The 57671-nt window shown below is 41.4% G+C and carries 54 protein-coding genes (2 of these 54 cut by a window edge); 37 read left to right on the plus strand and 17 right to left on the minus strand.

The window, feature by feature from the left end; all coding sequences use genetic code 11:
* On the minus strand, positions 1 to 356 hold the beginning of the coding sequence (locus AC1DO4_RS19585; RefSeq protein WP_477418874.1) for an NADP-dependent oxidoreductase. The gene continues 637 nt to the left of window position 1, outside the view; 356 of the gene's 993 nt are visible here — the first part of the coding sequence; the start codon lies at positions 354 to 356; its stop codon lies off the left edge, out of view.
* Between the two features lie 255 nt (positions 357 to 611).
* On the opposite strand from AC1DO4_RS19585, the gene AC1DO4_RS19590 reads away from it, so the two are divergent.
* Positions 612 to 983, plus strand: a complete 372-nt coding sequence (locus AC1DO4_RS19590) for a hypothetical protein (RefSeq protein ID WP_477418876.1) — start codon at positions 612 to 614, stop codon at positions 981 to 983.
* 138 nt (positions 984 to 1121) lie between these two features.
* On the opposite strand, the gene AC1DO4_RS19595 is transcribed toward AC1DO4_RS19590, so the two are convergent.
* The 3 genes from AC1DO4_RS19595 to AC1DO4_RS19605 form a co-directional block, all read right to left on the minus strand.
* Positions 1122 to 1937, minus strand: coding sequence for a helix-turn-helix domain-containing protein (locus AC1DO4_RS19595; RefSeq protein ID WP_477418878.1), 816 nt, complete (start codon positions 1935 to 1937; stop codon positions 1122 to 1124).
* A gap of 695 nt (positions 1938 to 2632) precedes the next feature.
* On the minus strand, positions 2633 to 3535 hold the full coding sequence (locus AC1DO4_RS19600; protein WP_477418880.1) for a helix-turn-helix transcriptional regulator: 903 nt from the start codon (positions 3533 to 3535) through the stop codon (positions 2633 to 2635).
* A 403-nt stretch (positions 3536 to 3938) separates the two neighbouring features.
* A complete protein-coding gene (locus AC1DO4_RS19605; RefSeq protein ID WP_477418882.1) occupies positions 3939 to 4331 on the minus strand; it encodes a hypothetical protein in 393 nt (130 codons plus the stop codon).
* A gap of 582 nt (positions 4332 to 4913) precedes the next feature.
* On the opposite strand from AC1DO4_RS19605, the gene AC1DO4_RS19610 reads away from it, so the two are divergent.
* Together AC1DO4_RS19610 and mnmC2 are read left to right on the plus strand one after the other, a co-directional pair.
* A complete protein-coding gene (locus AC1DO4_RS19610) occupies positions 4914 to 6329 on the plus strand; it encodes a rhodanese-like domain-containing protein (protein WP_477418884.1) in 1416 nt (471 codons plus the stop codon).
* Positions 6326 to 7006, plus strand: a complete 681-nt coding sequence (gene mnmC2 / locus AC1DO4_RS19615; RefSeq protein WP_477418886.1) for a tRNA (5-methylaminomethyl-2-thiouridine)(34)-methyltransferase MnmC2 — start codon at positions 6326 to 6328, stop codon at positions 7004 to 7006. The genes AC1DO4_RS19610 and mnmC2 overlap by 4 nt, the downstream gene beginning before the upstream one ends.
* A gap of 14 nt (positions 7007 to 7020) precedes the next feature.
* Here the strand turns inward: mnmC2 and AC1DO4_RS19620 are convergent, their stop codons facing one another.
* On the minus strand, positions 7021 to 7857 hold the full coding sequence (locus tag AC1DO4_RS19620) for a hypothetical protein (protein ID WP_477418888.1): 837 nt from the start codon (positions 7855 to 7857) through the stop codon (positions 7021 to 7023).
* A gap of 121 nt (positions 7858 to 7978) precedes the next feature.
* Between AC1DO4_RS19620 and mazG the strand changes: the two genes are divergently transcribed.
* The 5 genes from mazG (at position 7979) to AC1DO4_RS19645 (ending at position 12303) form a co-directional block, all read left to right on the plus strand.
* On the plus strand, positions 7979 to 8782 hold the full coding sequence (gene mazG / locus AC1DO4_RS19625; RefSeq protein WP_477418890.1) for a nucleoside triphosphate pyrophosphohydrolase: 804 nt from the start codon (positions 7979 to 7981) through the stop codon (positions 8780 to 8782).
* Positions 8783 to 8846: 64 nt separating this feature from the next.
* Entirely contained in the window at positions 8847 to 9290 is a 444-nt protein-coding gene (locus AC1DO4_RS19630; RefSeq protein ID WP_477418892.1) for a hypothetical protein, read from the plus strand.
* A gap of 214 nt (positions 9291 to 9504) precedes the next feature.
* Entirely contained in the window at positions 9505 to 10059 is a 555-nt protein-coding gene (locus AC1DO4_RS19635) for an RNA polymerase sigma factor (RefSeq protein WP_477418894.1), read from the plus strand.
* Complete coding sequence (locus tag AC1DO4_RS19640; protein WP_477418896.1) at positions 10052 to 11533, plus strand: hypothetical protein; 1482 nt, start codon at positions 10052 to 10054, stop codon at positions 11531 to 11533. Before AC1DO4_RS19635 ends, AC1DO4_RS19640 begins: the two co-directional genes overlap by 8 nt.
* Positions 11530 to 12303 (plus strand): hypothetical protein, encoded by a 774-nt coding sequence (locus AC1DO4_RS19645; RefSeq protein WP_477418898.1) that lies wholly within the window; start codon positions 11530 to 11532, stop codon positions 12301 to 12303. The genes AC1DO4_RS19640 and AC1DO4_RS19645 overlap by 4 nt, the downstream gene beginning before the upstream one ends.
* Before the next feature lie 3 nt (positions 12304 to 12306).
* On the opposite strand, the gene AC1DO4_RS19650 is transcribed toward AC1DO4_RS19645, so the two are convergent.
* On the minus strand, positions 12307 to 13533 hold the full coding sequence (locus AC1DO4_RS19650; protein WP_477418900.1) for an ABC transporter permease: 1227 nt from the start codon (positions 13531 to 13533) through the stop codon (positions 12307 to 12309).
* A gap of 85 nt (positions 13534 to 13618) precedes the next feature.
* Between AC1DO4_RS19650 and AC1DO4_RS19655 the strand changes: the two genes are divergently transcribed.
* From AC1DO4_RS19655 to AC1DO4_RS19675, 5 genes are all read left to right on the plus strand, one after another.
* Complete coding sequence (locus AC1DO4_RS19655) at positions 13619 to 14869, plus strand: exo-beta-N-acetylmuramidase NamZ family protein (RefSeq protein ID WP_477418902.1); 1251 nt, start codon at positions 13619 to 13621, stop codon at positions 14867 to 14869.
* A gap of 28 nt (positions 14870 to 14897) precedes the next feature.
* Positions 14898 to 15818: a methionyl-tRNA formyltransferase gene (fmt, locus tag AC1DO4_RS19660; RefSeq protein WP_477418904.1), complete on the plus strand. Its 921-nt coding sequence runs from the start codon at positions 14898 to 14900 to the stop codon at positions 15816 to 15818.
* A 39-nt stretch (positions 15819 to 15857) separates the two neighbouring features.
* Positions 15858 to 16103 carry a hypothetical protein gene (locus AC1DO4_RS19665; protein WP_477418906.1) on the plus strand — a complete coding sequence of 82 codons (246 nt, stop codon included), beginning with the start codon at positions 15858 to 15860 and terminating at the stop codon, positions 16101 to 16103.
* Complete coding sequence (locus tag AC1DO4_RS19670; protein WP_477418908.1) at positions 16088 to 16378, plus strand: type II toxin-antitoxin system RelE/ParE family toxin; 291 nt, start codon at positions 16088 to 16090, stop codon at positions 16376 to 16378. The genes AC1DO4_RS19665 and AC1DO4_RS19670 overlap by 16 nt, the downstream gene beginning before the upstream one ends.
* Before the next feature lie 222 nt (positions 16379 to 16600).
* Positions 16601 to 17278, plus strand: coding sequence for a DUF3050 domain-containing protein (locus AC1DO4_RS19675; RefSeq protein WP_477419027.1), 678 nt, complete (start codon positions 16601 to 16603; stop codon positions 17276 to 17278).
* Positions 17279 to 17398: 120 nt separating this feature from the next.
* Here AC1DO4_RS19675 and AC1DO4_RS19680 read toward each other — a convergent pair whose 3' ends face one another.
* Both AC1DO4_RS19680 and AC1DO4_RS19685 read right to left on the minus strand, forming a co-directional pair.
* Positions 17399 to 18235, minus strand: coding sequence for an aminotransferase class IV (locus AC1DO4_RS19680; RefSeq protein WP_477418910.1), 837 nt, complete (start codon positions 18233 to 18235; stop codon positions 17399 to 17401).
* A gap of 80 nt (positions 18236 to 18315) precedes the next feature.
* Positions 18316 to 19353, minus strand: coding sequence for an RluA family pseudouridine synthase (locus tag AC1DO4_RS19685; protein WP_477418912.1), 1038 nt, complete (start codon positions 19351 to 19353; stop codon positions 18316 to 18318).
* Between the two features lie 74 nt (positions 19354 to 19427).
* On the opposite strand from AC1DO4_RS19685, the gene AC1DO4_RS19690 reads away from it, so the two are divergent.
* From AC1DO4_RS19690 to AC1DO4_RS19750, 13 genes are all read left to right on the plus strand, one after another.
* Positions 19428 to 20315: a 1-aminocyclopropane-1-carboxylate deaminase/D-cysteine desulfhydrase gene (locus AC1DO4_RS19690; RefSeq protein ID WP_477418914.1), complete on the plus strand. Its 888-nt coding sequence runs from the start codon at positions 19428 to 19430 to the stop codon at positions 20313 to 20315.
* A gap of 118 nt (positions 20316 to 20433) precedes the next feature.
* Complete coding sequence (locus AC1DO4_RS19695) at positions 20434 to 21033, plus strand: class I SAM-dependent methyltransferase (RefSeq protein ID WP_477418916.1); 600 nt, start codon at positions 20434 to 20436, stop codon at positions 21031 to 21033.
* Positions 21034 to 21137: 104 nt separating this feature from the next.
* On the plus strand, positions 21138 to 21911 hold the full coding sequence (locus AC1DO4_RS19700; protein WP_477404608.1) for an ABC transporter ATP-binding protein: 774 nt from the start codon (positions 21138 to 21140) through the stop codon (positions 21909 to 21911).
* A gap of 176 nt (positions 21912 to 22087) precedes the next feature.
* Positions 22088 to 23650, plus strand: coding sequence for a hypothetical protein (locus AC1DO4_RS19705; RefSeq protein WP_477418918.1), 1563 nt, complete (start codon positions 22088 to 22090; stop codon positions 23648 to 23650).
* A gap of 355 nt (positions 23651 to 24005) precedes the next feature.
* Complete coding sequence (locus AC1DO4_RS19710) at positions 24006 to 24569, plus strand: RNA polymerase sigma-70 factor (protein ID WP_477404604.1); 564 nt, start codon at positions 24006 to 24008, stop codon at positions 24567 to 24569.
* A gap of 117 nt (positions 24570 to 24686) precedes the next feature.
* On the plus strand, positions 24687 to 25886 hold the full coding sequence (locus AC1DO4_RS19715) for a FecR family protein (protein WP_477418920.1): 1200 nt from the start codon (positions 24687 to 24689) through the stop codon (positions 25884 to 25886).
* 220 nt (positions 25887 to 26106) lie between these two features.
* On the plus strand, positions 26107 to 29580 hold the full coding sequence (locus AC1DO4_RS19720) for a TonB-dependent receptor (RefSeq protein WP_477418922.1): 3474 nt from the start codon (positions 26107 to 26109) through the stop codon (positions 29578 to 29580).
* A gap of 29 nt (positions 29581 to 29609) precedes the next feature.
* Complete coding sequence (locus AC1DO4_RS19725; protein ID WP_477418924.1) at positions 29610 to 31583, plus strand: RagB/SusD family nutrient uptake outer membrane protein; 1974 nt, start codon at positions 29610 to 29612, stop codon at positions 31581 to 31583.
* A 166-nt stretch (positions 31584 to 31749) separates the two neighbouring features.
* Positions 31750 to 33171: a glycoside hydrolase family 88/105 protein gene (locus AC1DO4_RS19730; protein ID WP_477418926.1), complete on the plus strand. Its 1422-nt coding sequence runs from the start codon at positions 31750 to 31752 to the stop codon at positions 33169 to 33171.
* A gap of 199 nt (positions 33172 to 33370) precedes the next feature.
* Entirely contained in the window at positions 33371 to 34795 is a 1425-nt protein-coding gene (locus tag AC1DO4_RS19735; RefSeq protein ID WP_477418929.1) for an inorganic phosphate transporter, read from the plus strand.
* 20 nt (positions 34796 to 34815) lie between these two features.
* Positions 34816 to 35637, plus strand: a complete 822-nt coding sequence (locus tag AC1DO4_RS19740) for a universal stress protein (protein WP_477418931.1) — start codon at positions 34816 to 34818, stop codon at positions 35635 to 35637.
* A gap of 350 nt (positions 35638 to 35987) precedes the next feature.
* Positions 35988 to 37319, plus strand: a complete 1332-nt coding sequence (gene lat, locus AC1DO4_RS19745) for an L-lysine 6-transaminase (RefSeq protein ID WP_477418933.1) — start codon at positions 35988 to 35990, stop codon at positions 37317 to 37319.
* A 198-nt stretch (positions 37320 to 37517) separates the two neighbouring features.
* Positions 37518 to 37955: a hypothetical protein gene (locus AC1DO4_RS19750; protein ID WP_477418935.1), complete on the plus strand. Its 438-nt coding sequence runs from the start codon at positions 37518 to 37520 to the stop codon at positions 37953 to 37955.
* A gap of 79 nt (positions 37956 to 38034) precedes the next feature.
* Here AC1DO4_RS19750 and bshB1 read toward each other — a convergent pair whose 3' ends face one another.
* From bshB1 to AC1DO4_RS19765, 3 genes are read right to left on the minus strand one after another with little or no spacing between them, the layout of a single operon-like run.
* On the minus strand, positions 38035 to 38757 hold the full coding sequence (gene bshB1, locus AC1DO4_RS19755) for a bacillithiol biosynthesis deacetylase BshB1 (RefSeq protein ID WP_477418937.1): 723 nt from the start codon (positions 38755 to 38757) through the stop codon (positions 38035 to 38037).
* A gap of 14 nt (positions 38758 to 38771) precedes the next feature.
* On the minus strand, positions 38772 to 39272 hold the full coding sequence (locus AC1DO4_RS19760; RefSeq protein ID WP_477418939.1) for a glutathione peroxidase: 501 nt from the start codon (positions 39270 to 39272) through the stop codon (positions 38772 to 38774).
* 2 nt (positions 39273 to 39274) lie between these two features.
* Complete coding sequence (locus AC1DO4_RS19765; RefSeq protein WP_477418941.1) at positions 39275 to 39889, minus strand: DUF4294 domain-containing protein; 615 nt, start codon at positions 39887 to 39889, stop codon at positions 39275 to 39277.
* A gap of 111 nt (positions 39890 to 40000) precedes the next feature.
* On the opposite strand from AC1DO4_RS19765, the gene AC1DO4_RS19770 reads away from it, so the two are divergent.
* From AC1DO4_RS19770 to AC1DO4_RS19795, 6 genes are all read left to right on the plus strand, one after another.
* Positions 40001 to 42223 (plus strand): RelA/SpoT family protein, encoded by a 2223-nt coding sequence (locus AC1DO4_RS19770; RefSeq protein WP_477418943.1) that lies wholly within the window; start codon positions 40001 to 40003, stop codon positions 42221 to 42223.
* 112 nt (positions 42224 to 42335) lie between these two features.
* Positions 42336 to 42803 (plus strand): Fur family transcriptional regulator, encoded by a 468-nt coding sequence (locus tag AC1DO4_RS19775; protein WP_477418945.1) that lies wholly within the window; start codon positions 42336 to 42338, stop codon positions 42801 to 42803.
* Positions 42804 to 42848: 45 nt separating this feature from the next.
* Positions 42849 to 44126, plus strand: coding sequence for an adenylosuccinate synthase (locus AC1DO4_RS19780; RefSeq protein WP_477418947.1), 1278 nt, complete (start codon positions 42849 to 42851; stop codon positions 44124 to 44126).
* A 102-nt stretch (positions 44127 to 44228) separates the two neighbouring features.
* Entirely contained in the window at positions 44229 to 45491 is a 1263-nt protein-coding gene (locus tag AC1DO4_RS19785) for an anthranilate synthase component I family protein (RefSeq protein WP_477418949.1), read from the plus strand.
* A 77-nt stretch (positions 45492 to 45568) separates the two neighbouring features.
* On the plus strand, positions 45569 to 45805 hold the full coding sequence (locus tag AC1DO4_RS19790; RefSeq protein WP_477418951.1) for a hypothetical protein: 237 nt from the start codon (positions 45569 to 45571) through the stop codon (positions 45803 to 45805).
* On the plus strand, positions 45787 to 46164 hold the full coding sequence (locus tag AC1DO4_RS19795; protein WP_477418953.1) for a type II toxin-antitoxin system VapC family toxin: 378 nt from the start codon (positions 45787 to 45789) through the stop codon (positions 46162 to 46164). The genes AC1DO4_RS19790 and AC1DO4_RS19795 overlap by 19 nt, the downstream gene beginning before the upstream one ends.
* Before the next feature lie 13 nt (positions 46165 to 46177).
* On the opposite strand, the gene AC1DO4_RS19800 is transcribed toward AC1DO4_RS19795, so the two are convergent.
* The 5 genes from AC1DO4_RS19800 to AC1DO4_RS19820 all read right to left on the minus strand — a co-directional run bounded on the left by AC1DO4_RS19800 (position 46178) and on the right by AC1DO4_RS19820 (position 50113).
* On the minus strand, positions 46178 to 46909 hold the full coding sequence (locus AC1DO4_RS19800; RefSeq protein WP_477418955.1) for a YqjF family protein: 732 nt from the start codon (positions 46907 to 46909) through the stop codon (positions 46178 to 46180).
* 77 nt (positions 46910 to 46986) lie between these two features.
* Positions 46987 to 47787, minus strand: coding sequence for a M48 family metallopeptidase (locus AC1DO4_RS19805; RefSeq protein ID WP_477418957.1), 801 nt, complete (start codon positions 47785 to 47787; stop codon positions 46987 to 46989).
* 5 nt (positions 47788 to 47792) lie between these two features.
* Positions 47793 to 48440: a glycerol-3-phosphate 1-O-acyltransferase PlsY gene (gene plsY / locus AC1DO4_RS19810; protein WP_477418959.1), complete on the minus strand. Its 648-nt coding sequence runs from the start codon at positions 48438 to 48440 to the stop codon at positions 47793 to 47795.
* Between the two features lie 128 nt (positions 48441 to 48568).
* Positions 48569 to 49414 (minus strand): carboxylating nicotinate-nucleotide diphosphorylase, encoded by an 846-nt coding sequence (nadC, locus tag AC1DO4_RS19815; RefSeq protein WP_477418961.1) that lies wholly within the window; start codon positions 49412 to 49414, stop codon positions 48569 to 48571.
* Between the two features lie 300 nt (positions 49415 to 49714).
* Positions 49715 to 50113: a DUF4783 domain-containing protein gene (locus AC1DO4_RS19820; protein ID WP_477418963.1), complete on the minus strand. Its 399-nt coding sequence runs from the start codon at positions 50111 to 50113 to the stop codon at positions 49715 to 49717.
* Between the two features lie 193 nt (positions 50114 to 50306).
* Between AC1DO4_RS19820 and gpmI the strand changes: the two genes are divergently transcribed.
* Both gpmI and AC1DO4_RS19830 read left to right on the plus strand, forming a co-directional pair.
* The gene (gene gpmI, locus AC1DO4_RS19825) at positions 50307 to 51830 is read left to right on the plus strand and encodes a 2,3-bisphosphoglycerate-independent phosphoglycerate mutase (RefSeq protein WP_477418965.1); all 1524 of its coding nucleotides are present in this window, start codon (positions 50307 to 50309) and stop codon (positions 51828 to 51830) included.
* Between the two features lie 40 nt (positions 51831 to 51870).
* Entirely contained in the window at positions 51871 to 52377 is a 507-nt protein-coding gene (locus tag AC1DO4_RS19830) for a hypothetical protein (RefSeq protein WP_477418967.1), read from the plus strand.
* 37 nt (positions 52378 to 52414) lie between these two features.
* On the opposite strand, the gene AC1DO4_RS19835 is transcribed toward AC1DO4_RS19830, so the two are convergent.
* Positions 52415 to 53056 (minus strand): tetratricopeptide repeat protein, encoded by a 642-nt coding sequence (locus AC1DO4_RS19835; RefSeq protein WP_477418969.1) that lies wholly within the window; start codon positions 53054 to 53056, stop codon positions 52415 to 52417.
* Between the two features lie 366 nt (positions 53057 to 53422).
* On the opposite strand from AC1DO4_RS19835, the gene lon reads away from it, so the two are divergent.
* From lon to AC1DO4_RS19850, 3 genes are all read left to right on the plus strand, one after another.
* Complete coding sequence (gene lon / locus AC1DO4_RS19840; protein WP_477418971.1) at positions 53423 to 55900, plus strand: endopeptidase La; 2478 nt, start codon at positions 53423 to 53425, stop codon at positions 55898 to 55900.
* 273 nt (positions 55901 to 56173) lie between these two features.
* A complete protein-coding gene (locus AC1DO4_RS19845) occupies positions 56174 to 56776 on the plus strand; it encodes a hypothetical protein (RefSeq protein WP_477418973.1) in 603 nt (200 codons plus the stop codon).
* 135 nt (positions 56777 to 56911) lie between these two features.
* Positions 56912 to 57671 carry the 5' portion of a lipid A deacylase LpxR family protein gene (locus AC1DO4_RS19850; protein WP_477418975.1) on the plus strand. 194 nt of this gene lie beyond the right edge of the window, so 760 of the gene's 954 nt are visible here — the first part of the coding sequence; it begins with the start codon at positions 56912 to 56914; the stop codon falls past the right edge of the window.

Below are 57671 nucleotides of genomic sequence, written 5' to 3' on the forward strand. Positions count from 1 at the left end.
TTCAATACCATTTCGTCTTCTGGTGCCGCAACAAATTCTGCATAGGCATTTGCCTGGCCAATGAACTTAAAGTTGCCAAAAACTTCATCTCCGGTCTTGAATTTTGTCACCGCTTTTCCTGCTTCGGTCACAACACCGGCAACGTCCCATCCAAGAATGATATTTTCTTCATCGCCTTTTCGGGCATAGATCATATCCAATGCTGCCTGGTTTCTGCGGACAAATGCATCTACAGGATTAATGCTTATCGCTTTTACACCAACCAAAACCTCATTATCTTTAATTGAGGGTACAGGAACCTCTGCAAGTACCAGGTTTTCTGACCCGCCAACTTCTTTTAATACTATAGCTTTCATGATTATATTTTTTACCAAAGTTAGAATCAGTTAAGCGTTCTTGTTTTGTTTAAAATGTCAATTTCACTTTGCTGGGAGTGTCACGAGATCATCCCTTTGGCAAGCATAATAAGATGATAGCCGATCGGCCTCATAAAGGTTCGAATATGATTTACGGATATAGTTATTGACATTTAGAACAATATAAAATTGACAAGCCTAACAAAACTAAAAAATGAGGCATAGTATACCTTTACCTCATAAATAAGTTGAAATATGTCAGAACAATCTATCCTGCGGCTTACAATGTCCGCCACTGTTAATCCCAATGATTGGGAAAAACTTGAACAATTTATGGCAGAAGCGAAAATCGCTGTGCCAAATGAAGGAGCCGGCGTCTTAATCCATGAATGTCATTATGATCCGGAGACTTTCAATATCCTCTTCCTGGAATCTTATGCCAACGAGAATGAATTAATAAAACACGCGGAGGCTTTTACACCTGTAATGAATAAATACAAAGTGGATTGGAAAATAAAAAGATTAGACTTACTTGGAAATTATTCTCCGGAGATTGTCGCACTGATGAAAGGAATGGCCAAGGGTGCGGAAGTTAACCTATATAACCACGTATTTAAAAACAAATAAATAGTATTTTTAGCATTTGCAGGTCGGTAGCAAAGTGGTAGGAGCGCCGCTATAATAACTTCTTTTAACCAGGAGAATATCATAGCGACAGCTTTGCTTTTAGTGCCTTCATGCCAATAAGAGCAGTTTATGCCAATTCTATACAAGCTTACCTACGGTTTCAGATGGCGAATACCCAAAATGCTTCTTGAAGGCGAAAGAAAAATGCGAAAGGTTTTCGAATCCGGTTTCTAAGTACACCTCTCCCGCTTTCTTGTCTTTTTTAGCAAGCTGAAAATGAGCTAATTCCAAACGCTTCTTTATTAGCCAACGTTGGGGAGTGATCTTGAAAGCCTTCTTAAAATCCCGGATAAAGGTTGAAAGGCTACGACCTGTGAGATAGGCAAATTTATCAAGAGGCATGTTGAATTTGTAGTGCTTTTCCATGAAATCAACCAGGTTTATCTTCCCGGGCTCAGAGAAATCGGCCAGCACACTGTCAATATCTGGCTCAACATATCTAAGGATATGAATCGCCTCTTCCAGTTTGAGTTTTGCTACGCTTTCGGGAAGTTTGTGCTCAAGATCAAGATATGGCATTACCGAAGAAAAAAAGCTTTCCAGTAGTGGCTGTTTGTTCAATATCCTAACCGCATTATCGGGTGGAGCTGTCAATTTTGGTTTTTCATTCGCATAAAATGATTTCAGCCTATCAAGCGTAAGGCCAAATACGACAGCCTGGTAAGGCTTGCCATCTTTTGGCTGTTTGATTACAGTTGAAATCTGGTTTCTTGGAAAAAGTAACATGCTCTCGGCACCGAATGTATAAGTCCGCTCTGCCTGTATTACTTTCATTTCCCCGGAAATGATCAAAACGAAGGAGTGGAATTCAAAACTAAGATCATCTTTAAAGATGCCTTCCTCTGTAACCGTCCACACAAGGTCTGTAAATCTGCTGAAGTTTTGTTTCGCCATTAGTGTTGATAATTGATGTGCCTTACAAAATCTGTTTAAGTTAGTAAATTGCCTGTTAATAGTTTTATACTCATTGATAAAAGAACGCCGTCAACAATGAGATGGATTATTAATGTTTATTAAGAACAAAGTTATGTTTTAGCAATGCTGCAAGCTTTGTTGAGAATGTCAATTTTGCTTTGTTTAGATTGTCAATTGACACATCTGTTCACTTTTTTAATAAGGGGTTCAAGGTCGTCGGGCTGAGTTGTAAAATTTCGGGAAATTCTGAAGGGGGAATGACGTATATCAGATGGCTGCGAGCCGACTCACCCCGACGATCCGTTAGCTAACGGACGTCTGCCCCTCTCTCCGACTGCGTCGCATAGAGGGGCAATACAACAAAAATTGAGCTTCACCCTCTTTGCGGCACAGCCGGAGAGAGGGTCGGCCAGCGAAGCGTAGCCGGGGTGAGTCGTGGCCAGCGTTTAAGCGAATGTTTGTGTAAAACCAAACAAGTCATGGCTGAGCAATAAAAAATCTTGCCCTTTATTATCTCCACAATTTATCTTCAGATTTGGTAGCGAATTAAACCCCGGTATCTTGTACTTTAAGCATGGCTTTACCATGCTCCGGCAGAGCTTAACTTATTGAACAGGTGCATATTAAAAATCCCCAAAGCATTTTCTCTGCACCTATCGCGAAAGGCTTCCTATTTAATAATTCCCCAACGCCCTTTTCAGCCGCTCATGGATCCGTTTTTTAAAATGCTCCGGGGATACAACCCTTACCTGGTCGCCATACCCCAGTATTTCCGTTTCCAGGTCGTGATTAAGGCAAATGTTTAATGCTACCAGGCGTTGCCCATCCGGCCCTGTCTCATCCAAATCGTGCTGACTATCATGCAGCGGATAATTTTTAACATAATTATACTGCCGGGGTGTAAACTCCAGCACCACTTCTTCTACCTGCTGCCCTTTATAAGGCGATGTAATGCCGAAACAGTTTTTAAACATTGCCTGCGGATCATGCAATTCCAGGTGTTCAAATTTTTTCCTGGTAATGTCAACAGCGTCCATCCTGTCGAGCCCGAAGGTTTTCATCTCCAGGTCGCCCAAATCGATGGCCAGCAGGTACCAGTGGCCTTTAAACTCTTTGAGGGTATAAGGCTCAACCTTGCGTTTGGTTATTTCCACCCCATCGTGCTCCAGGTAATCAAACCTTACCCGTACCCTGTTTTCGATAGCTTTTAACAAGGACCTGAAATGAGCCATCCCGATTGCCTTGCGGTGATCAACAAGCACATAGCCTGCAAAATTCTCCTCCTGCAAAACGTCGTTGAGCAAATCAAAAGCTGCTATGGATTGTGCCCCGGTTCCGGCAGGCGAATTGATAATACGGTAAATGTTCCTGGCTTTGATGTAGCCAATCTCTACGTTGTAATTTTTCAGTATCGCGCTTTTATCCCGCTGAAAATTACGCTCCAGGTATTGGTCGCCGTCAATCCCCATTTTGGCAGCCATATGGTTGGCAATTTGTTTCAGGGTAACACCACCCCGCCTTTGCTGAAAAAACGAGATCAATATTTCCTGGCGGATGACGGGCGTTAGGGATGACATGGGGGCTATGTGATTCTGTTAGTGTTTACCAAACTCTTAAACCATTGCATTTGTGAAGGCGCGTTCTTTGCTAAAAACATATTCCATGACCCAGAGCTGCAATACCTACTTGGGTGCTTTACAAAAAACAGTTTAATTAGTTGTCCATCAAGAAAAATTATCTGCCCATTCGAGAGGAATTTGCACCTCGACCAGCATCAAGACAATGACTTTCGCCAATAAACAATACTTTGTTTTGCTGGGGCAAAACTGCATAACACTCACCTACCTAAAGCAACCAAAGGAGTTTCTTTTTTACTCTTTTAACCGTTTAAATTCCTTATCGTATTAAATTCCTCACCGTAAGTTTGATTAATCATAATTAATCAAGGCAATGAAGTAGCACCTTTCAAAAAAGTTAGTTCTATAATTTCTTTTCTTCTTGATGAATTATAAATTTAGTCAAATTGGTGATTTTAGTAACTCTATCTTTATATTCTTGCATGTGATCAATATCAAATTTGTTAGTCATAAAAAGCCCAAATTTTTGAATTTCTAAAAGTAAATCTTCTTGATTTTTTTTATTTTGATCTAACAGCATTGTTACCACATACCCGCTTTTTGAAAAAGCAAAAAGTGTTTTTACATCTCTCTTTTCAACTTGTTGTGAAAACGAAATTACGTTAGCTACTTCTAATCTCAAATCTTCAATCCATTTCGATCGTTTATTTTTTCTTGTCTGTTTGGATGCCAGCCAGTGCGAAGAAATAATAGTGACAACAAGTACAATTAACGTTATCCATTCTCTTGCTTCCATAATATTCTTTTTAGGTAGTGGTACGTTTAACATACCTACTAGTACATTATTAATATCCGACTCACGTCCTGACTGAGTCGAAACATTTTCATTAATTAATTAAATCCTGTTATTGCTAAAACCATGAATTAGAATAAAAGCATTACGAGAAATAGCCTTTTAATTTCCGGTTTACTGGCAATAGAATTTCTGTAACATGGGGTTTAAGTTTAAAATTAATGATGCAATATATTATTATTACTCCAATTTATTTACAATATACTTAATAAGTTTTTTATCGATTTTTCTGATATATTTCTAAATTTTTCTTCTGTAATTCCTGGTTAAAAAAGGCGCGCCGTTCCATGCAAAAGTGTTCCAACCACAAACCCAAATGCGATGTACGACAAGTCATGTCGTACAAAAATAAAAAATAAAACAACATAACTTTCTATAAATCAATAAATTAAACAACAAAATCGTCGTGTTTCGTATTTTTTTTGTTCACAACTGTCTGTTGCGGAACGGAACACCCAAACTTTACAACCTTCAAACATTTCAACCTTACAACATCTCCCCCAAACTCCTATCTTTGCTCCGAATATGATTATCCAGCAATTCTACGATAAAGGGTTGGCGCATGCATCTTACGCCGTGATCCGTATAGGTAAAATGATCGTTATTGATCCGGCCCGTAACCCGCAGCCCTATTATGATTTCGCCGCCCGGAACGATGCGGACATTGTGGGCGTTATTGAAACACACCCCCATGCCGATTTTGTGAGCTCGCACCTCGAAATTCATAAAGCTACCAACGCCGTAATTTATTGCAGCAAGCTAACCGGCGCTACATACCCACACGAAACTTTTGATGATGGCGATGTTATCGAGCTTAATGACGTTAAGCTAAAGGCTATTAATACTCCCGGTCATTCGCCCGATTCTATATGTATTTTGCTGGAAGATGAGGAGGGCAGGGAAATAGCCGTTTTCACAGGCGATACCCTGTTTGTTGGCGATGTAGGCCGCCCCGATTTACGCGAGAATGCAGGCAATATTACAGCCAAAAAAGAAGAACTGGCCAAACAAATGTACCACAGTACCCGCAATAAGCTGATGAACCTGCCTAAAGGCGTAATAGTATACCCGGCGCACGGCCCTGGTTCATTATGCGGCAAAAATATGAGTCCGGATCTTGAGAGCACCATCGGTCGCGAGCTGCTGGAAAACTATGCATTGCAACTGATGGACGAGCTTACCTTTGTTAAAACCATTACTACCGAGCAGCCATTTGTGCCAAAGTATTTTGAATACGACGTGGAGCTTAATAAAAACGGGGCTCCTGATTTTCAACTAAGTGTGGAGAGCGTCGCCAGGATCGATACTGATATTCAGCTACAGGAAGGCATAACCATTATTGACAGCCGCCCCAAAAAAGCATTCAGGGCCGGTCACCTCAAAGGGGCCATCAACCTGCAGGATGGCGATAAATTTGAAACCTGGTTAGGTTCCATCCTTCGGCCCGATGAAAAATTTTACCTGGTAGCAGAGGACGAGGCTACTACCAATATGCTAATTAAAAAAGCGGCTAAGATAGGGTATGAAAACAATATCATCGCAACCCTTCAATCGCCCAAAAACGCTACCGAAAAACTGCCTGATCTGTATTTGGAGGACTTTAAAGCTAACCCCGAAAACTACACAAATGTAGATGTACGTAACCGGGGTGAGGTAAATGAAGGCAAAGCCTTTAAAACAGCTATTAACATTCCCCTACCCGAATTAAGGGAACGCATTGGCGAGATACCAACTGATAAGCCTATTGTAATTCACTGTGCGGCCGGATACCGGTCGGCAGCAGCAACCAGCATTGTAGCAGGGGAAATAAACAATGTACCTGTATATGACCTGGGCGAGATAATAGCCGACTATTTAAGTCCAACCCACCCCTCTGCACCAGTTGACGGGACGGCTTTAAAAACTTCGCCTGCCGGAGAAGATTTAGAAGGGGCTAAATGAGCAACCTGAGTATAGTTACCACTGCCGATGGTTCAAAAACTATTTACAATGCAGAGGTTGGCGAGCTTTACCACTCCCGTAACGGGGCTTTGCAGGAGAGCAGGCATGTGTTTGTTAACTCCGGGCTGCGTTATTTTCTGCAGAACAATAATACAAATGAGGTAAGCATACTGGAGGTTGGCTTTGGCACCGGTTTAAACTTTTTATTGAGTGCTGATGAGTGCATGGCTAAAGCAATCCAGCTTAATTATACCGGGATAGAGGCCTATCCCTTAACTCCCGAAATGATGGCCCAAACCGGATACGACGAATATATTTCGCCGCAATTATGGCAACCTTACCTGGAGTATTATCCGGCAGCCTTACTTACCAAAGTTAATCCAGTCAATTATTGCCGGCTCGAAATCGCCAAAGCTAAACTCCTGGATTTTAAGGCAGATGAACAGTTTGACATCGTCTATTTTGACGCCTTTGCCGCTTCACGCCAACCCGAAATGTGGGAAGAAGCCGCTATTAACCATGTAATAAGCTTTTTAAAACCAGGTGGTGTATTTGTTACCTACGCCATAACCGGCAACCTTAAACGAATGTTGAAAGCGCTTGGTTTAAAAACAGAAAAAGCCCCGGGCGCAGCCGGAAAGCGGGAAATGCTCAGGGCAGTTAAATTCGGCGTTTAGGCACGGTTAACTGTTTACATAAACCTGAAACCCACATTAAATTTTAAGGTAAAGCCATTATTAGCAGGCAGTTCACGATAGGCTGCAAACTGGCCCTGCGCGTTGCTGCTTCGGGTAGCGTATATAATGGGCCCGCCACAAAGCGTAAAGGCAAAGCGCGACCCTGATGGCGCATAATTTACAGACGGCCCCACCAATAACCGTGCGCCGCCTTCTGCCTCATCGGTTTCCCAAAATCCTTCCAAATCCTGCCCTACCGCCTCCAAACCGCCATAAAACTGGCCGCTGATATGGCGGTGCAGCCCTATACTTGTAATAATATCAAGCCCGTCGCGCCTGGCATCAAAAGCCTTTTCTAACCGTACATTTGCTCCTACTTTCCATGAGGTAACATCATAAGCAGCTGTTATGCGGCTAAATGCAACATTATCATTGTTAAATTCATGCCTGAAACCTAAGCCGCCACCAATTCTAAACCCCATGGGCTGATTGCCGCCTATAAAATCCCTTAATAACTCGGCCTGTTGCAAAGTATGCACGCCGCCGTTGTTACTAAAACCGGTACCTAAGGTTGCCAAAAAAGTAAATTTATTGCCCAAATATCCCTTAACAGAAATATTTTGATCTACTCCATCAAACCCTATAGGGGTAACTGTGTGTTCGCCATACCCGCCAGAATAATTTACGCTCCAGTTTCTGCCCGCAGGATTTAACGTATTAATGGTGTACAAAAATGGCTGGGGCTGTTCAAATGAGCTGTTTTGCTCTGTTGTTTTCATTAATTGCTGTGCATTGCATAAATTAACAAGCGTTAATAAAAAAACAATAGCCGGGTAAATTTTTTTCATCATAGGATTTGGATGTTAGATTTTACAAGTAAAGCTAATTAATATTAGCTTTAAATTAATAGTGTGATAAGTTTGCATTAAAGATGTTATCATACATTTGCTTATTCATACACCGCTATAAAATATGCCTTTAAAAGCTCCGGAAACCGCCCCTACTTCAACCATCGCATTTCAACGCCTGCTTATTATTATGGACGACCTTAGGGCCAATTGCCCATGGGACAAAAAGCAAACCCTTGAAAGCCTGCGGCACCTCACCATTGAGGAAACCTACGAACTGAGTGATGCTATTTTGGGCGATGATATGCAGGAGATAAAAAAAGAGCTTGGAGATATTATGCTGCACCTGGTTTTTTATTCTAAAATAGCTTCCGAAACCAGTGACTTTACCATTACTGATGTATTAAACGGCGTATGCGATAAACTGATTAATCGCCACCCGCATATTTACGGCGATGTTGAGGTACAGAGCGAAGAAGATGTAAAACGCAACTGGGAGCAGATTAAGCTTAAAGAGGGCAACAAATCTGTACTGGGTGGTGTGCCATCTTCGTTACCTGCATTGGTAAAAGCATCGCGCATACAGGAAAAAGCCCGCGGCGTAGGTTTCGACTGGGAAGAGAAAAACCAGGTTTGGGCCAAGGTAGAAGAAGAAATGCAGGAGTTTAAAAACGAATTTAACGCCGAAGACGAAACCACTATCGACCATGAAAAGGCCGAAGGCGAATTTGGCGACCTGCTGTTTTCACTCATTAATTATGCACGCTTTATCAATATAAACCCAGAGAACGCGCTGGAGAAAACCAATAAAAAGTTCATTAAACGTTTTCAGTACCTGGAGCTTAAGGCTAAAGAGCAAGGCAAACAACTGCAGGATATGAGCCTTGCCGAAATGGACATTTTTTGGAACGAAGCAAAAAAGCTGTAAAAACATTGTGTTTAGTGTAGCGTTTTAATAACTATACACGTAATGGCTTTAAATGAAAAATATTATGAAACGAAATTTATTTTACCTGCTACCGCTGTTGTTAACGTTAGGTGTGGCTTGTTCGCCAAAGTCTGATCCTGTTGTAATCCCTACCCCAACCGGAACTTTTAATGGTCAGTTTAGGTTATTAACCAAAAACTCAACCACCGGTAAATATGATACTTTGAAAGATTCCATCATATTAAAAATGAACGCCTCATTCCATTTTGCGGTAGTAGCCGATACTACAGTAAAGCATGCAGGCAGCCACGGAACATTTGCCTTTGATGGCTATTATATCCAGTTTAATGATAGTACTTTTAAAGCATCTGCGCCCCGCACCAAAAACCATTTGGTGGGTGTTTACCAGTATGTTTATGATGGTACCACTTTCAAAATGCTCCGTTCAAGCTCATCAAGCAATCCGGATACTATTGGCCGGTACGACCTTAAAAAAACTGCAAATTAATTATTGTTTTTATCTGAAATTGCCGTCGCTGTATTTTTAGCGGCGGCTTTTTGAATGTTATCAATCTTTAGTTAATTTTAATAGTTAGCAATAATTATTAAAGCTGCTATTAGTACGAATGAAAAAAATCTTTTTTGTTTTGTATCAATAATGCTATTTGCTACGTAAAGACGTATAAACCAACACAATATTTAAGCGGAATTAAACACACTTAATGCATCCACCCATACGCATTACTGAAGAAGAAATTATCAGCCAATGCAAAAAAGGCAGCCTTAAATACCAGGAAATGCTATATAAGCAGTTCTATGGCTATGCTATGGGTATAAGCTTGCGCTACAGCCTTAACCGCGACGATGCATTAGAGGCTGTAAATGATGCTTTTATAAAAGTGTTTAATGCAATGCATCATTACAATACCGATAAGCCCTTTAAAGCCTGGTTACGCACAATTGTAGTAAACACCGCAATAGATCGACGCCGCAAGGATCTTAAATTCCAGTTAAATATTGAGTTGGATAATGCCGCGCCTATTAGCAGCAATGTAAGTACGGTTGATAATTTGAATGCACAGGATATACTAAAGTTGATGAATGAGTTGCCTGCCATACAGCTCACAATATTCAACATGTATGAAATAGATGGTTATAATCATGATGAAATTGGAAATATGTTAGCTATCCCGGCAAGCTCATCGCGCGTTTATTTGAGCCGGGCGAAAGAACGATTAAGAAAAATACTAAGGCAAGAAGCACAAAACCATGGATGATCAGTTGGATAACGACTTAAGAGACCGCATCAGGGAGGTGTTTGATAACTATGAAGACACCTCGGCTGATGAAGGCTGGCTGCTACTCAGGGAAAAATTCCCTGTGAAAGAGGAGAAACGCCTTGGGGTATGGCTATGGTGGGCAGGTGCTGCAGCAGGTTTATTATTGTTTTTAAGTATAGGTGTGTGGATGTTGATGGAAAAACAGCCTGCCAATACAATAGCTGTGCAACCCATAAAACAACACCAGCAACAAAAGAAAACGCCGGTTGATACCCTTGCTCAATTAGCAGCAACTACTCATCCTGCAACAAAAAACAACCCTGTTGATACGATTATATCAACCCAAAACAGCATTGTCAAAAACAACTATCCATCACAAAAAAAACCAATAGTTCATAGCACGGCGCTTGCAGCAACACAAAATACTACTGCTAATACCAATTTATCAAAAAAAGCAACAGCTATAACTGCTCCCGTTGCAAACCAGCCTTTGGGAATTACAAATAGCATTTCAAACACCAATAATAATGCGCTTATAGCTCAACAACCTGTAAATATTAAACAAACTGTTAACCCAACTCTGCCCGAAAAAAGGCCGGATAGTGTCAAAACAATTATACCAGCAAACGATCCGCAATATGCAGTTGCACCTCCGGTTACTCCAGCGGTAAATACAACTCCGGAGCTGAAATCAAATAATGCAAATCAACAACCACCCCGCGTTAAACCTTCATCAACCAGTGCTCTGGAAAAAATGCTTGCAGCCGACAATTCCAGGACTCCAAAAGCTAATGATCCGGGTGATGATAAAAAAGTAAAATTTGGTGTTTATGCGGCAACCTTTTTCAACTATGCCAAAGGCAGCAGTAACCAGGTAAACGCCGGGGCAGGTTTTACATCTGATATAAAGCTGAGTAAAAACTTTAAACTTTCAACAGGTGTGGCCCTGGCTCAAAATACACTAAGGTACAACAGCACCACCCCACCCAATCCTAACGCAGCCCGGGCGCTAACATATGCTATAGCAAGCCAGGATAACAATCTTGTACCGGCCTCGGCTTTCCCTGTGTTTAAAAACTACAATGCCAATTTAGTAGGGCTTGACGTGCCGATAAACATTAAATATGAGTTTAATCCGCAAAAAAGCGATGCTTATATTTCGGCTGGCTTAAGTTCGGGTACGTTTATCAACGAAGCATATACAACAAGTTATGGCCTGCCAAATTCTTCACTATCCGCAAACTCAACCAAACAAACAACCGAAGAAACAAGCAAGCAAAGTTTTAACGGCTTTTATTTTGCCAAAACACTTAACGTATCCTTCGGTATAGGTACCGCACTGGGCAAACGTAACCGTTTGATTATTGAACCATTTTTAAAATATCCGCTTGATGGACTGGGATCGCAACAGATAAAATTTGGCGCAGGCGGTTTAAACCTGAAACTAAACTTTTCAACCACTAAAAAATGAAGAAACATTTACTTGTTTTAGCTGGACTTGTACTTATCTCATCATCATTGTTTGCACAAAAATTTGAATTATCGGTACAGGCTAATTCTGGTTTATTTCACTTTTCGGGTAAATCGGCAACAACTACTTCACAGATTATCCAGGGATCAGCAACAGGCGATCCGAAGAACTATACCAATAATCCCTACGGAAAACAAAACGGCTTTAGCTATGGCGGCAATTTACAAGGACAATTTGTTACCAAAGGCGGCTTTATCTGTGGCTTAGGGGCAGGGTATGAAGTATTAAGGAGCCAGGTAGATATTGATAAATATACCCCTATTGTTTACTACAACGGCGTTATTTTTGATATTACCTCTAATGATCCAAGCTTCCCCGTAAAAGGGCATACCAACCTGCAAAATCAGGCTATCAATCTTAATCCTTATATTGGTTATCGTTTGCAATTAAAAAAGGTTAAACTTGATATTTTACCGGGGATGGATATTGGTTTTATGCTAAAAACCCGGGATAAGGGTAAGGTTAAAGATAACGACGGCAAGGTGTACACTGTTGATTATGAAAGATCAAAATCCCCAACCGATGTACGTTTACACTTAGGGGTAGTTGCAACATACGGTAAATTTGGTTTAAATGCCGGTTACGCATATGGCCTCACCAATTATTTGTCGGGCCTGGTTAGCACAAGTAATTCAAACCAGGGTGAAGCAGGGAGTTTTTCGGCACACAGCCGGTTAATGCGCTTAGGCGTAAGCTACCGCATTAATTAACAACTATTTAAATCTTATCGCTTTTACCGGCGAAATTTTGCTCACCAGCATAGAGGGTATAATCAGCACCAAAAGGCAGATTACCAGCGTACCCAAATTGAGCAACAAAATGTCTGACAAGCTAAATTGTACGGGCACAAAGATCATATAATATGATGCCGGATCGAGCTTAAAAAAGTGGGTTTGTTGCTGAAAATAACCGAGGCCCAACCCCAGAGTATTCCCTAATAACAACCCCAATCCAATCAGGTATGTGGCGTTAAATAAAAACACTTTTTGAATATTCCAGTTGGTTGCGCCCATGGCCTTAAACATACCTATCATGGCGGTACGCTCCAATATCATAATAAGCAGGGCAGATATCATATTGATAACGGCAACAATAACCATAAGCGCCAGCATCACTACCGAGTTAACATCCAACAAGTTAAGCCATTCAAATATAGTGGGGTAATCCTCCATCACCGTATGCGATTTTAACTTTATCGGCAAAATATTGTTAAGCCTATCTGCTGCATAATCAACCTGGTCAAAATCAGCTACCCGCAGCTCATACTGCCCTATTTCACCGGGTTTCCAATCGTTAAGACGATTAATTAATGATAAAGCACCAATAACAAATGTTTTATCTACTTCCTCAACCTCGATGTTAAAAATGCCTTTTATTTTAAACTGGCGCTTACGCATACGCAATGGTTCCTGAACAAAATACATCAGCAGTTTATCGCCTACTTTTAGTTTCAGCCGGTTGGCAGTTTCCTGCGATAGCATGATCTCCTTTTGGGCTTCAACAGAATCTTTAAAGTCGATCACATCACCGGCCACCATCATCTTTTTAAAGTAACTAAAGTCGTAAGTTTTATCAACGCCCTTTAGTACAACCCCTTCAATTTCATTATTGGCTTTAATAATTCCTGGCTTGGTGGCAGTTGCCATTACGTGTGTAATTAGCGGACTTTTAAGCGCTCGTTTTACAAAAGCATCGTCATAAGTAATGGGCGAACTATCGTATGAACTGTTCAGATCGAACTTCACCACACGGATATCCCCGGCAAAACCCCGAACTTTTTCGCGAATCTCACGTTTAAATCCTTTTACAATGGCTAATGATAATATCATCACCCCTAAACCCAACATAATGCCAATAATGGCAATACGCACAATCAGTTTTGAAAATGTGCGCTTTGACTTGAATGTTATACGGGCTGATATAAAGGAGGCGAAACTCAATGCAGAATGATTTTTAGTACCTTCGCAAATATGCGGTTTTGCTATTAAACCTGCTACTTTTTAAATTGTTTCAATACAATATTTTATGAAGATTATTCCTGTTTTTTTACAAAGCGCTTTAATTGTGACCCTTACTGTATACGCAGCCTGCGGCAGCCCGGCTATCAGCACAAATACACCGCCGAAGACAGGCAGAGCTAACAATAAAATTAATACAGAAATAATTACCGGCGCCGATCAAATTCCGCAGTATATTGACTATCTTAAGGGAAAAAATATTGGAATGGTTGTTAATCAAACTTCAGTTATTGGCAAAACCTTTACCTCCAGTGTTGATAGTTTGTTAAAACGTGGCATCAGCATCAAAAAAGTCTTCGGGCCCGAACATGGCTTCCGCGGCAATGCCAGTAACGGTGCCGTAGTTAATGACGCTATAGATGCCAAAACCGGTCTTCCGGTAATATCCCTGTACGGCAATAAACATTACAAACCTACAGCCGATGATCTTAAAAATATCGACCTGATGGTATTTGATATCCAGGACGTTGGAGCAAGGTTTTACACCTATATATCTACCCTGCACTATGTAATGGAAGCCTGTGCCGAAAACGATATCGAGCTGATGATACTTGACAGGCCCAATCCAAATGGTTATCTTATTGATGGCCCCGTATTGGATACTGCCGAAGTGCCAAGAGCTTTTGTTGCTATGCACCCTATCCCTATAAGTCATGGTATGACTATTGGCGAATATGCAAAAATGATTAACGGCGAAAATTGGTTAAAAAATGGTGTAAAATGCAAGCTAAAAATCATAAAGGTGGCCAACTACAGGCATGATATGCCTTATAAATTACCGGTTTACCCATCGCCCAATTTAAATACTGATCAATCCATTTTACTTTATCCCAGCGTATGTTTGTTTGAAGGCACCACTTTCAGTTTAGGCAGGGGCACCTATTTCCCCTTCCTGGTGCTTGGGCATCCTTTATTAAAAGGTCGTTATACCTATTCATTTACCCCTTTAAGCATTCCGGGTATGAGCGAAAACCCGCCTCAAAAAGATAAGCAATGCTTTGGTATTGATTTAAAAAGCTATAGCGCTGATAAGATCAGGAAAACCGGGCACATCAACCTTTCCTGGCTGATAGAACTTTACAAAGCTTTCCCCGATAAAGATCATTTTTTTAACGCCTATTTTACAAAACTGGCAGGTAATACAATGCTGCAAAAGCAAATAAGTGAGGGTAAAACCGAAGGTGAGATCCGTAGTAGCTGGCAACCGGGATTAGAAAAATTTAAACGCATCCGAAGCAAATACTTGTTGTACCAATAATAAAGAAGCAGATAAAATAGCATATACCATGAGAATTGTATTTATGGGAACCCCCGAATTTGCCGTTACATCCCTGGATGCTTTGATAAAGGCCGGCTGCGATATTGTTGGCGTTGTTACCGCACCTGATAAACCTGCAGGCCGCGGACAAAAGCTTAACGAATCGGCAGTGAAGCAGTATGCAGTGGCCAACGGGTTAAAAGTTTTACAACCCGAAAAGTTAAAAAACCCGGAGTTTTTAGCTGAGCTTAAAGCTCTTTATGCCGATCTGCAGGTGGTAGTAGCGTTCCGTATGTTGCCTGAAGTGGTTTGGACGATGCCTGCCAAAGGCACCATAAACCTGCATGCTTCTTTGTTGCCCCAATACCGTGGTGCCGCCCCTATAAACTGGGCAATCATCAATGGTGAAAAAGAAAGCGGCGCAACCACATTTTTCCTAAAACATGATATTGATACCGGCGATGTTTTATTCACCGAAAAATTAACCCTTAATGGTCATGAATCTGCAGGCGACCTGCATGATCGACTCATGAATAAGGGTGCAGGGTTGCTTGTAAAAACTGTAAAAGCTGTGGAGAGCGGCCGATACCATGAGCACCCGCAGCTGAACTTGTTAAGCGGCGAAGAATTGAAACATGCCCCTAAAATATTCAAGGAAGATTGCCTGATAGACTGGGATCAACCGGCGTTAAATATATACAACAAGATCCGTGGACTAAGCCCAATTCCAACCGCTTACACCCACCTGAATGATAAAGTTTTAAAAGTATATGCTTCGGAGCTATTACCTAACGAACAACCGGCTATACAACCGGGAAGTTTCCTTACCGATAGCAAGACATACCTGAAGTTTGCGGCAAAAGATGGCTTTATCAGCTTGAAAGATGTACAGCTGGAAGGCAAAAAGCGTATGGGAATTGAGGATTTTTTGAGAGGGATGAAATTGTGAGTATTGATTATTTGTTTTTATATTCCTAAATTTATAAACATGAAACTTGCCGAATTAAAATCAGAATTTCACAGTCTAATAGATCAGATAAATGACCCTGAGCTTTTGTCGCAATTTTATGATATTATAAGTCAATCAGTAAATGCAGACAATTCAGATTGGCAGTCATTATCGGTAAAACAACAGCAGGAACTTTTAGAAGCTTATGAATCAAGTGAGAATGAAGATAACTTAGTACCCCTATCTGTTATAGTAGCGAAATACAAACAATGGCCTTTAAAGTAGTTTTTACTAAAGAAGCTGAACTTGATTTTGATATTATTCTCGGTTACATTATTCATGATTTTGGCAATGCAGCCGCTATCCGTTTTAAAAACCTTACCATTGAATTTGTTAAAATACTTCAAAACTTCCCGGAACTCGGAAGACTTTCAAATGCCGGGAAAAAAATCCGTTTTTTCGTTGCACACAAAAGGTTAAAGATATATTACCGAGTAAAGGGTGACAAAATTATCATTTTAAGATTGTTTGATACAAGACAGCATCCAGACAAAGCTTAAATTACATCTTTGCACATATCAACTCAAAGTCAAAAACCACAACCTACTGCTATTTAATAAACTGGTTTGCTATTTTTGCGCCTTCATAATTTTTATTACCTGATGGCAAATTACAGCGACCACATTGCACTTTTAAAAACCCGGATCCAGCCGTTACGCAACCAGCTGATACAACACGAACTATATAAAAACATCAACACACTTGATGAGCTTACTGTTTTTATGGATCACCACGTATTTGCCGTTTGGGATTTTATGTCGTTGTTAAAATCGTTACAGCAAAAACTTACCTGTACCGTTGCCCCCTGGATGCCAACCGGGAATGCCAATACCCGCTACCTTATCAACGAAATTGTAACCGGCGAAGAAAGTGACGTGGATGAGCAGGGTGAGCGTACGAGCCATTTTGAGCTGTACCTGCGTGCCATGCAGCAAGCAGGCAGCCAGGCAATTGCCATTAATAATTTATTTCATGAACTAAATTTTGGCAAACACATTGACGAAGCCTTGATTATTGCAGATATCCCCCTGGCTGCGCGTAACTTTATGCAGCATACTTTTGATGTTATTGGCACCAATAAAAACCATGTGCAGGCAGCAGTATTTACTTTTGGCCGGGAGGACCTGATACCGGAAATGTTTGTGAGCATAGTAAAAAAGATTAGCCAACAGTTACCGGGCAAGGTTGATATTTTATTGTACTACCTTGAACGCCATATTGAAGTTGACGGCGATCATCATTCTCAATTAGCCTACCAAATGACTGCCGAACTTTGCGGCGATGATGATAATAAATGGGAAGAAGCTACAATTGCTGTTCAGGAAGCTTTACAGGCAAGAATTGAGCTTTGGGATGGTATTTTAAATGCTATTAACGCGCCGGTTTCCGTAGAAGAATAGTTTGCTTTTAATTTGTCATCCTTAGGAACGAACGATCTATTCGACACCAGGTACATCGGTGCTACATAACGTATAATTGCTTCACTACGTTCAGCATGACAAACTAAATAATTACACTACCTATATTTTATTCAGCTCGTCCATCAACTGTTTACTCACCCTGTTAAAATAGCGCCTTACGCCAAAGCCCATCACAGTTTGAATACCGCGGGTGGCATTGGTTAAAAATACTTCGTCGGCTTCGTATAGGATATCAGGATTTATCTGGGCTTCGGTGATATTAATATTATTATCATGTGCTAATTTGATTACTACCTGCCTCATCACTCCCTCTACACAGCCCTCGCTTAGTGCCGGGGTATACAAATGGTTTTGATAATGTATAAATATATTGGAGTTGCTGGCCTCGCATAAAAAGCCGTTTTGGTTTAGCAGAAAAACATCATCCAGCTTATTCTGCGTTTTATAAATACCTGCCATTACATAAATAAGCGAGTTGCAGGTTTTAATGTTGGATAGATAGTTGGATGGTTTTGGCAACTCTGTAAACACATCCATGATTAAACCCTTCTCGTTCAAAAAATAACGGGGCTCATCGGATGCAGTTAGCTCCAGGCAATAGCCCATTTTATTTTGAGTTGGTGTATATAACCCTTCGGCATCGCGGTAAACGGTTAAACGTAGGCGGCCATGCTTTACCCTGTTCCGTTTGGCTAATTCCTCCACAATTTCTTTTAAAAACCAGGCATCCATTTGCGAGTAGCCGTCAATTTTGAGGGCTTTCATGCCACGTTGCAGGCGGTCGGCATGCAGGTCTGCAAACTTTAGTTGTCCCTTCATCAGGCGCATACTCTCAAATAAGCCATCGCCATACTTAAAGGCGCGGTTGGCCACAGTAAGCACCTGGCTATTTTGAGGAAGTATCTGTCCGTTAAAATTGATAAGCACTGGTGTCATTTTTGGATATCAGATTTGAGATTTTGACTTAGGGTTTAAATTCATTGTTGTTCGATTGGATTCTTTCTCATATCTAACGTCTAAGATCTCACATCTGCATCTGTATACTTACGCCATTTTAGCAATACACTTTCAAAATCGGCTGGTAGTGGCGATTCAAAAAGGATCTGTTTTTTTAGCGTAGGGTGTAAAAAGCCCAGCGTTTGTGCGTGCAGGGCCTGACGGGGCATCAGTTCAAAGCAATTATCTACAAATTGCTTGTATTTGCTAAACATAGTACCCTTTAAAATTTTATCGCCGCCGTAAGTGGCATCGCTAAAAAGTGGATGACCAATGTGCCGCATATGTGCTCTTATCTGGTGGGTACGACCGGTTTCCAGCTGACATTCTATCAGCGTAACATACCCCATGCGCTCCAACACTTTGTAATGTGTTACAGACCATTTCCCTTTTTCGGGATCGTCGTAGATAGACATTACCCTTCTATCCGCAATACTGCGACCGATGTAACCGGTTACGGTACCATCCTCCGTAAGATCTCCCCAAACAAGAGCAATGTACTTACGCGTAATAGTATGATCAAAAAATTGCTTGGCCAGCCAGTTCATGGAGCGTTCGTTTTTGCTGATAAGCAGCAACCCCGACGTATCCTTATCAATCCGGTGCACCAAACCAGGCCTGCCATCATTGCCAGGCAAGGTAGGCAGCTGCTGAAAATGGTACACCAGTGCATTTACCAATGTACCGGTGTAATTATTATAACCGGGGTGTACAACCATACCAGCAGCCTTATCCACTATCAAAACATCGTCATCCTCGTAAACAATATTAATGGGAATATTTTCGGGATAAACCTCGGTATCGCGGGGCGGGTGAGGCAACACCACCGAAATAACATCCAGCGGTTTTACCCGGTAGCTGCTTTTAATGGGTTTATCATTCACCAGTACGTTGCCCAGCTCAATAGCGTTTTGGATGCGGTTACGTGATGCATTCTCTACCCTGTGCATCAAAAATTTATCAATACGCAGCAGGGATTGACCTTTATCAACCACAACGCGCAAGTGTTCAAATAAATCCTGTTCTTCCTGCTCTATCAGCTCGGGTTCGTATGCCATTTGAGGGCAAAAGTAATCGTTTTTTGTGGTAGGTTAAGCGTAATATTGCAATAGCATTAAGGGCAGGTTATTTTATGAATATTGATTTGGAGATTTTTAGTCCGGTACATCAGATCACAAATCCATTATTTGATGTGCATGGCGTAAAAGTTTTTTTAAAACGCGACGATCTGATACATCCCATGATATCGGGTAATAAATGGCGTAAATTAAAATACCTGCTTAAAAAAGCTCAGGAAAAGCATAAAAATCACATTGTTACTTTTGGAGGCGCATATTCAAACCACCTGTTGGCTACTGCCGCCGCTGCGGCAAAGTTTAGTTTTTTTGCTACGGGTATTGTGCGAGGTGAAGAAGTTAGCAACGATACCCTGTTTTTATGCAAGCTACACGGTATGCAATTGATATTTACCGATCGGGATAGCTATCGCGATAAAGCATCCCTGTTCCATAAATATTTTGGAAATAACGAAGATGCTTTTTTCATTGATGAAGGCGGTGCATCCGCAGAAGGAGCCCAGGGTTGCAGCGAACTGGTTGATGAGCTTACTGATGATTACGACCATATTTTTTGCGCCTGCGGAACCGGGACTACAGCAGCGGGTATCATTAACGGCCTTACTAACCATCAATTTAAAACACGATTTAACGCCATACCTGTATTTAAAAACGGAGGCTTTATAAAAGATGAGATCAACAGGTTTTTAACAACTCCAGCTGAGTTTGATATCCATACCGGCTACCATTTTGGAGGCTATGGAAAAGCGACTGATGAGCTAATTAACTTTATAAAAAAGTTTGTAGCCTCCACCGGGATAGTCATTGAACCTGTGTATACAGGCAAAATGATGTATGCACTGTATGATCTAATCGGCAAGGGGTATTTTAAACCAGGCAGTAAAATATTGGCTATTCATAGTGGCGGGATCTGGGGTTTGCTGGGGATGAAGGATAAATTTTAAGTTTGATCATTGATTGTTCAACACTTCACAACTCATTTAAGGGCTATAATTAAAGGGAGATGATCACTAAACTTTATCCAAAACCCGTAATCACTGGGCAAATAATTATCTTTGATTTATGCCCGCCAACGATAACTCCGCCATATTTGACTACCATCGCAGCATGATTGCCTTTCATGGTAATACCAGCACGGCGGCTCTGGGCTGGAGAGATCCTGAAAGCCAGCTGATCCGCTTTAAAGTATTGTCCGAAATAGCCGGTATGGATGGCTGTACGGTGCTGGATGCCGGTTGCGGCCATGGGGACCTGCTTGCCTACCTGTTTACAACATGCCAGCGATTGCAGTATACGGGTATAGAACAAATCCCGGAACTGCTGGAAGAGGCGGAAAGGCGTTACGGCTTCCTGCCGGGTGCCCGGTTTTTAAAAGGAGATTTTATCTGTAATGATTTTCCCTTATCTGACTATGTCCTGGCGAGCGGCTCACTCAACTATTGCCAGGAAGACCCTGAGTTTATTTACAAGGCAATTGCCCGGCTATACGGAAGCTGTAGAATGGGACTTGGTTTTAACCTGCTCCGGTACGTCATTCCCAATGGCCTGTTGGCCGCCTATGACCCCGATACCATCATGGCTTATTGCGAAACACTTTGCGAACGGGCAAGCGTGCGGATGGATTATAGTGAGGAAGACTTTACCGTTTTTATGTACCACTAATCCGGCACTTAACCGGCCCATACTACCAGCTTAATGGCTGGAACTGTTTTGCCCTGGTCTTAACTAAATTTTATATCTTAACGGCATCAAACCAGGAAATCGCTATGCGTGAAGATCCACTTATCCAAATACAAAACCTAACCAAGTCTTACGGCTCAAAACAAGTGCTCAAAGGCCTGTCTCTTGATATTTATCCCGGGCAGGTAATCGGCTATATCGGACCAAACGGGGCCGGTAAATCCACAACCGTTAAGATATTAACCGGGCTGATCCCTGATTTTGAAGGACAGGTAACTGTCGATGGCATCAGCATGGCCGAGAATCCGCTGGCGATTAAGCGCATGATAGGCTACGTTCCGGAAAATGCCGAGATCTATGATGTACTCACGCCAATGGAATACCTCGATTTTGTGGGCAAACTGTATGGTATGGAAGAAGCAATGTTGCATGACCGGGCAGTAAAACTATTAGCCGCTTTCGGGCTTGGTGCAAACGGCGACGACCGGATGGACACTTTCTCAAAGGGCATGAAACAAAAGGTGTTGCTAATTTCGGGGATAATCCATAATCCGAAAATCATTATCCTGGATGAGCCGCTATCTGGGCTGGATGCCAACGCAGTGATTATGATCAAAGAACTAATCATGCGCTTATCGCAGGAAGGAAAAACCATATTTTATTGTTCGCATATGATGGACGTAGTGGAAAAGGTTTCGGACAGGATCTTGCTTATCAATAAAGGAGAGATCATTGCAGACGGCACGTTCGAATCGCTGAAACAAAATCACAGTGATACGTTGGAACGGATCTTTTCAAAACTGACCGGCAGGGAGGATTCCACAACCGAAACAGATGCCATTATTAACGCTTTCGAATAAACATCTAACCTGCTCCAATGAATAATCTGCCGCTCCAGCTCTTTTCCACGGATAAATTATTTTTACGGTTCGTGTCTTTATTTTACCCTGTGCTTGCCCGTACGGGCGTAGACATCCTTCAGCTTGACGAAATTCTGCGCGTAAAGCTTTTGATGGATAACCGCCGCCCCAAGACAATGTTTGCCGTAAAAAAGAATGCGAAGAACAATGGGCAACAATCGCCCTGGATGATCAGCTTTTTCCAGGTGTTGATGGGCTTTTTTATCGGGCTGTTACTTACCCTGAACCAAATGCCATATGTGGGCCAAACCTATTACTTCCTTGTATTTATGGTGCTCATGGCCTTAACGCTCATTTCGGATTTCACTACGGTGCTGGTAGATACCCGCGACCAGTTTATCCTGCTTCCCCGGCCGGTTAACGACCGCACCATCGCGGTATCGCGTATCCTCCACATCAGCATCTATGTATTACGGCTGGCCATGCTGCAGGGCTTGCCGGCATTGGTGATCGTCGGCTTCCTTGATGGGTTACCGGCAGTGCCCGTCTTTTTTTTCCAACTGCTGGAAGCTACTTTCCTGAGCATCTTTTTGGTAAACATCGTTTACCTGCTGCTCATGCGCTCTGTTAGCCCGCAAAAGTTCAAAGATGTGATCAGTTATTTCCAGATCGGCTTTTCGGTCGTGATCTTCGCGGCTTATTACCTCCTGCCCCGTCTCATTAATGTGTCTGTTTTAGGGAATATCAATTTACTGACCCATTGGTGGGCTTATCTGCTCCCGCCCGTCTGGATCGCCGCGATGAACGAGGCGCTGCTACATACTGCCAGGGCAAATTATGTAACTGATTTACTGGCTGTAACTGGTTTTACGATACCGCTAGTAGGTTTATGGCTGGTAGCAAAAGTGCTGGCACCCGGGTTTAACAGACGTTTGGCAATGATCGCCACCTCCGACGGAAGCACCAATGTGTCTGCCAGCGTCAAAAAGAGAGGCAACTTTGGATTGATCGAAAAAATCTCCGGCATCATTGCTCCCGATCCGGTGGAAAACGCGGGTTTCAGGATCACCTGGAAACTTGCTGCCCGGACAAGAGAATTCAAAATGAAGGTGTACCCGGCGTTTGCTTACGTACCAATCTATTTCCTGTATTTTGCCCTGAACGGAAAAGGAGATAACCTGAATGATCGTTGGGAAAAGCTGCAGGCAGGGCATACCTATGTGTTTCTGATCTACCTGTGTACATTCATCCTTTCTTCCATGCTGATGCACATCTCCATGTCAGAAAAATATAAGTCTGCCTGGGTCTACTATGCGCTGCCGGTGGATAAACCGGGCAAGATCCTTTCAGGCATGTATAAGGCAATCGTTACGCTATACTTTTTCCCTTATTGCCTGGTACTGAGCGCCGGTATTGTAGCGATATGGGGGCCGCAGGCTATCAATGATCTCATCCTCGCATTCCTTGTCAGCCTTATTTACGGTTTACTCATGGCACTGTTCATGGTTAAAGGCCTGCCCTTTTCCAATCCGATAGTTGTTAAGCAGAGTGGTGGCAAAATGGTAACGTCGCTGCTGATTCTCGGTTTTATCGGTGCCATCGGCTTCGGCCATTATATGCTCATGCAATGGGAAACGGCTGTTTGGGTAGCCATCATTCCGGCTTTGTTGGTGAACTGGGTAATGTTTCGCAGTTATAAAAGACGGACCTGGGAAGATGTGGAAATTGCCGACCTATAAAAACTTCAAAAACGACTTCTTCCTCCCAATGAAGCAACTCCACTTTTAAATACCGCGTAGCGGTCTGTAAAAGCGATACAATAGGCGCTATTTTAGGCTGCATCAGTGCCACTCCACCCTTGCCGTGTTCGCAAGAGGTTTATTCGTTGGCTAATCGTCATAGCCTCGGGGTTTATGTTTTTTTTGGAACCCGGCGAAGCAGAAAACTGTACTATATTCAGTACAGGACACAGCAGGATACCCGGCGGGAAATTTATATCGATATTAGTTAAACCAATTATTGCCGTAAGCCGCTAATTTAAAATTCAGCTTAATAAATAAGGTCTTACTATGCCTAACTATAACCTGATCTATAATGGAAAATAATGTTTTAGATAATCAAAGTAAAACTTACCGTGAGACTGATTTAAAAAATTTATTTGATGGTTATTATAGCCGACTGGTATATTTTTCGTACCAAATAGTTAACAATAAACCGCAGGCCGAGGATATTACACAGGATGCTTTTGTGAAATTTTGGGACAACTGTGATCATATTTCTGATAACCCGGTGGCGATAAAAAACTTCCTTTATAGTACAGTAAAAAATGCCAGTTTAAATATTATCAGGCATAATAAAGTAGCCGAACAGCATATGAACAGTCTGCATGGCATTCCCGTTGAAGAAACCATATTTCATACCATTATCAGAACTGAAGTACTGGCAGAGATACACCAGGCAATTGCATTGCTGCCCGGCAGTTGCCAGCAAATATTCCGGATGAGTTACCTGGATGATATGAAAAACAATCAAATAGCTGATGTATTGGGTATATCAGTTAATACGGTTAAAACACAAAAGCAAAGGGCTCTTAAAGTATTAAGAGGCAATTTAAGTCCGGAACTTTTTGTTGTATTAATAGCCATTAGCTGCTTTTAATTTTTCGATTTTACTCAAAAAACTTTTTTTCATCTTGCTGTCACCCCGTTGTTATATTCAGGTGTCCTTACTGAATATTACCAGTTATGTGCCCCAGGCACAGCCTAAATATTATTTATGGACAACAATTACGAAGCTTATCAGTATGCTGTTCTTATTGCAAAGCACTTGAAGGGCGGTCTATCTGCAATTGAAGAAATTGAGCTGAATGCCTGGATAAACGCGAAGCCCGAAAATGCTTTGCTGATGGAAAAGTTACAAAATGAGGAAATGATAAAATCCGACCTGGATTTCCTCACATCCATAAAAACCAGGGATGCATGGCAAAATATCGCTATGCGGACTCAAAATGTATCATTTACTGAAAAGGTTTATATTTTCATGCGAAAGTGGAAATACGCGGCGGCTATCCTTTTAACGCTTTCTGTAACAGCTATACTTTATAAAAATTCGCATCCCGCTTTAAAACTACAGGCTGCAATCTCAAAAAACATCGCATATAAAAATGATGTACCTCCCGGGACTGACAAAGCAAAACTTACTTTAGCCGATGGTTCTGTAGTAACAATAAATGGCCATACGGCAGGCATGGTTAAAAGCTATGCCGGATTAAGAATCAGTGTCAATAGCGGTATTGTTAGTTATCATATAACAAGTAGCAACAGCGGCTTTTTCAAAAACCAACACCATATTATTACTATTCCTACAGGGTGCAAATACAAAATATCACTGCCCGATGGCAGTTTGGTTTGGCTCAACTCTGCCTCATCTTTAAAATTTCCTATAGTGTTCAACAAGTTTGAGCGTAAGGTTTATTTAACCGGCGAGGCTTATTTTGAAGTTGCCAAAAATAAATTAAAGCCTTTTAAAGTGTTTGCAAACAACACAGTGGTACAGGTACTGGGTACACATTTTAATGTACATGCCTACAACGATGAAGAAGCTGTAAAAACCACTTTACTTGAAGGCTCAGTTAAAATATATCAGGATGGTCATAGTAAAACGATACTGCCCGGACAACAAGCCTATATCAAACGAAATTCTTCAAAAATTAAAATTCAGCCCATTGATGTTAATGAGTCTGTTGCCTGGAAAAATGACCTTTTCATTTTTGACAAAGAAGATATGGAAAGCGTAATGAAGAAAATTGCCAGATGGTATGATGTTGAAGTTGAATACAAAGATGAAATACCTCAAACACATATTTCGGGAAGCATTTCACGCAGGAATAACCTATCACAAATATTAAATATGCTTGAACTGACAGGAGGAGTTCATTTCCGTATTGATGGCCGGAAAATTACTGTAACCAGGTAATGGCATCCCCAAAATTAAAGAGAAAAAACAAATAAAAAAGCTTTGATCAAAAACCGGGAAGCGTTGGCGCGCCCCCGGCAGATACAGGATCAATAGCTGGCCGTATGCAATTACTAACCAATCGATTATTCAACCTATACAATGCAAAAGTATGAATTTTAATTTTTACTATGAATGTTTTTGCCGGATAYGCAAGCCGGTATTTAAAACACTCCTGATTATGAAATTAACCACTGTTATTTTACTGGTATGTAGTATGCACGTAAGCGCAATTTCGTATTCGCAAACTGTTACGCTGTCAGAAAAAAATGTTTCATTACAGAAGATATTCCAGCAAATTAACAGGCAGGTTAATTATAAATTTTTATATGCCGATGAGCTGCTTCAAAAAACAAAAAAGATTTCCATTAACGTGAAAGATGTTCCGTTGGAAACAGTACTGAAGGAGTGTTTTGCGGGCCAGCCGTTTACTTACCAGGTTTTTGATAAAACCATTATTTTAAAGCCTAAGACAGATGTTATGGATAATGCACCGCCGTTGCCTCCTGTGGTTATAACCGGTAAAGTTACTGATGAAACCGGCCAGCCATTACCGGGTGTAAGTGTCAAACTAAAAGGAACAAACGCTGCTACCGTTACTGATGGCAATGGTTCATATAGCCTGCACGCTCCAGATGGTAATGTTCAGGGCAGTGTTCTGATATTTAGTTTTATAGGCTTCAAAACAGAGGAAGTTACCGTAGGCGCCGGCCTTGTTGTGAATGTTAAATTAATACCCGAATCAAAATCATTAAGCGAAGTGGTGGTAATTGGCTATGGTACACAAAAAAGGGGCGATGTATCAAGCGCTATAGCATCGGTTAATGTGGAAAAAATGGATAAAGTCCCGGCAGCTAACCTGAGCACTGCTTTACAGGGACAAGCACCGGGCCTGGTTGTACGGCCAAGTTCATATCGCCCTGGTGCAGGTTCTGCTATCCGCATCAGGGGCAACCGCTCATTAAATGCTACTAACGACCCCTTATTTGTGGTAGATGGCGTTCCTGTATCTTACAGCATTGATGATATTAATCCCCTGGATATCGAATCGGTCGACATATTGAAAGATGCTTCGGCTACAGCAATTTATGGCTCAAGAGGCGCCAACGGGGTTATACAGATTACTACAAAAAAGGGAAAAGCAGGTAAGGTAACGGTTAACTACAGTGGCAGCACATCATTTGATAATATATTAAGAAAGTTAAACGTATTTAATGGGCCCGATTATGCGCAGTTTAAAAGGGATGCTTATGTAGGGGGCAAATCATATAATCCGGGATTAAGTACCACAAGCAGCAGCCAGCGGTATTTTCCGGATCCGGCATCAGATTATAAACTTTTTGGTGCAGATCCTAACGTATTAGGTAAGGTTTTGGCCGGATATACCTTTACCAAGTATGATCCCGCAAATGGCGTATTTGACGTAGCTACACGGCCCACAACAGATGCCGAAAAGGCCTTGCTTTCAAGTTTGGGTTATCCCATACTGGATAACGTAGCTATTTATGATGCTTCCAAAGTATCTACTTATGACTGGCAGAAAAAGGCATTAAGAATAGGTTCAACACAAAACCACAACTTTTCCATATCAGGTGGTTCAGAAAAATTCAGCAATGCTTTTTCATTGGGATATTTAAAACAGAAGGGGATTATACCCGGGCAGGATTATACAAGGTATAGTATATCAAATAGTGCAAGTTTCAGGCCGGTAAGCTATTTTTCTGCAGGTAGTAATATCACTTACGCCAATGCTATACAAAATACAGGTTCTGATATATATAGTGCGGCCTCGGGGCAATTACCTTTGGCCGAACCTTATGACAGCAACGGCAATTTTGTGCTGTTTCCGGGTAATGATAGTAACATTATTAATCCCCTTAACGATGTTACAAATATCATTAATGAAAATCGCATAAGCCATTTTTTGGCCAACGTATACGTACAAGCGAATATTTTTAAAGGATTAACATTGAAAAGCACTTTTGGTGCAGATGTAACGAGTGTAAGAAACGGTACATTCAATGGTTCCATTTCCTCGTCGAGGGCTGGCGGCGCTGCAAACGCCTCTTTTAACACAAGCTCAAACCTAACCTGGACACTGCAAAACCAATTGTCATACAGTACTACTGTTGCAAAAAAACATGACATCAGTATAACCGCGGTACAGGAATTGGTGAAAGACCGAAGAGACTCCACCAATGCTTCGGCCGCCGGCCTTAACTATGAATCGCAAAAATGGTACTCCTTACAAAACAATGCCACCGGGGTGGTAACCTATAAAGGAGGCTATTCGCAATATCAGTTAGCATCATTTTTAGGAAGGATAATTTATGCATATAACGGTAAGTACATTTTAACTTTAGCAGAAAGGTATGACGGATCTTCTGTACTATCTGAACAGCATAAGGGTAAAGCTTTCCCGTCAGGTTCTGTAGCCTGGCGTATCGACCAGGAAAATTTCATGAGAGCAGTGAGCTTTGTTGATCAGCTAAAGTTACGTGGTGGCATAGGTTCGGTAGGTAACTCAGGTATCAGGCCATATTTAACCAATGGTACTTTAAATTTATCCTACTATAATTTTGGTGTCAGCCCGGCCCAGGGTTACGCACCCAATGGTTTACCGCTCCCCGATTTAACCTGGGAAAAAACAGTAACCAAAAATATAGGCCTGGATTACGGTTTATTTAAAGGTCGAATTTCGGGTTCAATTGATGTTTATGAATCTAATTCAAATGAAATTCAACCGCAGAAATTACCTGACGCATCGGGTTATAGCAACATAACTGTTAATCTGGGCAAGGTAAGAAACCGTGGTATTGAGGTGGCCCTTTCTACTGTCAATATTAACCATGGTGGATTTAAATGGACAACCGACTTTGTATTCTCTAAAAATAAAGAGGCTATTACATCGCTGGATGGTTCAGGTAATAATAACATTTCGAGCCAGTGGTTCTTAGGTGCCCCCATCAGGTCATATTACGATTATAAAAGGCAGGGCATATTCCAGAACAGCGATGCGCAGCCAGGTGGTATTTTATATGACTATTACTGGAAAAAAGCCGGAAACAAGGCCAATACCGCATTGCAACCCGGCAGGATTCGCGTACAGGATATGAATGGTGATACTACTATTACCGAAGCCGATAAAATGCTGCTGGGTTCGCCAAACCCGCAGTGGACCGGTAGTATTAATAATACAATTAGTTATAAAGGTTTTGAATTATCGGCCTTTGTGTATATCAGCCATGGCGGATTGGTGCGCGATCCACGCCCTTCGCTTGTTGGTCGCTATCAATCAATACAGTTAAATTACTGGACACCAACCAACCCATCTAATGATTATCCTCAGCCTAACCTCACCAGTGATATACCGCTTTACTGGCAGGCCAATGGTTTCAGAGATGGATCATTCGTACGGGTACGGAGTATCTTACTTTCGTACCAGCTGCCGGCTTCTATACTTAATAAAATAAAGATGCGGAGTTTATCATTCTCAGTTAATGCGGTTAATCCCTTCTTATTTAGTAAATACAAAACCTACGATCCTGAAACAATGCCATATTCAAGCTCATATCCATCAAGCAGTACCAATAACCCCGGTCCTACTTCATACAGTTATAGAAGTTTAGTATTTGGGATAAAAGCGGGCTTGTAAACAATTGGTTATAATTAAAAGATAATAAAATGAAAAAATATATCATTCCGGTTATTGTACTCGTGATGAGTTTTGGCATCACATCGTGTAAGAAGTACCTTAAAGAAGATTTGGTAAGTACCCTTACGCAGGAGTATTATAATACCGACCAGGGTTTGCAGGACCTGGTACGGTCAGCTTACACTCCTCTTCGTAACAAATTTGAAGGTGAGCAGGCTTATGCTTTATATAATTTTGGCACTGATGAGTTTATAGAAGGCGATCAGTTTAACTATGAATACTATAACAGTTATGCTGCAAGCCTTAACCCTGCCGAAGGTTTATTAAATGGTTTATGGGTAAATAATTACCAGGGTATCGGGCGTTGTAACCTGGGGATCCAGCAGCTACCGCTTTTCAAAAGCACAACATCAAAAACATTGAGTACGCCGGCACAGGTTACCCAGCGCATGGCCGAGTTAAGGTTTCTGAGAGGGTATTATTATTTTCAGCTGGTACAGCAGTTTGCTGGCGTGCCCTTGGTATTGCAGCCAACTACAGGTAAGCAAACTGATTTTACGCGTGTATCTGCAGCCGATGTATATAAACAAATTATTAATGACCTTCGCTATGCGACAGATAATCTTACTCCAACCACAACAGATCAGGGCAGGGCTACCCAGGGTGCAGCGCAGCATTTCCTGGCCAAGGTGTATTTAACCCGCGGCAGCGCGGTTACCGATGCCCGGGGTCAAAAGCCAACGGATATGGATAGCGCGGCCTATTACGCAACCCAGGTAATTACCAGTCCCTACTACGCTCTTGAGAACGATTACATGAATATCTGGAACGGTGTTTATCCTGCAGGCTATCCCAAAGTAGTTACACCGGCTGTAGGACAAAATGGGTCTGCACCCTCCGGCGATATCAGCAGGTTCCAGACAGCACAGGCCAGTAAAGAGATCATTTTTGCGGCTCAGTTCATCAAAGACCTTACATTGAATGGCGGCAGCGGTAACCGTACACATGAGTATTACATTTGCCAGTATGATGTTGGCATCCCCGGTATGGCCCGGAATGCCGATAATTTTAACGGCAGGCCTTTTCGCCGTTTAGGCCCTTCAGATTATACTATAGATCTGTTTGACCGTAAAAACGATTCCCGTTTTTATAAAAGCTTCCGTACAGTGTTTTACTCTAACACAAATGCGGGGACACCTAAATTTACAGCTGCTGATGCACCTAACCCATCATTGGCGGGGGCTTACAAATTTGGTATTGGCGATACTGCCGCGTTATTTATTGTAAATACCAAAAGCAATCCATTAACTACAGCACAATTGGCTAAATACAGGTATACCGTTTATGCCCGGTATTATACTACTACGCCTGGCGGGGCTATACAACAGGGCTTTAACAACAACAAGTACCTTACTTTGGTGAAAATGCTTGATCCGGTACGGGTAACGAGTGATTATAATGAAGAAAGAGGGATACGTAACGGCATAGTTGCCCGCTTAGCCGAAACTTACCTTATTGCTGCCGAAGCCTATGGGCGAAAGGGTGACTATACCACCGCGCTAAATTATATTAATAAGATACGGCAAAGAGCTGCCTACCATTCCGGTGAATTCAGAAATCCGCAAACTTATATGTTTGACGGCGGCACACCCGGCGACGTATCCGATACGTATCCGCAATTGATGGCTACTACCGATTTATTTACAACTAACGCGGCAAGTGAAAATTATCCGCCTACCGCTGTTGGTGCACCTGATCGCTTTATCCATTTTATGCTAAATGAGCGTACCCGTGAACTATGTGGTGAGTTTTACAGGTGGGAGGATCTGGCACGTACGGAAACATTATATGACAGAACAAAACTATTTAACAAGGATGCTACAAGTATTGCGCCCAGGGATAAGTTAAGGCCTATACCTCAGATACAGATTGATGCCACAACCGTAAATGGCCAGCCCATGTCGCCCAGCCAAAAAAGTGGCTACCAAAACCCGGGGTGGTAAACACTAACCACCTAAAAACACCTCAGACAGGAACATGCCGTTTGAGGTGTTGTGGTTTTCTTACTATCACACCAAAAAAACTTTTTGAATTTTGACTTTTGAATTTTGACTTAATGTTGCCTTGAAAAACATCTGATACCATAACTTTACAACCGATATATCAACCATGCCATTAATTACCGATTTAATGCTCCGATCTGACGCTATGCCAGGCAGTCGCAGGCCTTTGCGGCTTGCTTTAAATTGCTGTATTGTTACGCTGTTATTACAAACTATCCCACATGCATCCTACAGCCAAAATATTTCTTCAAAACACAATGATGCAACTACACCACTACATTTGCTTAAACCGGCTTATATAACCCCTTATGGGGAAACTAAACAAGCCGATGTTAAAGCTGTGCTGGATAAGGTATACTATTATTTGAATGAAGTTACACCTTATCAGCTAATTGACAAATCAAGCAGGCAGGCAATCAATAATTTCGACAACGTAAACTCCAATAGTGTTTTTGCAGCCGGCGATTTCAGACTAATAAGCTACGAATGGGGTGTAACCTATACGGGTATGCTGGAGGCAGGAGCTGCAACCGGGGATAAAAAATTTACAGATTATACGCTAAACCGGATAAGTTATATTGGTAACGCAGTTGCCGGCTTTAAAAATTACCTCAAAACCTCGCCACAGGCAACAACACCTGTAAAGTCTGTAATTACCCCCGAGGCACTCGACGATGCGGGGTCAATGGCTGCGGCCATGATCAAAGCCGTAAGGACAGGGGCCGTAAAGCCGGATCTGCGACCGATAATTGATAACTATATCAGTTATATCCTGACAAAGCAATTTCGTCTCGCCGATGGTACGCTGGCACGTAACCGCCCTCACCCAAATACCTTATGGCTCGATGATATGTATATGAGCCTTCCGGCACTTGTACAAATGGGCGCGCTTACCGGCGACGGCAAGTATTTTGATGAAGCAGTAAAGCAATACCAATTGTTCAGCAAACGAATGTTTAATCCCGAACGCGGATTGTATATGCACGGTTGGGTTCAGGATATGGATCCACATCCGCAGTTTCATTGGGCCAGGGCAAATGGCTGGGCTATTTTAACAAGTATTGAATTGCTTGACGCACTACCGCAGGATCATCCGGGAAAGGCAGGGTTGATAGCAATGTTAAACAAACATGCTGCCGGCCTTGCGCAACGCCAGGATGCAACCGGTTTCTGGCACCAGTTGCTTGACCGCAATGATTCGTACCTCGAAACTTCGGCAACAGCAATTTACGCCTATTGCTTTGCAAGAGCTATTAACAAGGGATGGCTGGATGCCAAAGCTTATGGACCGGCGGCGCTCCTTGCCTGGAATGCGGTAAGTACAAAGGTAAATGATAAGGGCCAGGTAGAAGGTACCTGCGTGGGTACAGGTATGGGTTTCGATCCTGCTTTTTATTACTACCGGCCGGTAAATAACTATGCCGCACATGGTTACGGTCCTGTTTTACTTGCAGGGGCAGAAATTTATCGCATGCTGCAAAACCACCCGTTTGTAATTAATGACAGTTCAGTACAGGTACCAAAATAATATGGCCGGTTTAACCTAACTGGCTATTGAACAATATGGTAAAATGAGCTTCCATATAGGGAGATTTTACTATTAGTTTACTTGTTTAAACAATAAGGTAATGATATATTAACCTGAATTTTGCATTAAGGCAACTTAAGAAGCGGTTATTTGAATAAAAGGCGACAAGTATAAATCCTTTTTTCTGAAACGCTGTTCTATGCATTATTCACTCATCGCAGTTATCCTTCCTTTACTTGGCCAGGTTGATTTAAGCGGTTACATTTTAATCGTTTTTTTTCTGTGTATAATAGCAGTAATAGGCTTTGAATTTGTAAACGGATTTCACGACACAGCCAACGCGGTAGCCACGGTGATCTACACCAAAGCCCTGAAACCTGTTTACGCCATACCCTGGTCGGGAACGTGGAATTTTTTAGGTGTAATGCTTGGCGGCGTAACAGTTGCTATGGGCATTTTAAAATTGGTACCATTGGATACACTAATGACACTACCCGTCAGTGTAGGGGCCTGCCTGGTGCTATCAGTACTATTGGCATCCATCATTTGGAACCTGGGCACGTGGTACCTTGGTATTCCCTGCTCCAGTTCACATACCATGATCGGCGCAATGATCGGTGGCGGCCTCGCTTTCACCTGGTACCACAACGGCCCGGGTGTTAACTGGGATAAGGCTGGTGAAATCGGATCGTCGTTGATATTATCACCCATCATCGGTTTTGGTGCTGCCGCGTTGTTGATGCTTTTTCTGAAGCATGTCACCAAATCGCATGCTTTGTTTCATATACCTTCGGGAGAAAATGACCGCCCTCCTATCCACATCAGGCTGATGTTAATAACGACCTGCACGCTCGTTAGCTTTTTTCACGGCAGTAATGACGGGCAGAAGGGCGTGGGCCTGTTTATGCTGATCCTGATTGCTTTTATGCCCGCAAGGTTTGCCGTAAACCACAGCATTCCGAACGCTAAGGTATTAACGGCACTCAACCAAACGGAACAGGTAATTACCAAAACAGTTTCTGCCGATCCCGTTCAAAAAGTCCGCCTGATAAAACTTAACGAAGCTATAAACCAAACCAGGGCTTTACTGGCTACAAAAAGTGAAAAAGATGTAGCAAAAACCTATAGCTATCGGAAACAGGTAGAAAGCGTAATTAAAGATATCAGGGCAGTTATCAAAGATGAAAACATTAAATTTTCTCAAAAAGATAGAGATATACTTACAGGCGCTTCTACAGAGATAGAACACGTTACAGACTTTGCCCCGATCTGGGTTATTGCCACGATCTCGTTATCACTTGGACTTGGCACTATGATCGGTTGGAAAAGGATTGTTGTCACTATAGGTGAAAAAATTGGCAATGAACATCTGAATTATGCGCAGGGGGCCACCTCTGAAATTGTTGCAGCTTCTACTATCGGGCTGAGCACTGCTTTTGGCCTGCCAGTCAGTACAACCCACGTGTTGTCGAGCGGTATTGCAGGTGCAATGGTTGCCTCAGGCGGTAAAGGCAACCTCAATAACAATACTTTAAAAAACATTGCACTGGCCTGGGTATTGACACTGCCTGTGTCTGTTACCTTAGCCGCGTTATTGTTTATGTTATTCCATTTGTTCATATAGTTTTTGTAAATTATTAAAAAATGAAACAGATCCTGGTTGCCACCGATTTTTCTCCCAGCGCGGCTAACGCGATGGAATATGCTATGGGGCTGGCTGCGCTGGTCGGGTTAGAAGTATGTGCCATCCACGCTATTCATCCTACCGAAGGTATTAATAACAACATCTATAATGCTATTTATATTGAAGACTATTACTACAACAAAAGAGCGGCATTAAAAGAATGGGCTGATGCTTATGTTAAAAAAGACGCTTTTAAGGACGTTAAGGTTACCTCCCTTTGCGATGTCGGGTTTTTAAAAACCGTTATCACCAAATTTATCGACAAGCACCAGGTAGAATTACTGGTTATGGGAATCACCGGCGCTACGGGTCTGAGTGGCATTGTAGGCAGCAATGCCAGTATGGTGGTTACCAGAGTGAAGATTCCGACACTGATCATTCCATTGGACAGTAAATTTCCAGGCATTCCGGCAATCACCCTGGCTACAGACTACGAGACCAAACTATCATCAACAGATGTAGCAGCACTTAATGAAATAGTCAAAGCATTCGGACTGGCAGCAATGGAAGTTTTATACGTAGAAGAAAAATCGGATATCAAACACATTCAAACCGGGGAAGCGAGACTCAAAGAACTCATTCCGCAAACCGTACTTAATTTCAATTACCTGAAAGATAGCAGCCCGCTCAGCGGAATCATAGATTTTATCGAAAAGAACGAGGTGGATATTTTATGCCTGGTAAAACACCATCATAACATCATTTATCGCCTGTTTAACCGCAGTACAGTTAACCAGATCATGAACCGTTCTGTAAAAGCTATCCTTGTATTGCACGAATAATGAATTACAAAACGCCAGTTTTTCGGTGATTATTTCACTATGTATAAATCTCTGTCGAAACATTAGTATTGCCAACATAAATAGCTGCTTCCACCCTGGTTAAAAAAGAGAAATGAACTTCAACTTTGTTGCTATCAAATAATTTCTCTTCATACATAATGGGTGATACAAAAGAAACTTTTTCGACATAACTCTAAAGATTCCATCTTAAAATTTGGTGTACCAGTTTAGGCTTTGGTACAAAAAGTAACTTTAAACAATTTAAAGTTACTTTTTTGCCAATCGGTTCAAAAACCGCCTAAATTTTGTTTTTTGGGGCTTTTTAGTAAATTTGTATAAATCAAAAATATATGTACAACTTACTTATTTCACCACAAAACGTTCAGGCTTCTTTACGGAAACATGTACTTGCCGATGGCTTCGATCTCACTTTTGACATGGAAAAAAGTAAGGGTGTTTATATTTATGATTCGAAGAACGACCGCACCCTGCTCGATTTTTTTACCTGCTTTGCTTCGGTACCTTTAGGATATAATCACCCAAAAATGCTGAACGATGAGGAATTTAAAAAAAACCTGATGCTGGCAGCTTTAACTAACCCCTCAAACTCGGATATTTATACTACACAATACGCACAATTCCTTGAAACTTTTTCGCGGGTGGGTATTCCCGATTATTTGCCACATGCCTTTTTTATAGCCGGTGGTTCATTAGCTATTGAAAACGCGCTTAAAACCGCCATGGACTGGAAGGTTCAAAAAAACTTTGCCAAAGGCTATACCAAAGAGCGGGGTTTTAAAGTGATCCACTTTGAGCATGCTTTTCACGGCCGTTCGGGTTATACACTAAGTTTAACCAATACCGTTCCCAATAAAACTAAGTGGTTTGCCAAGTTCGACTGGCCCCGCGTATCTATACCCTACATGAATTTTCCTTATAGTGATAGTAACCATGAGGACCTGCTACAACGGGAGCAACTTTCTGTAGCGCAGATCAGGAAAGCTTTTGAAGATAACAAGGATGATGTTTGTGCCATTATAATAGAGCCTGTACAATCCGAAGGCGGTGATAACCACGTACGTAAAGAGTTTTTAGAGAAGCTAAGAGAACTTGCCGATGAATATGAAGCTATGCTGATTTACGATGAAGTACAAACGGGTGTAGGTCTTACAGGTAAATTCTGGTGCCATGAACATTTTGGCGAAAAAGCAAGACCAGATATTTTAGCCTTTGGGAAAAAAATGCAGGTTTGCGGCATACTTTGCAGTAACCGGGTTGATGAGATAGAGAACAATGTTTTTCACATTTCGTCACGTATTAACTCCACCTGGGGTGGCAGTTTGGTTGATATGGTTCGTTCATCAAAGATCATGGAGATAATAGAAGAAGATAACCTTTGTGACAATGCGGCCCAAATGGGCGATTACCTGCAAAACCAATTAAGCGATATTGCATATAGACTTCCGGTTATAAGCAATGTGCGGGGAAAAGGCTTACTTACAGCCTTTGATTTCCCTGACCAAAGCAAGCGTGATAGCTTTATTAATAAGGGGTTAGCTAATAATATTATGTATTTAGGCTGTGGCGAAAAGAGCATCCGTTTCAGGCCCGCCCTTATTATTGAAAAAAATCATATAGATACTGGATTAGAAATGCTGGAGAAAATATCTAAAACACTATAAATAGCTGTAATACTACCCTGTCTATCAGCAATCCACAGAAAAAAAACTTAATATTTAATATATGTTTTAATGACATCAATAGCCTTAACAGGGCTTAATTAATAATATAGCCTATTTTTTTACCAAAATAGGCTATATTTTTAATTATTATTCCCCTTAGATTTGTACTATCCTCATTCGTATTAAATCTAATTCATCATGAGCAAACATATCGAGAAATTAAAAAAACAACTTGTTGAGGTAGCAGAAGTTGTTAACTCATTTCAATCAGAAGCTGTACAGGTAAGAATTATCGACAGGCTACTGGATGTTATGATTGAGTCGGAAAAAGCAGATGCCGACGGGTCTGAGATTTTTAGCAAAAAAGGCCGTAAAATACGCTCAGACGATGAAAACCCTACAATGCCTGGTCGTAAAAAGCCGGGAGCAACTAAAATATTGAACCAATTGTTAAGTACAGATTTCTTTGATATCCAGCGTTCAATATCATCAATAGCCAATTATTGCAAAGATCAGTTTGACTCCGATTTTAAAACTTCTGAATTGTCAGGTATCCTTTTAAAGCTTGCGAATGAAAATAAACTAAGACGAGAAAGAAGTAATGAAAATAATCGCTTTGAATATATTAAGGCTTAAATATTTAAACTGATATTATAAAATAAGTCGCTATCCTATTAAAGGATAGCGACTTATTTATTTATAGTTAAATAATATATTATTTTAAAGCAAATAAATTATCTATTCCTAAAATTTTTCTACTTGTATAGCCTTCTGCATATTTAACGCCTATGCTTTTACCAAATTCGCTGGCTCGCGCGGCTACTCCATTAATAAATTCGGGAGATGATATATAGGTTTGAGGCTCGTCGCTCCATTCGGGATTAAAAAATTGCGAACCATAAGCACGTATGCTTTCTATCTTTTTGTCCCAATACTCGGTAACATCTATCAAAATATCAGGCCTGATATAATTATCCTGTATAAAATGCAGCACCAAATCAGGTCGCCATGGCTGCTGGGGTTCACCATTTTTATCAAACGTTTCTATTTTACGCAAACCAGATAAAAACGCAGAATGCTCCACCAATTCATTGGCCCGGCCATGATCGGGATGTCTGTCATGATAAGCATTGGTTATTATAATTCGGGGCTGATAATTACGGATAGCGGAGATAACTTTCAACTGGTACTCTTTTGTATTTTCAAAAAAACCATCAGGAATACCTAAATTATCTCTTACCGAAAGGCCTAATATGCTTGCCGCTGCCGCTGCCTCCTGCTCACGAATATCTGCAGAGCCACGGGTCCCTAATTCGCCACGTGTAAGGTCAACTATGCCTGCTTTATGCCCCATAGCTATATGCTTTAAAATAGTGCCCGAGCATCCAAGTTCGGCATCATCAGGATGTACCGATAAAACTAAAATATCTAATTTCATTATTGTATGTATGTTTAGTGAGCAGCCGATAAAAGACGCTCTATTCTCTTCCGAATCTTTGAAGATGTTGGCTTGGTAAAAGGGTAATAAAAATCAGTAACATGACCGTCCCTATTGATCAAAAACTTATGAAAATTCCATCTTGGAATCGATTTAAGGTTGCCGTTCTGTTTTTTATCAGCAAAAAACTGGTATAAGGGATGAGCAAATGGCCCACGCACCCGTATTTTATCAAATACGGGGTAATTTACTCCGGAATTTTCGCAAAAAGTGGTAATGGCAGCGCCTTCCAAAGGCTCCTGCCCGCCAAAATCATTTGAAGGAAATGCAAGTATTTCAAAATCAGTATCACCAAAAATTTCCTTTAATGATACAAGATCTTTAAGTTGTGGGGTAAAGCCGCATTGAGAAGCGGTGTTAACTATTAAAAGTACTTTATTTTTGTAAGCCGATAGACTGATGTCATCACCGTTTAACTTTTGAACGTTAAACTTGTAGACGCTTGTGTTATCCATTATTAGAAGTTAGTGGAATTATATCCGGCCTGGGTAAGAATGGCCTCGATATCTTTCTGCTCATCTGGGTCATAAGTTTCTTTAAGGTTATGACCAAATATGCTGGCTACGGATTGAAACATAAATGCTTTAAAACCACCCTTAAGCTCTTTAACCATAGTATAACTGGTTGTGCCGGTTTCCCGGTCAATCAACTTAATCAAAACTTCGCCCTGACTAATTGTCAGATTTTTAATTTCCTTATTAAACAATGTTTTTATTTCTGTTTCGCACGTACCAATCAGCTCCTTCTGCTTCTTTTTATCTCCGGTAAGTGCAAGATCGCGCTGCAGTTTTGCGTACCGCTGGCCCGCAAAACGTGCATAGGGTAACACCTTCATAACATTATACCTTAAGCGGCGGTAATTGTCTCTATCGGCATCACTGGCAAATATGCGGGTATCAACAATTCGTACAGGAGGGCATACTACCCATGGAACCAATTCTCCGTCAATACTTGTAACGGCAACCCGAATGGTATCATTTTTGCCCAGAATCATGGGTGCAGGTTTATCTGTTTGGGCTTTTACTTCGCCCATAATGCAACAAAACATCAACAGAAAACCAATTAATTTCATATTTTTACTTAATACAAAATTAAAGCAAATTTTTGTGGTATTTTAATATAATCTGTAATAATAATTTTTTAGTTACAGGTTGATCCATTTTTTTACCACTAATATTCATATATGAAAGAGATAGTGATTGATCTGGAAGCTGAAAAAAATGAGATCCTGAAAAGATATCGGGCTTTGTTGCGTGCCTGTAAATCAACCCTGCAAAAGGGCGATAAGCGAATGATTCGCAAGGCATTTGACATGGCCCTTGAAAGCCACAAGGATATGCGCCGCAAAAGCGGCGAACCCTATATATACCACCCTATTGCTGTTGCCCAGATAGCTGCCGAGGAAATTGGCCTGGGCACAACTTCAATTGTGTGCGCCCTGCTGCATGATGTGGTTGAAGATACCAACATGACGCTGGACGAGATTGAGATGGAGTTTGGTAAAAAGGTAGCCAAAATTATTGATGGCTTAACCAAAATATCGGGCGTATTTGATACCAACAGTTCTTTACAGGCCGAAAACTTCCGCAAAATGCTGCTTACCCTGGCAGATGATGTTAGGGTGATACTGATAAAACTAGCCGATAGGTTGCATAATATGCGTACCATGGAGTTTATGCCACGTGATAAGCAGCTTAAACTATCATCAGAGACGGTTTATTTGTACGCTCCACTTGCGCACAGACTGGGCTTATACACCATAAAATCTGAACTGGAAGACCTGTCTATGAAATACATGGAGCGGGAAACTTACCAGTTTATTAAAAAGAAGCTGAATGAAAAAAAGGCCGAGCGTGAAAGATTTATCCGCGATTTTATTGAACCGGTAAACAAAGTGCTTGAGGGCCAGGGATTACATGCAGATGTTTTTGGTCGCCCAAAATCTATCCACTCCATTTGGAATAAGATGAAGAAAAAGTCTATCCCTTTTGAAGAGGTATATGATCTTTTCGCTATCAGGATAATTTTGGATAGTGCTCCCGACCAGGAAAAAGCAGATTGCTGGAAGGCTTATAGCATAGTTACCGACCAATACCGACCAAATCCCGACAGGTTGCGGGATTGGATCTCATCACCCAAAGCAAACGGTTACGAATCATTACATACTACGGTTATGGGGCCCCGCGGTCAGTGGGTTGAAGTACAGATCCGTACCAAACGAATGAACGAAATTGCTGAAAAAGGATTTGCCGCGCACTGGAAATACAAGGAATCATCAACCGACAGCGGCCTTGATCAGTGGGTGCAAAAGGTTAGGGATATGCTTAAAAATCCTGACTCTAATGCACTCGACTTCCTGGATGATTTTAAAATGAATTTGTTCAGCGATGAGATCTTCATTTTTACGCCGAAAGGCGCACTTATCCAGTTACCACTGAACGCTACCGCGCTGGATTTTGCCTTCGAGATCCACACCGATGTTGGCGCCAGCTGTATTGGTGCCAAGGTAAACCATAAACTGGTACCATTAAGCTACAAATTACAGAATGGCGACCAGGTAGAGATCATTACATCCGGCAAGCAAACGCCCAAGGAAGACTGGCTTAACTTTGTGGTTACCGCAAAGGCTAAGGCCAAAATAAAGTCGGCCCTAAAAGAAGAGAAACGGAAAATTGCTGAGGATGGCAAGGAGATATTGGAGCGTAAAATGAAATCGCTCAAGATCACTTACAATTCTGAAAATATACATAAACTGAGCTATTTTTTCAAGCTACAATCAACCCAGGACCTGTTTTATAACATTGCTAAGGGTGTTATTGATATGAAGGACCTGAAAGAATACCAGGCATTTGAAAAAATTGTTGAAAATAAGCCACAGGATAAAATAGAACAGGAACAGGTTCAAAGCCTTATCCGCAACCTTAAATCGAAAGACAGCGATATGCTGCTGATTGGTGAGGATATGCAGAAAATTGACTATAAGCTGGCCAATTGCTGTAACCCTATCCCCGGCGATGACGTGTTTGGCTTTGTTACCGTAAGCGATGGCATCAAAATTCACCGTACCAATTGCCCCAATGCTGCCAAACTGATGGCAAATTACGGCTATCGTATAGTAAAAGCACGGTGGACTAATCAACAGGAACTGGCATTTTTAACCGGACTCAGGATAACCGGTATTGACGAAGTTGGTCTCATTAACAAGCTGACCACGGTTATTTCAACTGATTTTAAGGTAAATATCCGCTCTATTACTGTTGATAGTGATAATGGAATTTTTGAAGGATCGATCATGGTATACGTTAATGATACCGATCACCTTGAAAACCTGATCAAGAAAATAAAACAGGTAAAAGGCGTTACAGGCGTAAACCGGTTTGACTCGGCTATTGAAAAAGTGTCGTGAGGAAGAGAATCAAGAGTCAAGAAAAAACACAGTGAAGCTAAAATCCTGATTCTTGACTCTTGTCTCTTGATTCTATTTTTTATTAATAACTTTGCCTGCTTAACAGACTATTATGCCCCAACCGGATACTATAGCATTGGTTAAAAAAATTTTTGAGGCCTACCTTGAAAATAAAAACCTGCGCAAAACGCCAGAGCGTTTTGCTATACTCGAAGAAATTTACTCTCGCTCAGATCACTTTGATGTGGAATCATTATACATCCACATGAAAAATAAAAAATACCGCGTTAGTCGTGCCACTGTTTACAACACGCTTGAGCTGCTGGTATCATGCGACCTGGTTACCAAGCACCAGTTTGGTAAAAACATGGCGCAGTTCGAAAAATCATACGGCTATAAGCAGCATGACCACATCATTTGCATTGACTGTGGCAAGGTAGTTGAGTTTTGCGATCCACGCATACAACAGATCCAGAGCATGATGGGCGATTTGTTAAAATTCGAGATCAAACACCACTCTTTAAATCTTTATGGTAACTGCGAGAAATTAAGAGCAGGTTTTTGTGACAGAAAAATATAACTTTGCCACCTTTCTTATTTAAGTATTGAATTTACAATAACATAAATGGCTGTTGACGTATTATTAGGCCTCCAATGGGGCGATGAAGGTAAAGGAAAAATTGTTGATGTACTTAGCGCAGGTTATGACCTGATTGCACGTTTCCAGGGCGGCCCTAATGCCGGGCACACTTTGGAGTTCGACGGTAAAAAATTCGTTTTGAATACCATTCCTTCAGGTATATTTTTTGAGAATACCATGAACCTTATTGGTAATGGTGTAGTGATTGATCCTATCACCCTAAAAAAGGAAATAGATAAGCTGAAAGATGCAGGACATGATCTTTTAGCTAAAAAGAACCTGCTGATAGCAAAAAAGGCACATTTGATCCTGCCTACTCACCAACTACTGGATGCTGCATCTGAAAAGAAAATGGGCGAAGGTAAAATTGGTTCAACCTTAAAAGGTATCGGTCCAACTTATATGGATAAAACCGGCAGGAATGGTTTGCGTATCGGCGATATAACCCTTCCTGATTTTAAAGAGAGGTACCAGAAGCTTGTTGATAAACATACAGCTATGCTACAGGCTATGTATGGCGAGGTTGCAGATTTTTCTGAACGTGAGCAAGCGTTTTTTGAAGCTATTGAATTTATTAAAAAATTCCCGCTGGTTGATTCAGAACACCTGGTGAACGATTATATTAAAAAAGGTAAAAAGGTTTTGGCCGAGGGCGCACAGGGAGCCATGCTGGATATCGATTTTGGATCGTACCCGTTTGTAACTTCATCAAACACAACAGCAGCCGGCGCCTGTACAGGTTTAGGGATAGCACCACAGCAAATTGGTGATGTAATAGGCATCTTTAAAGCTTATTGTACCCGCGTTGGTGGCGGCCCCTTCCCTACCGAGCTGGAGGATGAAACAGGCGAAGAACTACGCCGTATCGGCCATGAATTTGGCGCTACTACAGGCAGGCCGCGCCGTACAGGCTGGATTGATCTGCCTGCATTAAAGTACGCTATTATGCTTAACGGTGTTACCCAACTGGTAATGACCAAGGCCGATGTATTAAGTGGTTTCGATAAGATCTACGCTTGTACGCATTATAACTATTTAGGCGAAAAAATAGACTACATGCCTTACGATATCTGCTCGGTGAGTCCTGAGCCAATTTTGAAAGAGATTGATGGCTGGAACGAGGATTTGACCGGTATCACCGAATTAAATGAAATTCCTGCGAAACTGCAATTATACATTGATTACCTGGAAGCAGAACTGGGCGTTCCGATAAAATACCTTTCAGTGGGACCAGACAGGGTACAGACTTTGGTATTGCACTAATATGTAACTTCCCGAAGTTTGTGTCCTCACAAACTTCAAAACAAATATTATTAAAGGTCGGTATAACCGGCCTTTTTTCATTTACTTGGTTATTTTTGCAGGGTGATAGTACAGGTAGATGATCTGCAAAATTTCAAGCGTAAAGCCCTGCACTGGGCATCATCATTCAATTCGGTGTGTTACCTCGATTCGAATGGTTTTGATGATCCTTACAGCAAATTTGATACCCTGATAGCCATTGGAGCCAAGGCAGATGTAACAGCCAATACCGGCAATGCATTTGAAGAGTTACAATCCTTCCGTGAAAGTAACCCGGAATGGCTTTGTGGCTTTTTGGGTTATGATCTGAAGAATGAGATTGAAAACCTAACATCCCAAAATCCGGATAGACTGCAATTTCCAGACCTGTACTTTTTTGCCCCCGAACATCTTATTGTAATTAAAGGGAATGAGGCAGAGATCATCAGCGACGAACCGCAACAGATTTTAAGAACAATAAATCAGCAGGAATTAACAGGTGCTGCAATCCAGCCACCTATAAGTTTACAAAGCAGGTTTAGCAAACAAGAATATGTTGATGCCGTAACAGGTATCCAGGAACATATTACCCGGGGCGATATTTATGTGACCAATTTTTGCCAGGAGTTTTATGCCGAGGATGTGAACATCAATCCACTGACTATATTTTTGCAATTAAACAACATCTCCCCTAACCCATTCTCTACCTTCTTTAAATGGAAGGACAATTACATATTAGGGGCCTCCCCCGAACGTTTTTTGGCTAAGCGTGGCAGTAAATTGATATCGCAGCCTATTAAAGGGACAGTTAAAAGAGAAACGGAGCTACAGGCCGATGAGCTGGCTAAACAGGAGCTACGCAATCACCCAAAAGAATTACAGGAAAACGTTATGATTGTAGACCTGGTACGCAACGATCTCACCAAATCAGCTAAACCAGGTACTGTAAAAACCGAAGACTTATTTGGCATTTATAGTTTCCGCCATGTGCATCAAATGATCTCGACCGTTGTATGCGAATTACAGGACGAATTATCGGCCATACAGGCCGTCAAAAACACTTTCCCCATGGGAAGCATGACTGGAGCACCCAAGATAAGTGCAATGCAACTGATGGAACAATACGAGCGCAGCAAGCGTGGCATTTACTCTGGTGCCGTAGGTTATTTTAGCGCCGACGATGATTTTGATTTTAATGTGGTAATAAGGTCGTTGCTGTATAATGCTGCTAACGGATACCTTTCTTTTCACGCCGGCAGCGCTATTACTTACCATGCCGATCCTGAGAAGGAGTATGAAGAATGTTTGTTGAAAGCAACGGCTGTTGTAGAGGTATTGGGAGGATAGATCCGTTCTAAAAAGCTTTGATTGTATATTAAGCGCATTTTCCGTATTTTTACTTTAGACTTTAGAATTTCAAAATCATGGCATTACAATATATTTCTGATAATTCTGGCAATCATACAGCAGTAGTTATTCCAATTGATGAATGGAATAACATTACTACCTTACACCAGGATCTGAAAAAACTGGAGAAAGATAGTAAACCAGTTCATAATCGTAAACCTTCTGATTTTATAGGTGTTTTATCCAAAGAAACAGCCCTGAAGATGTTAAAGGATATTGAGCAAAGCCGTGAAGAATGGGAAAGAAATTCTTAATCGACACAAATATTTTATTGGAATACCTCGGCAATCAACTTGCTACTGATGCCAAAAATTATGTAAACAAAATCATTGCAAATGATTTCAACATATCTGTAATAAACCGGATTGAAATATTAGGCCATCCCTCGGCAACCAATCAGCTATTAGATTTTTTAAATCTGGCTAATCAATATGAACTTACGCAAGAAATAGTAAATCAAACAATTGAGCTCCGCAAGATTAATAAAATAAAATTGCCCGATGCCGTTATTGCTGCTACTGCTTTAGTTTATCAACTCACCATCATAAGCAGAAACACCAAAGACTTTGATAGAATTAATGGCTTGAAAGTGATTGATCCACATAAGCTATAGGTTTTGAGAAAGATTACTTATTTACCACAATCTTATCTCCCATCCTCACCTTGATATCTGATCCTACGGCAAAAAAAGCAGAAACAGGTTCTTTCTCTAAGTATGGTTTAAACGCTTCACCATAAAGCCCGGTTATATCGGCGTCAAAAACATAATCTTTTACCTTTCCGGTTTGCCATGATATATGCTCCACCTGGTACTCCATGGTACTAATGGTTGTGAGCTTGTTGTACCCCCAATAATGCTCAAAAATAAACTCTTCGGCGCTGCCAGGTTTAATATCAAGCAATTCATTACTGGCAGTAGCACCCAGTTTGTTCCATTTACCATTAAACTTCCACTCGTATAAAAACTGCGTATGGTTATCTTCAGTTTGCGTTATAGAACTGCGCATCGGCATGGCGCTGTAATGTTCTTTGTATAAATTATTGGCTATAACTGCTATTATTGGCTTAGGCACAATTTCACTTACAAAAACAGCTCCGCGCTTCCATTCTGTCCCGTCAAAATACCTTACGTAAAAGCGCAGGTTTACTTCTTCGAAGTTTACATGCCCGGGCCATTTAACGCCGAGTACCTCGGTATCCAGAAACATAAACCCAACCATACTTACCAGGGCCTTTCCCCGCCACAGATCAAATTCTGTTCCGGGCGGTAAATACGTATCCAATACTTTGGCATCAACTTCGTAATTAAGCATTACAAGGTTTTTCCACTGCGCTTTTAAAAACCGGGGTTTTGCCATGGGGCGAACGGTTGAATAGTCAACGAAAAATTAATTGCAAAATAGCAGAAACCACTCCCTATTCACCCCTCACTAATTTATTTTTTATAATACTTCATAGCCTCGGGTATAAGGTTTTGAATATTGGCAATACGGGTAGCATCGGCAGGGTGAGTACTTAAAAGCTCAGGAGGAGCCTCTCCTTTACTCTGTGCAGCCATGCGTTGCCAGAAAGCTATTGCAGCATGAGGATCATAACCGGCCATGGCCATAAAAGTTAACCCCAGGCGATCGGCTTCTGATTCCTGGTTACGTGAATACTTTAACAATACCAGTTGGCCGCCTACACCATAAAGTTGCCCTATAATGGCTTGTGTAGCACTCGATTTATTGTTTGTAGCAGCGCCAACTGCCGCACCGCCAAGCTGCGCGGCCTGTTGCTGTGAAATTCTTTCGGCGGCATGCCTGGCAATGGCGTGGCCAATTTCGTGCCCCATAACAACTGCCAGGTAGGCATCGGTATTGGCTACGGGTAACAGACCGCTGTAAACAGCTACCTTACCGCCGGGCATACACCAGGCATTAACCTCGTTGCTTTGTATCAGGTTAAATTCCCATTGAAAACTGTACTGGTCGCCATAACCATTGTCCTTTAAGTAACGCTCAATAGCCACGGCCAGGTTGTTACCAATTCGCTTAATACGTTGTGCATCGGTACCACTTGATACAACTTTGGTTTTAGGATCGGACAAGAGTTGTTTATAGCTGGCAGCGGCAGATTGATTTACTTCGGCATCGCCAACCAAACTTAATTGCCGGCGACCAGTTAATGGTACAGTTGAACAAGAGAACAGGGCAATGATCATAATCATTGCCAATGCAGGTTTAAAATTTTTCATGATGATCAGGCAGCTTTTTTCTTTAAAAAATTCACTTTCGATTCGGTCCCCTTTAGTAAGCGTTCGATATTTTTTTGATGGGTTACCAGTATTAGCATGCATATACACATGCCATAAATTACAACCGACCGAATGGATGTAGGGAAAATAAATGACACCCCTATCGGGTATGTAAACGCTGCTGCAATTGAGCTAAGCGATACATACTTTGTAATTAAAAGCACCACCACAAATACCAGCACACATAATAAAGCGGCATGCAAATGAATAGCTAAAATCATTCCAAAAAGCGTGGCAACGCCCTTACCGCCCCTGAAACCGGCAAATACCGGAAACAAATGCCCCATAACAGCAGCTACCCCTAAGGCCAATGCATAGTTCATATATGATGACGAATTGTAGGCTCCTGTGGTAGAAACACCTATAAAGAAGGCAAGGTTGGTAGCTGTCCACCCTTTTAAAATATCAAGAAGCATTACGGGGATACCTGCTTGTTTACCCAGTACCCTGAAAGTGTTTGTAGCCCCGGCATTACCACTGCCATATTCCCTTACGTCGATATCGTAAAATGCCAGCCCTATCCAAACAGCAGTTGGTATGGACCCGCAGAGATAGGCCAGAATGAGCGCCGAAACGGAGTATACGTTGATCATTTCCCTGCAATATTACAAAATTGATGTCGTACTAAAGCTTTAATCATAATTTGAACGCCACGCGTTAACTCCAAATTTTAATAACTAAACCTTAAGTTAAACCCTAAAAACAAGGTTACAGAATAAATTTACTTTACAGCCTTTAAACTAAGATCAAGGCTTTTTACCGAATGCGTTAGCGCACCAACAGATATATAATCAACCCCACAATCAGCATACTCTCGTATATTATCAATAGTGATACCGCCGGATGCCTCGGTTATAAACCGTCCGTTAACGATATTAACCGCCTGCCTCAGTTCGGCAAAGTTAAAGTTGTCTAACAAGATACGATTTATGTTGCCTGTTTGCAAAACCTGTTCTAATTCTTCCAGGTTTCGTACCTCAATTTCAATGGCCAGTTTTTTATTGTTATCTATAAGATATTGATTAGCACTTTCAATGGCCTGCCTTATGCCGCCGGCATAATCAACATGATTATCCTTTATCAATATCATATCATATAAGCCAAAACGATGATTAGTGCCTCCGCCTATTTTTACCGCCCATTTTTCGAGGTATCTTAAACCCGGGGTTGTTTTACGGGTATCTAAAACTTTTGCATTGGTGTCTTTCAGCAGATCAACAATTTCACGGGTTTTTGTAGCAATTCCCGACATTCGCTGCATACAATTCAATACCAGGCGCTCGGCCTTTAAAATGCTTTGCACATCTCCCTCAACCTCAAAAGCTACATCTTTATGCTTTACCGTGGCGCCATCCTGCAAAAACACGGTGAGTTTAAGTCCGGCATCAATTACTTTAAAAATTTCAGCAGCGAGCTCAACACCCGCCAAAATACCTTCGTCCTTTACCAAAAGCTTTGCCTTACCCATGGTACCGGCAGGAATTGTTGATAGCGAAGTATGATCGCCATCGCCCACATCTTCCTTTAAAGCATTAATTATAAATTGATCTACAAGTTCCTTATCCAAGCCTGTTATTTTAAGCCCCAAAAGTAATGATTTTTTTGATGTGCAGATGGGGGGCAGATGTGCAGGTATGCAGATTTTTTTGGTTGAATATTTTTGGGTGAACCGGAATTTGTTGGATTAAAAGGCTGACGGGGATATCATCTGCACATTTGAAAACTGCATGCCTGCACATCTATCTTTTATCTTTTCATCTGCAAATCTGAAATTTGCAGATCTGCACATCTACCTTTTCATCTGCACATCTATCCTTTCATATGCAAATCTGAAATATGCACATCTGAAATCTGCATATCTGCACATCTACTTCACTTTCTCATCCTCAATCCTAAATTCAATAATGCTCATGGTACCGCCCTCCTCTTTAAGGGTAAAGGCTATACGGTATTCCTGCTTATCGGCGGTGGTTAAAATATAAACTCCAAGATGAAAGCTGGCCCTTGAATTTATTTTGTGCAGTAATTTGATACTTTGAGGTTTATTTTTGGCGAAAAACCTATCGAGTAATTGCACAGCCTGCCCTCTTGAATATGTATTCTCATCATCCATGATGTTCATATCAACGCTGGCTGCAAATAATTTGGCCAATTCTTTTGTATTACCCTGCTTTACAAGGTTAGCTACATTATCCAGCGGATCGGCCAAAACCATATTCGGGATTAAAAGCAAAAACATTAACGATGATATGTAAAATAACTTCATACAATAGATACGTTATAAAACAACTTTATGTTACATTTTGCAAAAACAGGCGGGTCAAATACCTTATTAGGCGATGTTAACATATAAACTGTTTTTACTTTAAATTATTACCTTAATAATCACCCCCGTATAAGTATAAATCTAAATTCAAAATTTATACCCATAAGTTGAACGTTGCATTTATATTTGCAATGTGGAAAATAAAAAAAAACTCGCATTAATTATCCTCGATGGCTGGGGTTATGGCCGTAATGATCAATCGAACGCTATTTTGGCTGCCAACACTCCATTTGTTGATTCAATGCTGCAAAAATACCCAAATTCTAAACTGGAAGCATCCGGAACTGCTGTAGGTTTACCTGCCGGCCAAATGGGTAACTCAGAAGTCGGACACATGAATTTGGGGGCCGGCCGCGTGGTTTACCAGGAACTGGGCCGGATACATAAAGCTGTTGACGATAATGAACTGCCAACAATCCCGGTATTAAAAGATGCTTTTGAGTATGCAAAACAAAACAATAAAGATGTTCACTTTATTGGATTGGTATCAGACGGAGGTGTTCATTCGCACATCAGGCATGTAAAGGGCTTATGCGATGCAGCCAGGCAATTGGATGTAAATAATGTATTTATTCATGCTTTTTTAGATGGCCGTGATACCGACCCAAAATCCGGGTTAGGCTTCGTTACCGAATTGGAACGATATATAGAAGGCACATCTGCAAAAATAGCAACGGCCATTGGTCGTTATTACGCTATGGATCGTGATAACCGCTGGGAACGTGTTAAACTGGCTTATGACCTTATGGTTAAAGGCGAAGGTGAAGCCACTCAGCATATTACCGACCTGATCAAAAAATCATACGAAGCCGATGTTACCGACGAATTTATTAAGCCTATTGTAAGGGTAAATGCCGATGGCAAGCCGTTGGCTGTTATAAAAGACGGCGATGTAGTTATCTGTTTTAATTTCCGTACTGATAGAGGACGCGAGATTAGCGTTGCATTAACACAAAAATCTTTTCCTGAATATAACCTGCACCCTTTAAATGTACGTTACATCACAATGGTGCCATATGATGAAACATTTAAAAATGTACAGGTAGTTTTCAACAAAGAAGATTTGACGAAAACATTGGGCGAGATACTGCAAAATGCGGGCAAAACTCAAATTCGTATTGCTGAAACCGAAAAGTATCCGCACGTTACCTTCTTTTTTTCGGGCGGACGTGAGCGCGAATTTGTTAACGAAAAGCGCCTGTTAGTACCGTCGCCAAAGGTTGCTACTTATGATTTGCAGCCCGAAATGAGCGCGGCTGGAATCCGTGATGCTATCATCCCCGAATTGGAAAGCGGCTGGCCTGATTTTGTTTGCTTAAACTTTGCCAATACAGATATGGTTGGTCATACAGGTGTTTTCAGCGCGGTTGTAAAAGCCGCCGAAACCGCCGATAGCTGTACAAAAGCCGTTGTTGAGGCTGGCTTGGCAAATGGTTATTCTTTTATCATTATAGCCGACCATGGTAATGCCGATTATATGATCAATGAAGATGGCACGCCAAACACAGCACACACTACTAATTTGGTGCCCTGCATTGTGATAGATAAGGATGTTGCCCATGTAAAAGATGGCAAACTGGGCGATATTGCGCCAACCATTTTAAAAATACTGGGTGTAGTAATCCCTGCCGAAATGACCGGTAATGTATTGGTGTAAGCTAAAATCAATATACTTAGCTGCCCTCTTAGGCAGTACAATGCTATTATCCGGCTTGCAATCATGCAGGCCGGATAACACGCAATCAAACGGTAGCTTAAAGTATTTTGATGTAGCCGGGTATTTTAAAGCAGATACAGCGAGGCTCAGAAAGCTTAATCCTAAGGTTGATAAAACAGTAACACATAACGGTGTAACCGAAAATAAAACTGTACACATTCCAAATTGGGGCCAGGAACTTAACCTGTTCATCCAATCGGACATTAACCGGCCGGCCTGGAAAAACAGCTATAACATTTTAAATACTGATTCCCTGATCATTTACAGGGCAAAAACCCCCGATCTTAGAACAACCGAGATCATGATCAAAAAAAATAAAGATAAAGTGAAATGGGTAGTGATATTTAATCATACCAAAAACCTGCTTTACGAAACCAATGAAAAACTAAGCTATTTCCCCGATTCGGTTTACCAGATAGAAAAATCGCAGCGTGTTAAATTGATGGGGAAAAACCATTATAAGATAAAGGGATTTTTAAAAAAGTAGAATTACTCCTAAATTATTAATACTTTTTCCGAAAATCTTAATGTCTCGCTACAACTGCAGAAATAGCCTGGCCAAGTTTTTCCTTTGATTGATCTATCAGCACAGCAATATCGTTTCTCCCAGGGTTGTTATTCAATATTTTTTCAAGATCGGCAATAGATGCCTTCAGGGAATTAATGCCGCGGCTTCTGTCGTAAAAATGCGAGTTGGTTTGCAGTTTAAACAAACCATAATCGCGGTAAGCTATGCCCCTGTTTTGGTAGTATTTACTGTCGCTTGGGTCGCTATTGATAGATATGGCTTTCGTAAGGTCTACTATCGCTCCTAATAAATACAATTCCTTATCGGCGTCTTTTGTCTGGTTATCCTTACCCAAATAGCTTTTTGCCCTGGCTCTATAATAATAAGCGGTTGCATCAGCTGGTTTTATAGCAATTACGCGGGTATATGCAGTAATTGATTTTTTGTAGTTATCACTGTGATAGTATGAATAACCAAGCATCCACAAAGCATTGGCGTTAGTAGAATCGGTAATGCAGGCTTTTTCAAGGTGTGCTACTGCCGATCTGAAATCGCCATCCATCACGGCCTGTTGCCCCATTTTTACATAGGCATTTTGGGCCAATGTGGTTTCAATGGACGACAACAGCAGGAAGGGTAATATAACTGAAAGCCTCATCAACGGATCAATGGTAAACAGGATTGTATATCATTAACTAACTTTACTTCAAAATATTATGCCAAAATCTTCAATTGTTAAAAAAGATTTGCCGGCTTAAACATTGAGGAAGCGATACTATGACTTTTTTTCATCTTTAACAACAAAACCCAGGTTATTTAATAAATAGCTGATAAATTTACAATCAACACAAGATCAAAACATTACGAGCCCAAATTGATTGTTATTAATTAATACCATAACTTGGCACAGCTCTTGAAACATAGTGTTGCACAGGTTTTAACTATCATTTACCTGTATTTTACAAGCCCTAAAGTTTTATGGGCTGACAACATGACGTTATTTTCTACACAAAAAATATAATTAATGAGTTTTGACCCTTTTGATTTTAAAAACGCGTTACCGGTTATAAACGAAGATTCCGAGTTTTTCCCCCTTATGTCCACTGAGGATGAGGAGGAAATGAACAACGAACAGCTGCCCGATGTACTGGCGATACTGCCTTTGCGCAATACTGTGCTATTTCCCGGCGTAGTTATCCCGATAACAGTTGGCAGGGATAAATCAATTAAACTGATACGGGACGCCAATAAGGGCAACCGCATGATTGGGGTAGTTGCGCAACAGGATGTGGGGATTGAAGACCCCAATTTTAGCCAATTGAATAAAGTGGGTACCATTGCGCTCATCATTAAAATGCTGCAAATGCCCGATGGTAACACTACCGTTATACTACAAGGCAAAAAGCGTTTTGTATTAAAGGATGAAGTGCAATCCGACCCTTATATAAAAGCGACCGTTGAGCCTTTTAAAGAAACCAAACTAAAAGAGGATAAAGAATTTAAGGCTATGGTATCGTCCATAAAGGATATGGCCATGAATATTATCCAGCTATCGCCAAATATACCAAGTGAGGCAGGTATAGCTATCCGTAACATTGAAAGCACTTCGTTTTTGGTCAATTTTATATCATCAAATATGAATGCCGATATGGCGGCCAAACAGCGTTTACTGGAGGTTGCCAGCCTGCGCGAAAGAATAAACCTGTTATTGGAGCACTTAACGCTTGATTTGCAAATGCTGGAGCTTAAAAACCAGATCCAAAGCAAGGTACGTGTTGACCTGGATAAGCAGCAAAGAGATTATTTTTTAAATCAACAGCTAAAAACCATACAGGAAGAGTTGGGTGGCAACTCCCCCGATTTGGAAATTGACAGCCTGCGCCAGCGTGCAATTAAAAAGAAATGGGCAAAAGAGGTTAAAGATCATTTTTCAAAAGAACTTGAAAAACTGGCGCGTACCAACCCTGCCGCGGCAGATTATTCGGTGCAAATAAATTATCTTGAGTTATTACTTGAATTGCCATGGAACGAATTCACAAAAGATAACTTCGACCTTAAACGGGCTCAAAAAGTTTTAGATAAAGATCATTTTGGTTTAGATAAGGTTAAACAACGTATTATTGAATACCTGGCTGTGCTTAAATTAAAGCATAATATGAAAGCCCCTATCCTTTGCCTGGTAGGCCCTCCGGGAGTAGGTAAAACTTCGTTGGGTAAATCTATCGCAAAAGCATTAGGACGCAAATACGTACGTATGGCCCTGGGAGGCATCCGCGATGAGGCCGAGATAAGAGGTCACCGTAAAACTTATATTGGCGCAATGCCGGGCCGTATCATACAATCAGTTAAAAAAGCCGGAGCCGCCAACCCTGTGTTTATTTTAGATGAGATAGATAAAGTGGGTAATGATTTTCGTGGAGATCCGTCATCAGCTTTATTAGAAGTACTTGATCCTGAACAAAACAGCACATTTTATGATCATTATGTCGAGATGGATTTCGACCTATCCAACGTGATGTTTATCGCCACCGCAAACTCACTGAGCAGCATCCAGCCTGCTTTGTTAGACAGGATGGAAATCATCGAGGTGAACGGATATACGATTGAAGAAAAGATAGAAATAGCAAAGCAACACCTGGTACCAAAACAACGTGAGGCACACGGCTTAAAGCTGAAAGATGTGACCCTTAAAAACGACATTTTGGAGAAGATCATCGTTGATTATACCCGCGAATCGGGTGTGCGTGCTTTGGAAAAGAAAATTGGTTCTGTTGTACGCGGCCTCGCAAAAAATATCGCATTAGAAGAACCCTACAACCCGGTGATAAATAAAAAAGAAGTAGAGAAAATACTGGGGGCGCCTATTTTCGACAAAGATCTGTACGAGGGCAATGATGTAGCAGGTGTTGTAACTGGCCTGGCCTGGACATCAGTTGGCGGCGACATCTTGTTCATCGAGGCAAGTTTAAGCCCTGGTAAAGGCCGCTTAACACTTACAGGAAGCCTTGGCGATGTAATGAAAGAATCTGTTACCATTGCGCTGGCATATTTAAGGGCTCATGCAGGCTACTTTAGCATCAACCCCAAACTGTTTGATCTATGGGATGTACACGTTCACGTACCAGCCGGCGCTACCCCTAAGGATGGCCCATCGGCAGGTATCACCATGCTTACAGCATTGGTTTCGGCGTTTACCCAGCGCAAAGTAAAACCCAACCTGGCCATGACCGGCGAAATTACACTACGCGGCAGGGTTTTAGCTGTAGGTGGCATTAAGGAAAAAATATTGGCGGCCAAACGTGCCAATATTAAGGAGGTAATCCTTTGTAAATCCAATCAGAAAGATATCCTCGAGATCAAAGAAGATTATATAACAGATCTTAACTTCCATTATGTAACCGATATGCGTGATGTTATTAAACTCGCCTTGTTGGATGAAGTGGTAAGCGAACCTCTTGATCTTACTATCAAAGAAGAGGAAACGAAAGCAGTTTTAAATTAAATAACAAAGGCACTAATCAGGGGCCTTTGTTATTTGCATAAAATATCAATCGGCCCTGACCTACCGTTCCCGGCAGGTATTTGGGGTGGCGTTCTACGGAGGTGTCAGAGGTATTGGGAGGGCGTTCCGAAGGGCTCGAAATGGGGTTGGCAGGATACACAAAAGAAAGCCTTTATAGTGCATCCAAAAGTGAGAAAACAGTCCTTTGAAACCTTTTGCGACCCATCAGCGTAATACAAGGTGAATTGTATATTAATTCAATACACCTAAAGAATGAAGAAAACTTTTACGCTAACTATCACTTTCTTATCTCTACTCCTATTATCGGGTTTTAACTCCTCAGCACAGATTGTGGAACCTAACATGCAGGACACAGTAAAAAAGGCACATCGCCCAGCTACAAATACCGCTACAGTTGATTCTGCCAGGGCGGATTCATCTGCCGAACAAAATGGCGAAAAAACTCAAAGTGTTTATTTTGAGGTAGGCGGTCCGGGCCTTGCGCTCACCGTTAATTATGATGCACGTTTTGGGCACAAACGCAATGGTTTTGGCTACCGGGTTGGGGCAGGCTATTTCGCATCGGGGGGTAATAGTGTATTTACTATTCCAATACAAGTAAACTACCTGGCAGGCAATGGCAGCAGCTTGCTGGAACTTGGTGGGGGCACCACCTTCTTAAACTCTTACGGAGACAACAAAGGCAAAACTTTTATTTTTGACAGGGTTACCGGCTTTATTGGCACTGCCACAATAGGTTACCGATACCAGCCCACAGCCGGAGGCATTAACTTAAGAATAGGCTTTGTGCCGATATTTTATGATGAAGGCATTATTGCTGCAGGCGGTATAAGCGTAGGCTACACTTTTAAATAATTCATACAAACCTTATCCTATAAAAGGGTTCCGGGCGGATAAACGCACCCGGAAACCCTTTAATTTTATATGGTTGATGACAGCGATTCATAATTCAATTTTTTTATATTAGTCGCTGATATATTTTATACCTAAATGTTAAATAAGCTATTTATAACGCTGGTATGCCTGTTGGGCAGTATTGGTTTATTTGCCCAAACACGCGGCCACGAATTTGGGATCCAATCAGACAACGACTCGTATTTGGGACAAGGATCTGACAGGTATTACACAAATGGAATTTTTTTTTACTACCGTAAGGCTTTAAAAACAGGTGAAGGAAACAATCTCCGAAATAAAGTTTTAGGGATAGAACTGGGACAAAAAATGTTCAACCCGCAATCGGGTTATGTACGTGACGCTGCTGACGTTGACAGGCCCTTTGCCGCGTATACTTATTTAGGCACAACCCTTAATTTGTTGTATAAAAACGAAAGTACCCTTAAGTTGGGCGCACAGCTTGGCTTAGTTGGYCCCGCAGCGGGTGGCGAACCCGTTCAAAAGCTTATCCACGATACGTTTGGTTTTTACACCTTAAACGGCTGGCAATACCAGGTAAAAAATGATGTTGAACTAAATCTATCTGCCGAATATAACAGGCTTCTGACCCGCGCATCATGGGTTGATTTAAGCCTTACCAGCTATGCCAATTTAGGAACAGGCTTTACAGGTGTTGGGGCCGGACCATTAATACGCATAGGTAACTTCAACCAGCTATTTAATTCGGTGAGTACTCAAAGCACAGTGTCGGCGGTTGAACAAACGGGTTTATTGCATAAGCATGAATTATTTTTTTACTATAAGCCTCAATTAAATGGGGTTGTTTATGATGCTACTATACAGGGGGGTTTGTTTA

Source organism: Mucilaginibacter sp. P5_A6, from assembly GCF_056400585.1.

What these genes read in the sequence shown, in the direction of transcription:
- AC1DO4_RS19590 (WP_477418876.1), top strand. Translation starts at nt 612, where the DNA reads ATGTCAGAACAATCTATCCTGCGGCTTACAATGTCCGCCACTGTTAAT.
- AC1DO4_RS19595 (WP_477418878.1), bottom strand. Translation starts at nt 1,937, where the DNA reads ATGGCGAAACAAAACTTCAGCAGATTTACAGACCTTGTGTGGACGGTT.
- AC1DO4_RS19600 (WP_477418880.1), bottom strand. Translation starts at nt 3,535, where the DNA reads ATGTCATCCCTAACGCCCGTCATCCGCCAGGAAATATTGATCTCGTTT.
- AC1DO4_RS19605 (WP_477418882.1), bottom strand. Translation starts at nt 4,331, where the DNA reads ATGGAAGCAAGAGAATGGATAACGTTAATTGTACTTGTTGTCACTATT.
- AC1DO4_RS19610 (WP_477418884.1), top strand. Translation starts at nt 4,914, where the DNA reads ATGATTATCCAGCAATTCTACGATAAAGGGTTGGCGCATGCATCTTAC.
- mnmC2 (WP_477418886.1), top strand. Translation starts at nt 6,326, where the DNA reads ATGAGCAACCTGAGTATAGTTACCACTGCCGATGGTTCAAAAACTATT.
- AC1DO4_RS19620 (WP_477418888.1), bottom strand. Translation starts at nt 7,857, where the DNA reads ATGATGAAAAAAATTTACCCGGCTATTGTTTTTTTATTAACGCTTGTT.
- mazG (WP_477418890.1), top strand. Translation starts at nt 7,979, where the DNA reads ATGCCTTTAAAAGCTCCGGAAACCGCCCCTACTTCAACCATCGCATTT.
- AC1DO4_RS19630 (WP_477418892.1), top strand. Translation starts at nt 8,847, where the DNA reads ATGAAACGAAATTTATTTTACCTGCTACCGCTGTTGTTAACGTTAGGT.
- AC1DO4_RS19635 (WP_477418894.1), top strand. Translation starts at nt 9,505, where the DNA reads ATGCATCCACCCATACGCATTACTGAAGAAGAAATTATCAGCCAATGC.
- AC1DO4_RS19640 (WP_477418896.1), top strand. Translation starts at nt 10,052, where the DNA reads ATGGATGATCAGTTGGATAACGACTTAAGAGACCGCATCAGGGAGGTG.
- AC1DO4_RS19645 (WP_477418898.1), top strand. Translation starts at nt 11,530, where the DNA reads ATGAAGAAACATTTACTTGTTTTAGCTGGACTTGTACTTATCTCATCA.
- AC1DO4_RS19655 (WP_477418902.1), top strand. Translation starts at nt 13,619, where the DNA reads ATGAAGATTATTCCTGTTTTTTTACAAAGCGCTTTAATTGTGACCCTT.
- fmt (WP_477418904.1), top strand. Translation starts at nt 14,898, where the DNA reads ATGAGAATTGTATTTATGGGAACCCCCGAATTTGCCGTTACATCCCTG.
- AC1DO4_RS19665 (WP_477418906.1), top strand. Translation starts at nt 15,858, where the DNA reads ATGAAACTTGCCGAATTAAAATCAGAATTTCACAGTCTAATAGATCAG.
- AC1DO4_RS19670 (WP_477418908.1), top strand. Translation starts at nt 16,088, where the DNA reads ATGGCCTTTAAAGTAGTTTTTACTAAAGAAGCTGAACTTGATTTTGAT.
- AC1DO4_RS19675 (WP_477419027.1), top strand. Translation starts at nt 16,601, where the DNA reads ATGGATCACCACGTATTTGCCGTTTGGGATTTTATGTCGTTGTTAAAA.
- AC1DO4_RS19680 (WP_477418910.1), bottom strand. Translation starts at nt 18,235, where the DNA reads ATGACACCAGTGCTTATCAATTTTAACGGACAGATACTTCCTCAAAAT.
- AC1DO4_RS19685 (WP_477418912.1), bottom strand. Translation starts at nt 19,353, where the DNA reads ATGGCATACGAACCCGAGCTGATAGAGCAGGAAGAACAGGATTTATTT.
- AC1DO4_RS19690 (WP_477418914.1), top strand. Translation starts at nt 19,428, where the DNA reads ATGAATATTGATTTGGAGATTTTTAGTCCGGTACATCAGATCACAAAT.
- AC1DO4_RS19695 (WP_477418916.1), top strand. Translation starts at nt 20,434, where the DNA reads ATGCCCGCCAACGATAACTCCGCCATATTTGACTACCATCGCAGCATG.
- AC1DO4_RS19700 (WP_477404608.1), top strand. Translation starts at nt 21,138, where the DNA reads ATGCGTGAAGATCCACTTATCCAAATACAAAACCTAACCAAGTCTTAC.
- AC1DO4_RS19705 (WP_477418918.1), top strand. Translation starts at nt 22,088, where the DNA reads ATGTTTGCCGTAAAAAAGAATGCGAAGAACAATGGGCAACAATCGCCC.
- AC1DO4_RS19710 (WP_477404604.1), top strand. Translation starts at nt 24,006, where the DNA reads ATGGAAAATAATGTTTTAGATAATCAAAGTAAAACTTACCGTGAGACT.
- AC1DO4_RS19715 (WP_477418920.1), top strand. Translation starts at nt 24,687, where the DNA reads ATGGACAACAATTACGAAGCTTATCAGTATGCTGTTCTTATTGCAAAG.
- AC1DO4_RS19720 (WP_477418922.1), top strand. Translation starts at nt 26,107, where the DNA reads ATGAAATTAACCACTGTTATTTTACTGGTATGTAGTATGCACGTAAGC.
- AC1DO4_RS19725 (WP_477418924.1), top strand. Translation starts at nt 29,610, where the DNA reads ATGAAAAAATATATCATTCCGGTTATTGTACTCGTGATGAGTTTTGGC.
- AC1DO4_RS19730 (WP_477418926.1), top strand. Translation starts at nt 31,750, where the DNA reads ATGCCATTAATTACCGATTTAATGCTCCGATCTGACGCTATGCCAGGC.
- AC1DO4_RS19735 (WP_477418929.1), top strand. Translation starts at nt 33,371, where the DNA reads ATGCATTATTCACTCATCGCAGTTATCCTTCCTTTACTTGGCCAGGTT.
- AC1DO4_RS19740 (WP_477418931.1), top strand. Translation starts at nt 34,816, where the DNA reads ATGAAACAGATCCTGGTTGCCACCGATTTTTCTCCCAGCGCGGCTAAC.
- lat (WP_477418933.1), top strand. Translation starts at nt 35,988, where the DNA reads ATGTACAACTTACTTATTTCACCACAAAACGTTCAGGCTTCTTTACGG.
- AC1DO4_RS19750 (WP_477418935.1), top strand. Translation starts at nt 37,518, where the DNA reads ATGAGCAAACATATCGAGAAATTAAAAAAACAACTTGTTGAGGTAGCA.
- bshB1 (WP_477418937.1), bottom strand. Translation starts at nt 38,757, where the DNA reads ATGAAATTAGATATTTTAGTTTTATCGGTACATCCTGATGATGCCGAA.
- AC1DO4_RS19760 (WP_477418939.1), bottom strand. Translation starts at nt 39,272, where the DNA reads ATGGATAACACAAGCGTCTACAAGTTTAACGTTCAAAAGTTAAACGGT.
- AC1DO4_RS19765 (WP_477418941.1), bottom strand. Translation starts at nt 39,889, where the DNA reads ATGAAATTAATTGGTTTTCTGTTGATGTTTTGTTGCATTATGGGCGAA.
- AC1DO4_RS19770 (WP_477418943.1), top strand. Translation starts at nt 40,001, where the DNA reads ATGAAAGAGATAGTGATTGATCTGGAAGCTGAAAAAAATGAGATCCTG.
- AC1DO4_RS19775 (WP_477418945.1), top strand. Translation starts at nt 42,336, where the DNA reads ATGCCCCAACCGGATACTATAGCATTGGTTAAAAAAATTTTTGAGGCC.
- AC1DO4_RS19780 (WP_477418947.1), top strand. Translation starts at nt 42,849, where the DNA reads ATGGCTGTTGACGTATTATTAGGCCTCCAATGGGGCGATGAAGGTAAA.
- AC1DO4_RS19790 (WP_477418951.1), top strand. Translation starts at nt 45,569, where the DNA reads ATGGCATTACAATATATTTCTGATAATTCTGGCAATCATACAGCAGTA.
- AC1DO4_RS19795 (WP_477418953.1), top strand. Translation starts at nt 45,787, where the DNA reads ATGGGAAAGAAATTCTTAATCGACACAAATATTTTATTGGAATACCTC.
- AC1DO4_RS19800 (WP_477418955.1), bottom strand. Translation starts at nt 46,909, where the DNA reads ATGGCAAAACCCCGGTTTTTAAAAGCGCAGTGGAAAAACCTTGTAATG.
- AC1DO4_RS19805 (WP_477418957.1), bottom strand. Translation starts at nt 47,787, where the DNA reads ATGAAAAATTTTAAACCTGCATTGGCAATGATTATGATCATTGCCCTG.
- plsY (WP_477418959.1), bottom strand. Translation starts at nt 48,440, where the DNA reads ATGATCAACGTATACTCCGTTTCGGCGCTCATTCTGGCCTATCTCTGC.
- AC1DO4_RS19820 (WP_477418963.1), bottom strand. Translation starts at nt 50,113, where the DNA reads ATGAAGTTATTTTACATATCATCGTTAATGTTTTTGCTTTTAATCCCG.
- AC1DO4_RS19830 (WP_477418967.1), top strand. Translation starts at nt 51,871, where the DNA reads ATGCTATTATCCGGCTTGCAATCATGCAGGCCGGATAACACGCAATCA.
- AC1DO4_RS19835 (WP_477418969.1), bottom strand. Translation starts at nt 53,056, where the DNA reads ATGAGGCTTTCAGTTATATTACCCTTCCTGCTGTTGTCGTCCATTGAA.
- lon (WP_477418971.1), top strand. Translation starts at nt 53,423, where the DNA reads ATGAGTTTTGACCCTTTTGATTTTAAAAACGCGTTACCGGTTATAAAC.
- AC1DO4_RS19845 (WP_477418973.1), top strand. Translation starts at nt 56,174, where the DNA reads ATGAAGAAAACTTTTACGCTAACTATCACTTTCTTATCTCTACTCCTA.